Annotated in this window: 50 protein-coding genes and 1 pseudogene; 24 read left to right on the forward strand and 27 right to left on the reverse strand. The window is 68.5% G+C overall.

Annotation, left to right across the window (positions count from 1 at the left end):
- Positions 1–129: pseudogene (locus WKR98_RS26770) on the forward strand (S-(hydroxymethyl)glutathione dehydrogenase); the annotation flags it as partial.
- A 1-nt stretch (position 130) separates the two neighbouring features.
- Here the strand turns inward: WKR98_RS26770 and WKR98_RS26775 are convergent.
- From WKR98_RS26775 to WKR98_RS26790, 4 genes are all read right to left on the reverse strand, one after another.
- On the reverse strand, positions 131–523 hold the full coding sequence (locus WKR98_RS26775; protein WP_341435144.1) for a cupin domain-containing protein: 393 nt from the start codon (positions 521–523) through the stop codon (positions 131–133).
- Complete coding sequence (locus tag WKR98_RS26780; protein ID WP_341435145.1) at positions 520–1,503, reverse strand: tripartite tricarboxylate transporter substrate binding protein; 984 nt, start codon at positions 1,501–1,503, stop codon at positions 520–522. The genes WKR98_RS26775 and WKR98_RS26780 overlap by 4 nt, the downstream gene beginning before the upstream one ends.
- Positions 1,504–1,585: 82 nt before the next feature.
- A complete protein-coding gene (locus WKR98_RS26785; RefSeq protein ID WP_341435146.1) occupies positions 1,586–2,284 on the reverse strand; it encodes a maleate cis-trans isomerase family protein in 699 nt (232 codons plus the stop codon).
- 57 nt (positions 2,285–2,341) lie between these two features.
- Complete coding sequence (locus tag WKR98_RS26790) at positions 2,342–3,454, reverse strand: NADH:flavin oxidoreductase/NADH oxidase (protein ID WP_341435147.1); 1,113 nt, start codon at positions 3,452–3,454, stop codon at positions 2,342–2,344.
- A gap of 79 nt (positions 3,455–3,533) precedes the next feature.
- Here WKR98_RS26790 and WKR98_RS26795 point away from each other — a divergent pair, with 79 nt between their 5' ends.
- A complete protein-coding gene (locus WKR98_RS26795; RefSeq protein ID WP_341435148.1) occupies positions 3,534–4,163 on the forward strand; it encodes an NIPSNAP family protein in 630 nt (209 codons plus the stop codon).
- Positions 4,164–4,191: 28 nt separating this feature from the next.
- On the opposite strand, the gene WKR98_RS26800 is transcribed toward WKR98_RS26795, so the two are convergent.
- A complete protein-coding gene (locus tag WKR98_RS26800) occupies positions 4,192–5,739 on the reverse strand; it encodes an acetolactate synthase large subunit (protein ID WP_341435300.1) in 1,548 nt (515 codons plus the stop codon).
- Between the two features lie 90 nt (positions 5,740–5,829).
- Positions 5,830–6,786 carry a Bug family tripartite tricarboxylate transporter substrate binding protein gene (locus WKR98_RS26805; protein WP_341435149.1) on the reverse strand — a complete coding sequence of 319 codons (957 nt, stop codon included), beginning with the start codon at positions 6,784–6,786 and terminating at the stop codon, positions 5,830–5,832.
- Positions 6,787–6,880: 94 nt separating this feature from the next.
- On the opposite strand from WKR98_RS26805, the gene WKR98_RS26810 reads away from it, so the two are divergent.
- Positions 6,881–7,903: a WD40/YVTN/BNR-like repeat-containing protein gene (locus WKR98_RS26810; protein WP_341435150.1), complete on the forward strand. Its 1,023-nt coding sequence runs from the start codon at positions 6,881–6,883 to the stop codon at positions 7,901–7,903.
- 3 nt (positions 7,904–7,906) lie between these two features.
- Entirely contained in the window at positions 7,907–8,479 is a 573-nt protein-coding gene (locus tag WKR98_RS26815; RefSeq protein WP_341435151.1) for a carboxymuconolactone decarboxylase family protein, read from the forward strand.
- 7 nt (positions 8,480–8,486) lie between these two features.
- Here WKR98_RS26815 and WKR98_RS26820 read toward each other — a convergent pair whose 3' ends face one another.
- Positions 8,487–9,266 (reverse strand): IclR family transcriptional regulator, encoded by a 780-nt coding sequence (locus WKR98_RS26820; protein WP_130362241.1) that lies wholly within the window; start codon positions 9,264–9,266, stop codon positions 8,487–8,489.
- A 296-nt stretch (positions 9,267–9,562) separates the two neighbouring features.
- Between WKR98_RS26820 and WKR98_RS26825 the strand changes: the two genes are divergently transcribed.
- The 4 genes from WKR98_RS26825 (at position 9,563) to fghA (ending at position 13,134) form a co-directional block, all read left to right on the forward strand.
- Positions 9,563–10,441: a tripartite tricarboxylate transporter substrate-binding protein gene (locus tag WKR98_RS26825; RefSeq protein WP_341435152.1), complete on the forward strand. Its 879-nt coding sequence runs from the start codon at positions 9,563–9,565 to the stop codon at positions 10,439–10,441.
- The gene (locus WKR98_RS26830; RefSeq protein WP_341435153.1) at positions 10,438–11,259 is read left to right on the forward strand and encodes an HpcH/HpaI aldolase family protein; all 822 of its coding nucleotides are present in this window, start codon (positions 10,438–10,440) and stop codon (positions 11,257–11,259) included. The genes WKR98_RS26825 and WKR98_RS26830 overlap by 4 nt, the downstream gene beginning before the upstream one ends.
- Before the next feature lie 3 nt (positions 11,260–11,262).
- Complete coding sequence (locus WKR98_RS26835) at positions 11,263–12,099, forward strand: amidohydrolase family protein (protein WP_341435154.1); 837 nt, start codon at positions 11,263–11,265, stop codon at positions 12,097–12,099.
- A 189-nt stretch (positions 12,100–12,288) separates the two neighbouring features.
- Entirely contained in the window at positions 12,289–13,134 is an 846-nt protein-coding gene (fghA, locus tag WKR98_RS26840) for an S-formylglutathione hydrolase (protein ID WP_341435155.1), read from the forward strand.
- Between the two features lie 3 nt (positions 13,135–13,137).
- Here the strand turns inward: fghA and WKR98_RS26845 are convergent, their stop codons facing one another.
- Positions 13,138–14,451 carry a sensor histidine kinase gene (locus tag WKR98_RS26845; RefSeq protein WP_124690985.1) on the reverse strand — a complete coding sequence of 438 codons (1,314 nt, stop codon included), beginning with the start codon at positions 14,449–14,451 and terminating at the stop codon, positions 13,138–13,140.
- Positions 14,451–15,149, reverse strand: a complete 699-nt coding sequence (locus tag WKR98_RS26850) for a response regulator transcription factor (protein ID WP_124692472.1) — start codon at positions 15,147–15,149, stop codon at positions 14,451–14,453. The genes WKR98_RS26845 and WKR98_RS26850 overlap by 1 nt, the downstream gene beginning before the upstream one ends.
- 104 nt (positions 15,150–15,253) lie before the next feature.
- On the opposite strand from WKR98_RS26850, the gene ggt reads away from it, so the two are divergent.
- From ggt to WKR98_RS26870, 4 genes are all read left to right on the forward strand, one after another.
- A complete protein-coding gene (ggt, locus tag WKR98_RS26855) occupies positions 15,254–17,026 on the forward strand; it encodes a gamma-glutamyltransferase (RefSeq protein ID WP_341435156.1) in 1,773 nt (590 codons plus the stop codon).
- 232 nt (positions 17,027–17,258) lie between these two features.
- Positions 17,259–18,803, forward strand: a complete 1,545-nt coding sequence (locus tag WKR98_RS26860) for a glucan biosynthesis protein G (protein WP_124692473.1) — start codon at positions 17,259–17,261, stop codon at positions 18,801–18,803.
- Positions 18,804–18,807: 4 nt separating this feature from the next.
- Positions 18,808–21,111 carry a glucans biosynthesis glucosyltransferase MdoH gene (gene mdoH / locus WKR98_RS26865; RefSeq protein ID WP_305037039.1) on the forward strand — a complete coding sequence of 768 codons (2,304 nt, stop codon included), beginning with the start codon at positions 18,808–18,810 and terminating at the stop codon, positions 21,109–21,111.
- 30 nt (positions 21,112–21,141) lie between these two features.
- Positions 21,142–21,597: a hypothetical protein gene (locus WKR98_RS26870; RefSeq protein WP_341435158.1), complete on the forward strand. Its 456-nt coding sequence runs from the start codon at positions 21,142–21,144 to the stop codon at positions 21,595–21,597.
- A gap of 13 nt (positions 21,598–21,610) precedes the next feature.
- On the opposite strand, the gene WKR98_RS26875 is transcribed toward WKR98_RS26870, so the two are convergent.
- Genes WKR98_RS26875 through WKR98_RS26885 form a run of 3 tightly spaced genes read right to left on the reverse strand, consistent with a single transcriptional unit; the run spans position 21,611 to position 24,258 of the window.
- Positions 21,611–21,922 (reverse strand): AtuA-related protein, encoded by a 312-nt coding sequence (locus tag WKR98_RS26875; RefSeq protein WP_124690989.1) that lies wholly within the window; start codon positions 21,920–21,922, stop codon positions 21,611–21,613.
- Between the two features lie 25 nt (positions 21,923–21,947).
- Entirely contained in the window at positions 21,948–23,294 is a 1,347-nt protein-coding gene (locus tag WKR98_RS26880; RefSeq protein WP_341435159.1) for an acyclic terpene utilization AtuA family protein, read from the reverse strand.
- A 4-nt stretch (positions 23,295–23,298) separates the two neighbouring features.
- Positions 23,299–24,258 (reverse strand): Bug family tripartite tricarboxylate transporter substrate binding protein, encoded by a 960-nt coding sequence (locus WKR98_RS26885; RefSeq protein WP_124690991.1) that lies wholly within the window; start codon positions 24,256–24,258, stop codon positions 23,299–23,301.
- Between the two features lie 101 nt (positions 24,259–24,359).
- Here WKR98_RS26885 and WKR98_RS26890 point away from each other — a divergent pair, with 101 nt between their 5' ends.
- A complete protein-coding gene (locus WKR98_RS26890) occupies positions 24,360–25,250 on the forward strand; it encodes a LysR family transcriptional regulator (RefSeq protein WP_341435160.1) in 891 nt (296 codons plus the stop codon).
- Between the two features lie 7 nt (positions 25,251–25,257).
- Here the strand turns inward: WKR98_RS26890 and WKR98_RS26895 are convergent, their stop codons facing one another.
- Entirely contained in the window at positions 25,258–26,457 is a 1,200-nt protein-coding gene (locus WKR98_RS26895; protein ID WP_124690993.1) for a multidrug effflux MFS transporter, read from the reverse strand.
- Positions 26,458–26,703: 246 nt separating this feature from the next.
- Here WKR98_RS26895 and WKR98_RS26900 point away from each other — a divergent pair, with 246 nt between their 5' ends.
- The 5 genes from WKR98_RS26900 to WKR98_RS26920 all read left to right on the forward strand — a co-directional run bounded on the left by WKR98_RS26900 (position 26,704) and on the right by WKR98_RS26920 (position 32,498).
- Positions 26,704–29,076, forward strand: a complete 2,373-nt coding sequence (locus tag WKR98_RS26900; protein WP_341435161.1) for a membrane-bound PQQ-dependent dehydrogenase, glucose/quinate/shikimate family — start codon at positions 26,704–26,706, stop codon at positions 29,074–29,076.
- A gap of 68 nt (positions 29,077–29,144) precedes the next feature.
- Positions 29,145–30,092, forward strand: coding sequence for a LysR substrate-binding domain-containing protein (locus tag WKR98_RS26905; protein WP_124690995.1), 948 nt, complete (start codon positions 29,145–29,147; stop codon positions 30,090–30,092).
- A gap of 123 nt (positions 30,093–30,215) precedes the next feature.
- Positions 30,216–30,947, forward strand: coding sequence for a protocatechuate 3,4-dioxygenase subunit beta (pcaH, locus tag WKR98_RS26910; RefSeq protein ID WP_124690996.1), 732 nt, complete (start codon positions 30,216–30,218; stop codon positions 30,945–30,947).
- A gap of 14 nt (positions 30,948–30,961) precedes the next feature.
- The gene (gene pcaG / locus WKR98_RS26915; RefSeq protein WP_124690997.1) at positions 30,962–31,603 is read left to right on the forward strand and encodes a protocatechuate 3,4-dioxygenase subunit alpha; all 642 of its coding nucleotides are present in this window, start codon (positions 30,962–30,964) and stop codon (positions 31,601–31,603) included.
- 139 nt (positions 31,604–31,742) lie between these two features.
- Positions 31,743–32,498 carry an SDR family oxidoreductase gene (locus WKR98_RS26920; protein ID WP_124690998.1) on the forward strand — a complete coding sequence of 252 codons (756 nt, stop codon included), beginning with the start codon at positions 31,743–31,745 and terminating at the stop codon, positions 32,496–32,498.
- Positions 32,499–32,519: 21 nt separating this feature from the next.
- Here WKR98_RS26920 and WKR98_RS26925 read toward each other — a convergent pair whose 3' ends face one another.
- Together WKR98_RS26925 and WKR98_RS26930 are read right to left on the reverse strand one after the other, a co-directional pair.
- Entirely contained in the window at positions 32,520–33,491 is a 972-nt protein-coding gene (locus WKR98_RS26925) for a hypothetical protein (RefSeq protein WP_341435162.1), read from the reverse strand.
- Positions 33,488–34,480 (reverse strand): Bug family tripartite tricarboxylate transporter substrate binding protein, encoded by a 993-nt coding sequence (locus WKR98_RS26930; protein ID WP_341435163.1) that lies wholly within the window; start codon positions 34,478–34,480, stop codon positions 33,488–33,490. The genes WKR98_RS26925 and WKR98_RS26930 overlap by 4 nt, the downstream gene beginning before the upstream one ends.
- Positions 34,481–34,604: 124 nt before the next feature.
- Here WKR98_RS26930 and WKR98_RS26935 point away from each other — a divergent pair, with 124 nt between their 5' ends.
- Complete coding sequence (locus WKR98_RS26935; RefSeq protein ID WP_341435164.1) at positions 34,605–35,594, forward strand: LysR family transcriptional regulator; 990 nt, start codon at positions 34,605–34,607, stop codon at positions 35,592–35,594.
- On the opposite strand, the gene WKR98_RS26940 is transcribed toward WKR98_RS26935, so the two are convergent.
- Both WKR98_RS26940 and WKR98_RS26945 read right to left on the reverse strand, forming a co-directional pair.
- Positions 35,560–36,741: an aromatic ring-hydroxylating dioxygenase subunit alpha gene (locus WKR98_RS26940; protein WP_341435165.1), complete on the reverse strand. Its 1,182-nt coding sequence runs from the start codon at positions 36,739–36,741 to the stop codon at positions 35,560–35,562. The two genes, WKR98_RS26935 and WKR98_RS26940, sit on opposite strands and share 35 nt — an antisense overlap.
- Before the next feature lie 25 nt (positions 36,742–36,766).
- Positions 36,767–37,789, reverse strand: coding sequence for a Bug family tripartite tricarboxylate transporter substrate binding protein (locus tag WKR98_RS26945; RefSeq protein WP_124691002.1), 1,023 nt, complete (start codon positions 37,787–37,789; stop codon positions 36,767–36,769).
- 169 nt (positions 37,790–37,958) lie between these two features.
- Here WKR98_RS26945 and WKR98_RS26950 point away from each other — a divergent pair, with 169 nt between their 5' ends.
- The 4 genes from WKR98_RS26950 (at position 37,959) to WKR98_RS26965 (ending at position 42,023) form a co-directional block, all read left to right on the forward strand.
- Positions 37,959–38,558 (forward strand): MarR family winged helix-turn-helix transcriptional regulator, encoded by a 600-nt coding sequence (locus tag WKR98_RS26950; protein WP_341435166.1) that lies wholly within the window; start codon positions 37,959–37,961, stop codon positions 38,556–38,558.
- A 161-nt stretch (positions 38,559–38,719) separates the two neighbouring features.
- Entirely contained in the window at positions 38,720–39,889 is a 1,170-nt protein-coding gene (locus WKR98_RS26955) for an ABC transporter substrate-binding protein (RefSeq protein WP_341435167.1), read from the forward strand.
- Positions 39,890–39,922: 33 nt separating this feature from the next.
- The gene (locus WKR98_RS26960) at positions 39,923–40,855 is read left to right on the forward strand and encodes a LysR family transcriptional regulator (RefSeq protein WP_341435168.1); all 933 of its coding nucleotides are present in this window, start codon (positions 39,923–39,925) and stop codon (positions 40,853–40,855) included.
- 106 nt (positions 40,856–40,961) lie between these two features.
- The gene (locus WKR98_RS26965) at positions 40,962–42,023 is read left to right on the forward strand and encodes an aromatic ring-hydroxylating dioxygenase subunit alpha (protein WP_341435169.1); all 1,062 of its coding nucleotides are present in this window, start codon (positions 40,962–40,964) and stop codon (positions 42,021–42,023) included.
- A 13-nt stretch (positions 42,024–42,036) separates the two neighbouring features.
- Here WKR98_RS26965 and WKR98_RS26970 read toward each other — a convergent pair whose 3' ends face one another.
- The 8 genes from WKR98_RS26970 to WKR98_RS27005 all read right to left on the reverse strand — a co-directional run bounded on the left by WKR98_RS26970 (position 42,037) and on the right by WKR98_RS27005 (position 53,148).
- Positions 42,037–43,293: an MFS transporter gene (locus WKR98_RS26970; RefSeq protein WP_370282552.1), complete on the reverse strand. Its 1,257-nt coding sequence runs from the start codon at positions 43,291–43,293 to the stop codon at positions 42,037–42,039.
- Between the two features lie 50 nt (positions 43,294–43,343).
- Positions 43,344–44,087 (reverse strand): peptidylprolyl isomerase, encoded by a 744-nt coding sequence (locus tag WKR98_RS26975; RefSeq protein WP_124691008.1) that lies wholly within the window; start codon positions 44,085–44,087, stop codon positions 43,344–43,346.
- An 11-nt stretch (positions 44,088–44,098) separates the two neighbouring features.
- On the reverse strand, positions 44,099–44,788 hold the full coding sequence (gene narI / locus WKR98_RS26980; protein ID WP_124691009.1) for a respiratory nitrate reductase subunit gamma: 690 nt from the start codon (positions 44,786–44,788) through the stop codon (positions 44,099–44,101).
- A complete protein-coding gene (gene narJ, locus WKR98_RS26985) occupies positions 44,781–45,449 on the reverse strand; it encodes a nitrate reductase molybdenum cofactor assembly chaperone (RefSeq protein WP_341435170.1) in 669 nt (222 codons plus the stop codon). Before narJ ends, narI begins: the two co-directional genes overlap by 8 nt.
- The gene (gene narH, locus WKR98_RS26990; protein ID WP_124691011.1) at positions 45,446–46,990 is read right to left on the reverse strand and encodes a nitrate reductase subunit beta; all 1,545 of its coding nucleotides are present in this window, start codon (positions 46,988–46,990) and stop codon (positions 45,446–45,448) included. The genes narJ and narH overlap by 4 nt, the downstream gene beginning before the upstream one ends.
- Positions 46,991–47,006: 16 nt before the next feature.
- Complete coding sequence (locus WKR98_RS26995; RefSeq protein WP_341435171.1) at positions 47,007–50,756, reverse strand: nitrate reductase subunit alpha; 3,750 nt, start codon at positions 50,754–50,756, stop codon at positions 47,007–47,009.
- 167 nt (positions 50,757–50,923) lie between these two features.
- On the reverse strand, positions 50,924–52,090 hold the full coding sequence (locus WKR98_RS27000; RefSeq protein WP_341435172.1) for an ABC transporter substrate-binding protein: 1,167 nt from the start codon (positions 52,088–52,090) through the stop codon (positions 50,924–50,926).
- Positions 52,087–53,148 carry an aromatic ring-hydroxylating dioxygenase subunit alpha gene (locus tag WKR98_RS27005; RefSeq protein ID WP_124691014.1) on the reverse strand — a complete coding sequence of 354 codons (1,062 nt, stop codon included), beginning with the start codon at positions 53,146–53,148 and terminating at the stop codon, positions 52,087–52,089. The genes WKR98_RS27000 and WKR98_RS27005 overlap by 4 nt, the downstream gene beginning before the upstream one ends.
- Positions 53,149–53,355: 207 nt before the next feature.
- On the opposite strand from WKR98_RS27005, the gene WKR98_RS27010 reads away from it, so the two are divergent.
- Complete coding sequence (locus tag WKR98_RS27010; protein ID WP_161567914.1) at positions 53,356–54,102, forward strand: GntR family transcriptional regulator; 747 nt, start codon at positions 53,356–53,358, stop codon at positions 54,100–54,102.
- Positions 54,103–54,123: 21 nt separating this feature from the next.
- Here the strand turns inward: WKR98_RS27010 and WKR98_RS27015 are convergent, their stop codons facing one another.
- Both WKR98_RS27015 and WKR98_RS27020 read right to left on the reverse strand, forming a co-directional pair.
- Positions 54,124–54,648: a GlcG/HbpS family heme-binding protein gene (locus tag WKR98_RS27015; protein WP_124691016.1), complete on the reverse strand. Its 525-nt coding sequence runs from the start codon at positions 54,646–54,648 to the stop codon at positions 54,124–54,126.
- Between the two features lie 41 nt (positions 54,649–54,689).
- Positions 54,690–55,664, reverse strand: a complete 975-nt coding sequence (locus WKR98_RS27020; protein WP_124691017.1) for a tripartite tricarboxylate transporter substrate binding protein — start codon at positions 55,662–55,664, stop codon at positions 54,690–54,692.
- Between the last annotated feature and the right edge of the window lie 55 nt (positions 55,665–55,719).

Below are 55,719 nucleotides of genomic sequence, written 5' to 3' on the forward strand. Positions count from 1 at the left end.
GACTGGTACATGGACGGCAAGATCAAGATCGACGAACTCATCACCCACACCCTGCCGCTCGAACGCATCAACGAGGGATTCGACCTCATGAAGAGCGGGCAGTCCATCCGCTCGGTCGTGCTGTACTGACTCAGCGCGGCCCGGTCGGGGTCGTGACGACCAGGAAGACCAGATTTCCCAGCCCGGTGTTGTGCAGCGCGTGCGGCACGCCGGGCGGAATGAGGACGAAGCTGCCCCCGCGCACGACCTGCCGCTCCCGCCCCAGCTCGAGCAGCCCCTCGCCATCCACGAAGTAATAGATCTGCTCTTTCTCGTCATGCACATGGCTTTGCACATAGGCCATGGGCTCGTAGCTCGACAGCCGCAGGTCCAGGTAGCGAGCCCCCGGCGTCTGCGCACTGACCAGGATCTTGGACAGCGCGCCCCCGAAATGGCCGGGCGACTGCTCCCACAGGAACTCCGCCAGTTCGCGGACGCGGGCTTCGGCGGCGGGCGCCTGCGCCGGAGAGGAAGCGGCGCTCATTCGACCTTGTCCAGCTTTACCTTCTTGGCCAGCGCCACCCATCGGTCGCTCTCTTCGATGAAGTAGTCCCTGAGCGCTTCAGGTGGGCCACCCCGCGCTTCCAGCCCCAGGCCGTTCAGCTTGCCGATCAGCTCCGGATTCCGCAACGCCTTGACGGTCGCGGCATTGACCCGATCGACGATCGCGCGCGGCGTGCCAGCAGGCGCGAAAATGCCTATCCATTCCTGGATGCTGAAGCCAGGTAACGCAGCCGCCTCCGCCACCGTGGGCACGTCCGGCAGCGCGGGATTGCGCGTGGCGCCGCTGACGGCCAGTGCGCGCAGCTTGCCGCTGGTGATGAAGGGATACGCGGTGGGCAGCACCGCGAACACGAACGACACCTGGCCGCCCACCAGGTCCGCCATGACCGCGCCGCCCCCCTTGTAGGGAATGTGCTGCGCGTCGATGCCGGCCGCGTTCTTGAACACTTCGGTCGTCAGATGGTTGCCGCTGCCGTAGCCGGCCGATCCGTAGTCCAGGCCTCCTGGGCGGGACTTCGCCAGCGCGATGAACTCCTTCAGGTTCCTGGCCGGCAGCGCGGTCGGCACAACCAGAACCGTAGGCACGGTGGCCAGCAGGCTGATCGGCGCGAGATCCTTGCGCGCGTCGAACGGCAGCTTCTTGAACAGCACGGGATTGGCCGCCAGCGCGGTCGAGGTCAGCAACAGCGTGTAGCCGTCCGGCTCCGCCCGCGCGACCGCCTCGGACCCCGGAATCGATGCGCCGCCGCTGCGGTTCTCGATCACCAGTTGTTGGCCCAGCGCCTCGGAAACATACGGCGCGACCAGCCGCGCGGTGATATCGGTGACGCCTCCGGTGCTGTAGGGAACGACGAGCCGGATCGGCTGGGTGGGATAACCCTGCGCGCCGGCCCCTCCCGCCGCGAATGCCAGCATGCCCGCGAAGACGGTCGCGGCCGACTGCCTGAAGCCTCTCTTCATGATGCCCTCCTGGTGGTCCGCGTCGGCACCGGGCGCGATCGCGGTTGTCTCAATGAATCTTCTGTTCTGTACCGCCGGTTTTCTACCGGCGTGCCGCCTGCGCCACGGCCTGCAAGGCCCGCCATGCGGTGGCCTTGATCGACGACCAGGCGGGCCGGCCAAGCTCCGCCTGCAGGGAATCCAGAATCTCGTAGGTGGGCAGTTGCGAGCAGGCGATGAAGAGCGCATCGCAACTGTCATCCACGGTGCTTCGTGCCAGTGCCGCCACCTCCGACGCGGTGATGCGCCCCAACGCTTCCACGTCGGCCGCGGCCAGACTGCTGACGCGGCGCGCCTCGATGCCGCCCTCGGCCAGGAAAAGGCCCAGATTGCGGTTGACCTCGTCGCTATAGGGTGTGACCAGCGCGATGTGACGAGCGCCGGCCGCTTGCAGCGCCGCCACCATCGACCGCGCGGTGGTGACCACCGGCTTGCCTGTGATCGCGGCCAATTCTCCGGCCAACTGCGCTTCGCCCTGGGGGCCGGCGATAAAGCCTGCCGCCGTGCAGCCATACGCCACCACGTCGATGTCCCCGGGAAAAGTTGCCGCCAGCTCCAGCGCACTGGCCTTGTAGGGCGGCAGGGTTTCCCGGGTCAGCAGACCCGCGCCGCGCGGGATGCGCAAGGTCACGCAGCGCGACCCGTCCGGCAGCCAGGCGGTCAGCTCCTTTTCCATCGTGGTGTTGTTCGCCGGCACCATCAACCCGACTTTCAACGGCGCGGACGAGGCATGCGCATCCATAGGCGGAATCTCCATGTTCGCGGCCCGCGCCCGATGTGCGCCGCCGCATTGCGGCTTTCAAGCGGCGCCCGGCCTGACCAGCCTGGCGCCGGGCCAGGCGGCACTGGCGGCGCGCGTATAAGGTTTGGGGTAGACGACCGCGGCGCCCAGGACTTCGGCCGCGTGCCACCCCCACCGAGGGTCGTCGAGCATCGCCCGTCCCAGGGCGACGAAGTCGGCACGGCCGGACCGCACGATGGCGTCGGCCTGCTGCGCCTGCGCGATCATGCCTACCGCACGGGTCGCCATGCCCGTCCGCTGGCGGACCTCGCTGGCGAACGGCACCTGGTACTCCGGCACGACCCGGATCTGCTGGTGCCCGACCAGGCCGCCGCTGGACACGCAAACGTAGTCGCATCCGATGGACTTCAGGGCGCCGGCGAAGGCCACCGCCTCGTCCAGCCCGAAGCCGCCTTCGGCCCAGTCGCTGGCGCTGATCCGCACGCCCATCGCCCGGTCGGACGGGATGGCGGCCCTGACGGCTTGCGCGACTTCGAGCGGAAAGCGCATGCGGCGCCCGGCGTCGCCGCCGTAGCCGTCGTCACGCCGGTTCGACAGGGGCGACAGGAACTGATGCAACAGGTAGCCATGCGCGGCATGCAGCTCGACCACGTCGAAGCCGACACGCACCGCGCGCCGGGCGGCCGACACGAATGCCTGCCCGATACGCCGCAGTCCGGCTTCGTCGAGTTCGGCGGGAACCGGCCCGCCGTCATCGGCGGCCAACGCGGACGGCGCCTCTACATGCCAACCGCCCTCCTCGACCGGCAACGGCCCGCGCCCCGCCCAGGGCAGGCGCACGGAGCCCTTGCGCCCGGTGTGCGACAACTGGACGCCCAGGCGGGCCCCGCCCCACTGCCGGCAGAAGTCGACCACGCGGCCGAGCGCCTGTTCCTGCGCGTCGCCATACAGGCCCAGGCATTGCAGGGACCCTCGACCGTCGGGCTCGACCGCGGTGGCTTCGGTCATGACCAGTCCCGCGCCCGAGTACGACAGTTGTCCCAGATGAACCAGATGCCAGTCGCTGGCACAGCCGTCCGGCGCGCTGCTGTACTGGGCCATGGGCGACACGGCGATCCGGTTGGGAAGCTCCATGCCACCCAGCGCGAGCGGAGAAAAGAGTGCGGTCATGAGTCAGCCTGCCTCAGTTTTTAAAAATTATCTTATAATTTGGGAAATTTTGTCAATAAATGACGGGAGCGACGCTGCCATGCCCATCGACGAACTGCGCATCTACACCGTCGCCCCCGGCGGCCTGGCCGAGTACCTGCGGCTGGCCGAGGAAGTCGCCGTCCCCGTACGCGGCGACGCCTACGGCAGACTGCTCGGTTTCTGGTTCGGCGAAATCGGCTCGGCTCATCGTGTCTTCAATCTCTGGCAACACGACGATCTGCAGGCACGGCAAGCCGTGCGCGCGCGGCTCGCCGCCCTGCCGGCATGGCGCGACGACTACGTGGCCAAGGTGCATCCGCTGATGCAGGAGCAGGAGATCCGGCTGATGGAGGCCGTGACGCCGATGGCGCGGCCGGCGGACACGGACCACAACGTCTACGAGACGCGGCTCATCCGTACCAAGGTGGGCAAGGCCGCCGAATTTGCGACCCTGCTGCGCGACACGCACCCCGATGCCGAGGCGGTCGTTTCCGTGGGCATCTGGACCACGCTTGCCGGGCGGCTGAACGAAGTCGTGCAGATCCTGGCCTACCACGACGTGGGCGCGCGCCTGGCCGCGTCGCTGGCGCAGGACCGATGGCGCGCCTTCCTTGCGCGGCATGGCGATCTGGTCGATCGCATCGAATCGAGCCTGATGCTGGCCGCCCCCCACTCCCCGCTGCGCTGACGGCGCGGCGGGAACGACGGCCCGGGCATCAGGGTATGCGCGCCTCGATCAGGAACGGACCGCGCCGGGCGCATGCGCCGCGAAAGGCATCCGCCAGGCCCGATACGGTGTCCACCGCCACCGCGTCGACGCCCTGCCCGCGCGCCAGCGCCACCCAGTCCAGTTCCGGACCGACTAGGTCCAGCATCCTGTGCGCCTGTTCGCCGGGCTGGTCGATGCCCACGCCCTTCAATTCGCCCTGCAGGATCCGGTAGCTGCGATTGGCCAGGATGATGGTCACCACGTCCAGCCGCTCGCGTGCCTGGGTCCACAGCGCCTGGAGCGTGTACATGCCGCTGCCGTCGCCCTCGAAGCAGACCACCTTGCAGTCCGGGCAGGCAACACTCGCTCCCGTGGCCATCGGCAGGCCAGAGCCGATGGCGCCGCCGGTGATCTGCAGGTAATCGTGCGGCGCCGCGCCGTCGGTGAACCGGAACAGCGAACGGCCCGACGACACGGACTCGTCGCACAGGATGGCGTGCTCGGGCAGCAGCGCCGCCATCGTCTGCATCACGGTGTCGGCATCGAGCCGGCCATCGGCGGGCAGCGTGGGCGCCTCGGTCGCCGGAACGGGCCGGGCCTTGCCCGGCAGGCCCAGTTCGTCGGCCAGCCAGGCCAACGCATGCAGGGCATCGCCTCCCGGCTCGACCAGGGTCTGGATCTCGCAACCGGCGGGCGTCAGCAAGCGCGGTTTGCCCGGATAGCCAAAGAAAGCCGCGGGCGGATGGCTGCCCACCAGGACCAGCGCCTCTATCCCCGCCAGCGCCGCCACGCCCTGATCCACGGCGAACGGCACCCGCGGAACCGCCAGCCGGCCGCGCCCCCGCGCGACCCGGCGGTTCGACTGCGAGGCCAAGACGCGGATGCCGGCGCCGGCCAACCGGGCTACCACGGGCAGGCCGGCCTCTTCCAGCGCTCGGCCGGTCACCAGCAGGGCGCAGCGCCGACCGGAACGCAGGGCCTCGACGGCCCGGCGCATCCCTTCGGCCGATGCCCGCGCCAGGGCAGGCGGCTCGGCGGCCGCCACCGGTTCGCCGCCGGGACTCCAGGCGGTATCGGCGGGCAGGATGAGCGTCGCGATCTGCCCATCCTGGCTGCGCGCGGCGGTCACGGCATCGGCGGCGTCCCGGGCGATGCCGTGACCCGCGCCGCCCACCCGCCACCAGTCGGAAGCCAGGGCCGCCGCGCCGGGAACGTCGCTGCGCAGCGGGCTTTCGTATTGCAGGTGATCGCTCGCGTGTTCACCCACGATATTGACGATGGGCGACCGGGCCTTGCGCGCATTGTGCAGATTGGCCATGCCATTGGTCAGGCCAGGCCCCAGGTGCAGCAGGGTCGAGGCGGGCCGGCCGGCCATGCGCGCGTAGCCGTCGGCCGCGCCCGTCACCACGCCCTCGAACAGGCCCAGCACGCATCGCATGCCGGGCACCCGGTCGAGCGCGGCGACAAAATGCATCTCCGACGTCCCGGGATTGGCGAAACAGACGTCCACGTTGGACGCGAGAAGGGTTCTGACAAGCGACTCGGCGCCATTCATCATGCGGCACTACCCCATGGAAACGAAACGTTCATGATCGCGCCGCGCCCGCCCTTTCGACGGCGGCTGCGGCGTTCCTGCGGATTCCGGTCAATTCGCCGTGATGTTCGCATCCCGGATCACTTTCGCCCAGCGCGCGCGCTCTTCCTGCATGAAGCGCCCGGCCGCCGCCGGAGGACTGGCCACCACGGCAACCCCCAACGCATCCAGGCGCTCCTTGATTTCCGGGCGAGCCAGCACGACGGCGATTTCCTTTTGCAGGCGGTCGATCCTGTCCTGCGGCGTCCGGGCCGGCACCACCATGCCGAACCAGTTGGTGACGCTGAAGCCCGGCAGGGTCTCGGCCACGGTCGGCGCGTCGGGAAAGACGGCCAGCCGCTGGTCGCCGGTGGTGGCCAGCACGCGTAGGCGTCCGGCCTGGACGAACGGCAGGCCGATGGCCGTCGCCTCGAAGGTCATCTGCACCTGCCCGGCGATCACATCGTTGACGCTGGGCGTGCTGCCCTTGTAGGGAACGTGTGTCAGCTTCAGCCCGGTGGCGGAATTGAACAGCTCCCCCGCCATGTGCGGCAGCCCGCCGTTGCCGCTGGACGAGAAATTGACCTTGCCGGGGTTCGCCTTGGCATAGGCGATCAGTTCGCCCACGGTCCGGGCCGGGAACGCGGGGTTCACATACAGCACGAAACCCGAGGAGGCGACCACGGTGACCGGGGCGAAGTCTTTCTCCATGTCGTAGCTGAGGTCTTTCGTCAGCACCGGCGTAATGCTCAGGTTGCCCATCGTTCCCATCAGCACGGTATAGCCGTCGGCGTCGGCCCTGGCCACCCCCTGCGCGGCCACCACGCCGCCGGCCCCGGGCTTGTTCTCGATCACCACAGGCTGGCCCAGCCTCTCGGCCAGCGGCGGCCCCATCAGCCGGGCGATGGTATCGATCGCCCCACCGGGAGGAAAGCCGATGATGATGCGCACCGGACGCTCGGGGTAGGCCGCCAGCGCGGGCGCGCCGGCTACCACGATGAGCGCCATGACTGCCAGAATCCGTTTCATCGCCGTCTCCGAATAATAAAAATTTCTTACATAGTAGTATATTTTTACGGAAAAGATATACTGCGAATCTGGTTCATCGAGGAGGCAAACGGGGATGTCGAGGCGTATCGAAATCTATGCGGGCACGGCCGGCCACTCCGCCTGGTTCAGCGAAGACCGAGGCGAAACCTGGCTTCACCCCAACAGCCATTCGGGCATGTATCTCGAAGCCCGCGTCTGGACGTTCAGCAGCCACCCCGCCAGGCCGGACATCCTGCATGCGGGGACCGACATGGGCATCTATCGCTGGGACGAATCGACGACCCGCTGGACCGCCGTGCCGTCACCGCTGGAGGACGTCTGGGCGCTGGCGCAGTCGCCCGTCGATCCTGCCGTCATCTACGCCGGCGGACGGCCCGCGGCGGTCTACTGCTCGGAAGACGGCGGCGCATCATGGCGGGCGTTCGAGCTGCCGGGCGCGGCCGCCTTCTCGCCCATCAACCAGGGCCCGACACGCGTCACCCAGATCCTGGTCGACCCCGTCGAGCCCGACGTGCTTTGGGCCACGATCGAGATCGGCGGCATCTATCGCAGCGGCGACCGCGGCCGCACCTGGGTAGCCAGGAACGAGGGACTGGTATCGCTGGACGTCCACGGCATCGCGGTGCTGAGAAAGCCCGGCGGAACGCGCACGATCCTGGCCACCACTAATCGCGGGCTGCACCGCAGCGATGACGACGGCGGACACTGGACGTACCAGCAGCTCGATTCCCCGTGGCAATACACCCGCGCCGTGGTGCCCCGCGCGGACACCGATCGCATCGTGTTCCTGACCAACGGCAACGGCCCCCCGGGCAGCGATGCCTGCCTGATGCGCAGCACGGACCATGGCGACACCTGGCACGCGGTACCGCTGCCGGGCCGGTTCAACAGCACCCTGTGGTGCGTCGCGACACATCCGTCCGATCCGATGCTGCTGTTCGCCTGCACCAACCTCGGCCAGTTGTTCCGCAGCGTCGACGGCGGCGAACGGTGGGAGCGCCTGCCGCACGAATTCGGCGAGATCCGCGCCCTGCACTGGCGCGTGGCGGACATTCCCCCCGACCGCCCGGCCCACTCCATCACCGTCAGGAATTGAGCCATGCAAGAACCGCGTTTTCCCCGCATTCCCCTCGAACAGATGGATCCGCGCCAGCAGGAGGTGGCGGCCAGCATCGCCGCCGGCCCCCGCGGCGAGGTCAAGGGGCCGTTCCTGGCGCTGCTGCACCATCCGGACTTGGCCGACCACCTTCAGCAACTGGGCGAGCACCTGCGATTCGGCACGGGCCTGCCGCCCGAGTTGATCGAGCTGGCGGTGCTCATCACCGCCCGGCATTGGGACTGCCAGTACGAGTGGTTCGCCCACCAGCGCATCGCGTTGAACACGACGGCGCTGGACCCCGCCGTCATCGACGCCATCGCCCATGGGAAGCCGCTGCCCGGCATGCCGGACGAACAACGAGCCGCCTGCGACTTCTGCACCGAGTTGCTGCGCGCCGGCGAACCTGGCCAGCGCGCCTACGACGCCATCCTGCACCGCTACGGCAGACGGGGCGTCCTGGACCTGCTGGCCCTTTGCGGCTACTACGGCCTCCTGGCCATGGTCCTGAACACCGCGCGCATTCCGCTGCCCGACGGCACGCCCGCACCGCTTCCGCCGAAGCGCCGGCCCTAGGTTCCGTTCACCCCACGGCCCTGGCCGGCAGCGCGACGACGTTGGGCGCGCTGGCGATCCGCCGCGACACCTCCCGTCCGGCCTCGATCACCCGGTCGGCGATGGCGCCGAACGCCACCGGGTCCACATGCGACGTGGACGCGGCGACCGCCAGGCTGCCCAGCACGTCGCCCGCGCCATTGAACAGAGGCGCGGCGATGGACACGATGCCCGCGTTGTACTCGCCCGTGGTCATCGCGTATTCGGCCTGGCGTATCTGCTTGAGCGCCTGTTTGAAGCGCTCCCAGTCCGCGCCCAGTCCCACGGCGGCGATGCTCTTGCGATGCTTGGTGAAGATCACCCGCAACTGGTGCAGCGGCAGATAGGCCAGGATGATCTTGGCTGACGCTCCCGCCACCAGCGGACGGCGCTGCCCCCGGCTGAACAGCTCGGGCGGCGCATGCTTGCCCAGCGCCTGCTGCACGCACATGATGGACTCGCTGAACAGGATGCACAGCAGCGAGCTGTGCCCCGTCTCCTCAGTCAGTTGCTGGATCACGGGCGAGCCCGCGATGTAGACCGGATCGCACAGCCTCATCGTCCGGTCCATTTCCGGAATGCGCGGGCCCAGCACATAGGAACCGTTGGCCACCCGAGCCAGCAAGCCCACCGAATGCAGCGTCTTCAGATACCGGTAGCAGGTCGAGGCCGGCGCCCCGGAATAGCGGATCAGGTCCTCCGTCGTCCATACCGGCGCCGCGGGCGTGAACACATCCAGCAGGCTCAACATCTTGTCCAGACTGCTCATGACCCGTCTGCCTTCCGCGGGACCGCAAAAAAACGAAAGTTTCTCATATTGATGTACAAATTAACGATTCCATGCAAGAATCCGGCGAAGAATACGACAGGCCGCCCTCCCTCTTCACCGGCCGTACCGAAAGGGCGCACACCCTGGCCTGCCAGCCGGCACGGCGCGCATCGCACGCCCCCAAGAACGACTCACGGAGACCCACGCCCATGAACAAAGCGGCCGTCGCATTCCTTCTATTCATTCTACAGTTCGGTAATCTTTCATGGGCCCAGGCGCCTTGGCCCGCCAGGCCGGTGAAGATCATCGTTCCCTTCGCCCCCGGATCGTTTACCGACACCGCGGCCCGGGCCGTCGCCGTGGAACTGGGCAACCAGTTGGGACAGCCGTTCGTCATCGAGAATCGCGGTGGCGCAGGCAGCACCATCGGCACCGACGCGGTCGCGAAAGCCGCGCCCGACGGCTATACCTTCCTTCTCACCGATAACTCGTTCGCGGTCTCGGCGGCCCTGTACAAGTCGCTGCCCTACCATCCTTCCTCCGACATTACCCAGGTGGCCCTGGTCGCCGACGCGCCTGCCGTCCTGGCTGCGCGCAACGGCTTGAAGACGCGCACGCTGCGCGACATGGTCGAATTCGCGCGCAAGAACCCCGGTACCTTGAACTTCGGCTCGGGCGGCCAGGGGTCGTCGGCGCATCTGGCCATGGAAGCCTTTCTTCTGCAGAATGGACTGAAGATGGTTCACGTACCCTTCAAGGGAGTCGCCGAAGCCATGACCGAAATCGCCGCCGACCGCATCGACGTCGGCATCGGCAGCGTGGGCTCCACGGTCCAGCACATCAACGGCAAGCGCCTGTTCGCGCTGGCCGTCAGCGGCAAGCAGCGCAACCCCATGCTGCCGGACGTCCCCACCTTCGCCGAAGCCGGCTATCCGGAGTACGGCATGATGTATTGGTTCGGCGTGATGGCACCCGCCGCCGTGCCCGCCGCCATCGTCGAGCGCATGAACCAGGAAGTCGGCAAGGCAGTCAAGACCGACCGGGTGGCCAAGACCTTCGCGGCCGCCGGCGTGACGACTGTCGTGGCACCGGCCGCGGCATTCAAGCAACGCGTGGCGGAGGAAATCACCACTTGGAAGGATGTCATCGCCCGCGCGCACATCGAGGCCCAATGATGACGAATACCCAGACCTCCCCGCTGAAGGACAGGATGCAGCGCCAGGAACTCGCGCTGTGCATGGCACTTCGGCAGGCCAGGACGGCCGACATCTCCATGATGGCGGCCGCCTGCGGCTTCGACGCCGTCTACGTCGACATGCAACACAGCACGATAGGGCTCGATGCCGTCTCGGCCCTGTGCACCGGAGCGCTGGCGGCCGGAATCGCGCCGCTGGTTCGCCTGCCGGGCCTGGACATGGACCTCCTGCAGCGCGTGCTGGACGGCGGCGCCCAGGGCGTGCTGCTGCCCGGTATCGAATCTGCGGACCAGGCCCGGACGGCCGCACGGGCGGGCCGCTACCCTCCGGCCGGCACCCGCTCGGTCATGGGCCCCACGCTCGGAACGTTCTACCGGCCGCAGGACGCTGCCAGCCTGACCGCGCGCGTCAACGGCGAAACGCTGATGATCATGATGCTGGAATCGCCCGGGGCGATTTCCCGCGCCGACGAGATCGCCGCCGTGGACGGCGTGGACATGCTGCTGATCGGCTCCAACGATCTATGCACCGCCATGGGCATTCCCGGGCAACTGCACCATCCCGACCTGTTCAAGGCATACGAGACTGTCGCCGCGGCTTGCCACCGGCACGGCAAGACCCTGGGCATAGGCGGCATACGAAGCGACCTCGCGCTGCAGAAGCGATTGGTGGCGCTGGGCGCCCGCTTCCTGATCGCAGGCAGCGACGTGACTTATCTCATGGCGGCCGCGCGCAAGGACGCGGCGGACATCCGCCAGGCCCTGGCGCATCCGCCCTCCTCTTCGGACCCATCCTGACTCATGACCATTCCTCACGCCTGCGATACCCATTTCCATGTCTTCGGCCCCGCGGACCGCTATCCGTACGCCGGCAAGCTGCGCTACGACCCGCCGCAGGCGGACCTGGAGGACTATCTTGCCGAAGCCCGGGCACTGGGCTTCTCCCGCTACGTCTTCGTACAGCCCAGCGCCTACGGCCAGGACAACCGCTGCATGCTGGAAGCCATGCGCCGCATGGGCCCCGACTGCCGCGGCATCGTGGACCTGCCGGACGACGTCCCCGACGAACAACTGGCCGACCTCCACCAGTTGGGCGTGCGAGGCATACGAATCAACGTGAACCCCATCGCGCAGCCGGCCGCCGGCCTGGCCGACACCCTCATCCCGCGCATCCGGCGCTGGGAGGCCCGCTGCGCGGCCACCGGCTGGCAGCTCGACTTCCTCGGCCCCGGCTGGCTGACGCGGGAACTGCTGCCCACCATGGCCTCGCTCCGGCTGCCCTTCACCGTCGCGCACCTGGGCATGAACCTGGCCGCCGACGGGGTCCGGGCGCCGGGCTTCCAGGCCCTGCTTGATTTCCTGCGCCATGGCGACGGCCTTTGCTTCGTCAAGCTCACGGGCAGCTATCGCATCTCCAAGACACCCGGCTTCGGCGACATCGCCCCCATGGTCCATGCGCTGCTGGAGGCCGCGCCGGACCACCTGATCTGGGGCAGCGACTATCCCCACCTGTCGTTCCAGGAAAACAGCTCGGCCGACCTGTTCAGGCTGTTCACGTCCTGGATCCCCGATGCCGCGCTGCAGCGGCAGATCCTGGCCACCACGCCGGCCAGGCTCTACGGCTGGGAAACGGACTGACGGGCCGCCTGAACGGAAGAAACGAGGCCACGCCGATGGCTGGCTTGTCGATGGGCGAAGATTCCTGTTAGCCTCGCGGGCCGGGGTGCAGGCCGGCGGCAGGCTTCCGCAGGCCTCGGCCCCGAGCAATCCCGAAAGTTTCATCGCCCCGCCGCCGGCCGCCGCGCCGGACGGCCGCAAGGATTCCACATGCCCGAACTGATCAGCCTGCACCAGTGCTTCGGCGGCCAGCAGCGCTTCTACCGCCACGACTCCTCCGCCATCGGCCTGCCGATGCGTTTCTCGGTCTTCCTGCCCACGCACGCCGAGGCGGGGCCCGTGCCGGTGCTGTTCTACCTGGCCGGACTGACCTGCACCGAGGAAACCTTCATGATCAAGGCCGGCGCGCAGCGGTTCGCGCAGCAGCACGGCATCATGCTGGTGACGCCGGATACCAGCCCGCGCGGCGCGGGCCTGCCGGGCGAAACCGACAGCTGGGATTTCGGCGCCGGCGCCGGTTTCTACCTGGACGCGACCCAGGCGCCCTGGGATCGCCACTACCGGATGTACAGCTACATCGTGGACGAGCTGTTCGGGCTGGTGACCTCCGAACTGCCGGGCGATCCGGCACGCGCCGGCATCTTCGGCCACTCCATGGGCGGCCATGGCGCGCTGGTGCTGGCCCTGCGCAATCCGGACAAGTTCCGCTCGGTGTCGGCCTTCGCTCCCATCGCCCATCCGGTCGATTGCCCCTGGGGCCACAAGGCCTTCGGCAACTATCTCGGCCCCGACCGCGAAACCTGGAAGCGGTACGACGCGACCGAGTTGATGCGGACCGCGCGCCAGCCCTTCCCCGGCGGCATCCTGGTCGATCAGGGGCTGGCCGACCAGTTCCTGGAGCCGCAGCTGCGGCCCGAGGCCTTCGAGGCCGCCTGCCGCGACGCCGGCCAGCCGCTGGAGCTGCGCCGCCACGCGGGCTACGACCACGGCTACTACTTCATCTCGACGTTCGTGGAGGACCACATGGCCTTCCATGCCAAGGCGCTGGGCGCCTGAGCCTCAGGACACCACCAGCGCCGCCCCTTCCCCGAAGCACAGCAGGAAGCGGGTGCCCCGGTGCTGTTCGTCGGTGCTGGACGCCACGGTAAGCCGCCAGCCCTGGATGTCGCACACCCGCTTGGCGATCGCCAATCCGAGCCCCCGCTGGACGCCCGCGTCCCCGGCCACGGGCACCTGGCTGTCGCGCAGGCGGCCGCTGTAGTAGCGCTCGAACACGAACGGCTGGTCGGCGGCGGGAATGCCGGGGCCGTTGTCGGCCAGGGCCAGGCACTCCCCGGTCCAGGTCGCGGTCAGCACGGCGGGGGCCGCGTGGTCGATGGCATTGCGCACCAGGTTGCGCAGCACGATCAGAAGGCCGTAGCGGTCCAGCGTGGCCATGGCCGCCTCGGGCACCTCGTTGACCAGGACCAGGCCGGCGCGGTGCGCGCGCTCGGCCAGGCCGCTCCAGGCGTCGTCCAGGCAGGCCCGGAGCGCGACTTCCGTGCGCGGCCCCGCCTGCGCGCTGCTGATGGCGCGCGCCGTCTCGAGCGTGGAGGCGATCTCGTCCACCGCGCTGACGATGCGCGTCAGGCGCAGCCCGGCCTGCGCGGACGGCTCGGACTCCAGGGCGATCAGTTCGGCGTCGGTCCGGATGCTGGTCAGCGGCGTGCGGATCTCGTGGCTGAGGTTGGCCGAGAACTCGCGCTCCTGGGCGATGGATTGGTCCACCTTGTCCTGCATGCGGTTGAAGGCCTCGATCAGTCGGCCCGCCTCGTCGCTGCGCATGACTTTCATGCCCGGGCTGCCAGGCGCCCACGACTCGATGCGATCGGTCACCTCCACCATCGAGCCGACCACGCGGCCGGCCAGCGCGCGGGCGGTCCAGTATCCCAGCAGCGTGCATGCCAGCCAGAGCCCCAGCAGGATGGCGCCGAACTCGTAGACCCGGTGCTCGTTGTCGGTCGCATCGTAGCGCAGGTACACCCGCCCTTTCGCCGAATCGGCCACCGCCACGTGCCAGACCTCGCCCTCGGTGTTGAGCTGGTACTGCCCGGGGCCCAGCCGGGACAGCACGCGCGGCACGTCGCCGTTCGTTCCCACCCATGCATGCAGGCTGGGGCCGAGCAGGATGTCGCCGCCGGTCCAGACCATTTCGCCGGCCTCGAGGCGATGCACCAGGCGCTCGGCCTCGGTCAGCACGATCTGGTCGACGATGCGGTCTTCCTGCCTGTCCAGCACCAGATAGGCGACGATGGCCTGCACCGCCACGAACAAGGCGATGGCCAGTGTCAGCGCCCAGATGACCCGCTGCTTGAGCATGGCGGGACCGGCCATCAGTCGCGCCCCGGGCCGCCGGACAGGCGATACCCCACGCCGTGCACGGTCTCCAGCCCATCGAAGCCTGCTTCGGACAAGGCCTTGCGCAGCAGATGGATCTGGCTGCGCAAGGCATCCTTTTCCGGTACGTCGGTGCCCCACAGGGCGCTCTCCAGGTCGGCGCGCGACACTACCCGGCCGGGATCGCGGATCAGCACCTCGACGATGCGGCTGGCCTTGGGCGTGAGCCGCACCGGCCGCTCCGCCACGTGCACTTCGCGGGTGCGGGCATCGTAGGACAGCGCGCCGAAACGCCGCACCGGATTGGCGACCTGGCCCGAGGCGCGGTTGAGCAAGGCGCGCACGCGCGCCTCGACCTCGGCCAGCGCGTAGGGCTTGGTGACGTAGTCGTCGGCGCCATGGGCGAAGGCGTCGAGCTTCTGCTGCAGTTCGTCGCGCGCCGTCAGCAGCAGCACGGGCGTGGCCTGATGCAGCTCCGCGCGCAGGCGATGCAGCACCGTGACCCCGTCCAGCCCGGGCAGGCCTATATCGAGCAGGACGGCATCGAAGCCGTCGGACCCGAGCCGATACAGCGCGGACGGGCCGTCGTAGGCGACGTCGACGACGTAGCCCTTGGCCTCGAAATAGGCGCACAGATTGGCCGAGATCGTCATGTCGTCTTCGACGACGAGCACGCGGGGATGGGGCGTCTTCATGAAACCGGAGGAAGGACGGGTGTCCAAGTGTAAGCCGCTTTGCCGCGGCCGATGGTAAGGTCGCGGTCTGGCCGGCCCCAGGCCATCGCAAGGAAGCTTCATCCATGACATCGTTCGTCCGCGCATCGCGCCTGCTCTGGCTGGCCTGCGTCGCGCTCGCCTCGGCGGTCCGGGCCGCCGTGCCCGACCCGGGCATCGACGCCAACCCCGAGGCGCAGACCGCCTACCAGCCCAAGCAGGCCGTCATGAGCCGCCACTTCATGGCGGCCACCGCCCACCCGCTCGCCACGCAGGCTGCCTATCGCGTGCTCGAGCGCGGCGGCAGCGCCGTCGACGCGGCCATCGCCGCGCAGATGATGCTGGGCCTGGTCGAGCCGCAATCCTCCGGGCTCGGGGGCGGAGCCTTCCTGGTCCACTACGACGCCCGCCAGGACCGGGTCACGGTATTCGATGGCCGCGAGACGGCCCCGGCCGCCGCGAACGATGAGCGCTTCATGCGGGGCGACCGGCCCATGCGCTTCGCCTTTGCCGTCGACAGCGGCAAGTCGGTCGGCGTCCCGGGCCTGCTGCGGGCGCTGGAACTGGCGCACCGCCAGCATGGCAAGCTGCCCTGGCCGTCGCTGTTCGACGACGCCATCGACCGCGCGCGGCACGGTTTCCCGGTCTCGCAGCGCCTGGCCGCGCTGCTGCGCGACAACCAGCGTCTGGCTGCCCAGCCCGCCGCCCGCGCCTACTTCTTCCACCCCGACGGCTCGGCCCTGCGCGAGGGCGAACGGCTGCGCAATCCCGAACTCGCCCGCACGATGATGCGCATCGCCCGCGAGGGCGCCGACGCCTTCTACCGCGGGCCGCTGGCCCGCGCCATGGTCGAGGCGGTACGCGCCCATGCGCGGCCCGGCGACCTGTCGACCGAGGACCTGGCGCGCTACCAGGCGCGCGAACGCGCCGCGCTGTGCGGCTCCTACCGGACCTATGTGGTGTGCGGCGCGCCGCCGCCCGGGTCCGGGGGACTGGCCGTGCTGCAGATGCTGGCGCTGCTGGACGCCACGCCCATCGCCCGGGCCCGGCCCGAATCGCTTGCCGCGGTGCATTACTTTTCCGAGGCGGGACGGCTAGCCTATGCCGATCGCGACCGCTACGTGGCCGATCCCGATTTCGTGGACGTGCCGGTGGCCGCCCTGCTGGATCCGGCCTACCTGGCCCGGCGCGCGGCGCTGATCTCGGCCGACCGTTCGATGGGCCGGGCCTTGCCGGGGGAACCCGTGCGCGGCGCGCTGGCCCGCCATGGCGTCGACGACACGCCCGCGCTGCCCTCGACCACCCACCTGTCCATCGTCGATGCCCAGGGGAACGCGGTGGCCATGACGTCCACGATCGAGCAGGCCTTCGGCAGCAAGATCCTCGTGGGCGGCTTCCTGCTCAACAATGAATTGACCGACTTCGCGCTGTCGCCGCGCGACGACCATGGCGTGCCGGTGGCCAACCGGGTCGAGCCCGGCAAGCGCCCGCGCAGCACCATGGCGCCCACCATCGTGCTGCGCGCAGGCGGCGAGGTCCCGCGGCTGCGGCTGGTGGCGGGTTCGCCGGGCGGCAGCGCCATCGCCAACTACGTGGCCCAGACGCTGCTGGCCAATCTGACGTGGGGCCTGGACATCCAGACCGCCATCGACCTGCCGCACTACGGCAGCCGCAACCATGCCACGGAACTGGAAAGCGATACCCGCCTGGAAAGCCTGGTCCCCGCGCTGCGCGCCATGGGGCACCCCGTGGCCGTCTCGGCCATGCCCAGCGGCCTGCACGGCATCGAGGTCCTGAGCAACGGACTGCTGCGGGCCGGCGCCGATCCGCGGCGCGAAGGCACCGCATCGGGGCGCTAGGCGCGCGCCCCAACCGGGCGCCGGGGAACCAATTTGGTGAAAATGGCGTCCATTCTGGTCCGGTTGGCGCCGCATGGCTACATCCAGTAGTACATGTATGCCGCCGGAGCCCCCTAGGGGCGGCCATACCCTCTAGAATCTCCGTTTCAGCATTCCAGGCCACGCCGGACGTCCAAGATCCGTGACTGACAACTCCCTTTCTTCCGCAGGGGTGCGCTCGCTCGCCGCCCGCATGCTTCTCTCGGCCCTGGCCTTGTCGGCCGGCCTCCTGGCCGCCGCCCCCGCCAGCGCCTTCGATTTCTTCGATGTCGCCCGCCGCGCCAAGGAACTCTCCGGCGAGAAATACAAGGCGCCCACGAGCCAGCTTCCCAAGGAACTGCGCGACCTCAAGTACGCCGAATACCAGCAGATCCAGCCCAAGCGCGACAAGTATCTGTGGGCCGACGGCCGTACCGCGTTCCAGATCGCCTTCCATCACCCGGGCATGGCCTTCGACCTTCCGGTCAAGATCAACGAGATCGATGCCGAAGGCGTTCGCGAGATCAAGTACGATCCCGCCGACTTCGACTTCGGCCCGCGCCAGGTCGATCCCAAGCTGCTGCGCGGCCTGGGCTTCGCCGGCTTCCGCATCCTCTATCCGCTGAACGATCCGGCCAAGCGCGACGACGAACTCGCGTCCTTCCTGGGCGCCAGCTACTTCCGCGTGGTCGGCAAGGGCCAGGTCTACGGCGTCTCGGCGCGGGGACTGGCCATCGATACCGCCGTGCCCTCGGGCGAGGAATTCCCCCGCTTCCGCGAGTTCTGGATCGCCCGCCCGGCCAACAGCGACAAACACGTCGTGATCTACGCCCTGCTGGATTCGCCCCGCGCCACCGGCGCCTATCGGTTCACCATCACCCCGGGCGAGGACACCCTGGTCGAGGTCCGCTCGCGCGTCTACCTGCGCGCCCCGGTCGCCAAGCTCGGCATCGCCAGCATGGCCAGCATGTATCTCTATGGCGCGACGCAGCCTTCGAGCAGCCCCAACTACCGGCCCGAGCTGCACGATTCCGACGGCCTGGCCTTCCACGCCGGCAACGGCGAATGGCTCTGGCGGCCGCTGAACAACCCGCGCCGCCTGGCCAACAGCTCGTTCATGGTCGAGAATCCGCGCGGCTTCGGCTTGCAGCAGCGGGCCCGGGACTTCCGCCAGTACGAGGACCTGGACGACCGCTACGACCTGCGCCCGACGCTCTGGGTGGAACCCACGGGCAACTGGGGCAAGGGCCGGGTGGAGCTGGTCGAGATCCCGACCGCGGATGAAACCAACGACAACATCGTCGCGTTCTGGGTGCCCGAACACCAGCCCAAGCCCGGCACCGCGCTGGAAATGAACTACACGCTGCGCTGGACGCGCAACGAAGCCGCGCTGCAGGATCCCAAGCTGGCCCGCGTCCTGCAGACGCGGCGCTCGGTGGGCGAGACGCGCGGCACCGACCTGATCCGCCGCCCCGACGGCAGCACCGCATTCCTGATCGACTTCTCCGCTCCGGCGCCGGCCAAACCCAAGGACCCGCCGCTGCCGGTCTCTCTGAACTTCTCCACCGGCGGCAATGCCGACGTGCTCGAGAACAGCCTGCGCCGCAACCCGGTCACCGGCGGATGGCGCGTCACGCTGCGGATCAAGGTCAAGGATCCGGCCAAGCCGGTCGAGATGCGGGCCGGCCTGGTCAACGGGCAGAACCCCGTTTCCGAGACCTGGAGCTACCAGCTGCCAGGCTATGAAACGGGTGAGTGATCCCATGTCCGCAGCGATCGAAGAAGACGCCCTGCGCGCGAGCGAGGCCGAGACCCAGGAACGGACCCTGCTGGAGGCCTACGGCCCCGAACTGGACGAATACGGCGTCGTCCACCGCGACGAAGCCGGACGCGTCTGCATACAGACCGCGCCGGCCATCAAGCGCTCGTCCATGGTGCCCGAACCCTGGGTCACCAATCCCTTCGTGCGCGGCTGGCGCCGCGTGCAGGGCCGGATGCACAAGACGCGGGCCGAACGGCTCGCGCGCCCGCCCGAGCCGCGCTGGAAGATCGCCGGCAGGCTGCGCAGGCTGACCCTACTGGTGGCCGTGGTGGCGCAGACCGCCGTCGCCACCTGGTACATGAAGGCCGTCCTGCCCTACCAGGGCGGACAGATCCTGGAAGTGGCGATCCTGCTGCTGTTCGCGCTGCTGTTCTGCTGGGTCTCGGCCGGCTTCTGGACCGCGCTGATGGGCTTCCTGCAATTGCTGATGGGGCGCGACCGCTACAGCATCTCGGCCACCGTGGCCGAGGGCGTTCCCATCTCGGCCGGCACCCGCACCGCCCTCGTCATGCCCATCTGCAACGAGGACGTGGGCCGGGTGTTCGCCGGGCTGCGCGCGACCTACGAGTCGGTCGCGCGGGCCGGCGTGCTCGACAAGTTCGACTTCTTCATCCTGAGCGACAGCTACAAGCCGGACAACTGCGTGCAGGAACAGCGCGCCTGGGTCGAGCTGTGCAAGACGGTCGAGGGCTTCGGCCGCATCCACTACCGGCGGCGCCGGCGGCGCGTCAAGCGCAAGAGCGGCAACATCGATGACTTCTGCCGGCGCTGGGGCGGCGAGTACGACTACATGGTCGTGCTGGACGCCGACAGCGTGATGAGCGGCGAATGCCTCAAGCGCCTGGTGGTGCTGATGGACGCCAACCCCGAGGCCGGCATCATCCAGAGCGCGCCGCGCGCCTCGGGCATGGACAGCCTGTACGCGCGCGTGCAGCAGTTCGCCACCCGGGTCTACGGCCCGCTCTTCACTGCCGGCCTGCACTTCTGGCAACTGGGCGAATCCCACTACTGGGGGCACAACGCCATCATCCGCCTGGAACCCTTCATCCAGCATTGCGCGCTGGCCCCGCTGCCCGGCAAGGGCAGCTTCGCCGGCGCCATCCTGTCGCACGACTTCGTCGAGGCCGCGCTGATGCGGCGCGCGGGCTGGGGCGTCTGGATCGCCTACGACCTGCCGGGCAGTTACGAGGAACTGCCGCCCAACCTGCTGGACGAATTGCAGCGCGACCAGCGCTGGTGCCAGGGCAACCTGATGAACTTCCGGCTGTTCCTGATCAAGGGCCTGCACCCGGTGCACCGCGCCGTGTTCCTGACCGGCGTCATGTCCTACCTGTCGGCGCCGCTGTGGTTCCTGTTCCTGGCGTTGTCCACCGCGCTGCTGGCGGTCCACACGCTGACCGAGCCGCAGTATTTCGTGACGCCGCACCAGTTGTTCCCGATCTGGCCGCAATGGCATCCCGAGGAAGCCATCGCGCTGTTCTCGACCACGGCGGTGCTGCTGTTCCTGCCCAAGATACTGAGCGTGCTGCTGGCGTGGGTGAAAGGCGCGGGTGGCTACGCGGGGTCCGGCAAGCTCCTGTGGTCCATGCTGCTGGAGGTGCTGTTCTCCATGCTGCTGGCGCCGATCCGCATGCTGTTCCATACCCGCTTCGTCGTGGCGGCGTTCCTGGGCTGGAAAGTGCAATGGAAATCGCCGGCCCGCGCCAACAACGAGACGCCCTGGCGCGAAGCCTTCCGCCGCCACGGCCTGCAGACGCTGCTGGGCGTGTGCTGGGGCCTGCTGGTCGCCTGGCTGAATCCGAACTTCCTGTGGTGGATGATCCCCATCCTGGCGTCGCTGCTGCTGGCCATCCCGCTGTCGGTGATGTCCAGCCGGGTCAGCCTGGGGCGCGGCGCCTTCGACGACGGACTGTTCTGCATCCCCGAGGAAACGTCCCCGCCGCGCGAACTGCACGACACCGCGCGCTACAACGAGGAAAACCAGGCCCGCCCCGCTCCCGGCTTCATGGACGCGCTGACGGATCCCGCCACCAATGCGCTGGCCCGGGCCTTCGCCACCGGCCGCCACCTGCCCGGCCATCCGCTGATCGAGGCGGCCCGCACGCAGCTGGTCGACGAGGTCCTGGAGACGCATCCCGAGCGTCTGCCGGATCTCAAGCGCATGCGGCTGCTGGACGACCCCGAAGTCCTGGCCCGTGTACACCGGGCCCTGGCCCAACCCGCGGCCCAGGCCCGCGCGGCCTGAGCCCCCCTTCCTCCTGTCCTGGACGCTGCCATGCAAGACGGAAAACGAAAGACGGTGACGCGGCAACTGCTGGGCGCATGCCTGGCGGCCTTCATCGCCCTGGGCGCCGGCGCGGCGCAGGCGCAGACCGCGGCCGACATGGATGCGCGGCTCGATACGCTGTTCGGCGAACACGCGTCCTACCGCGGCTTCTTCGACAAGCTGAAGCAGGCCGTCGCGGCCGGGGACAAGGCGGCGGTTGCCGCGATGGCCGACTATCCTTTCCGGACCCGCGTGGAAGGCAAGGCGGTGACCATACGCGATGCCGGCCACTTCATCGCGGACTACGACAGGATCATCACGCCCAAGGTCAAGGATGCCGTGTCCCGGCAGACCTATTCCGAACTCTTCGCCAACTGGCAGGGTATCTCCGTCGGCTCGGGCGAGATCTGGTTCGGCGGCGTGGGCAAGCGCAACGACGTGAAGATCACGGCCATCAATCACTGAAGGCCGTTCCCCCTTACACCGGCAGGTCGATGTCCAGCATCAGGTAGGACAGCGTCTTGCCGTGCGCGTCGCGCGCCAGCGAGATCGTCACGCCGCCGCCCAGGGCTCCTTCGATGACGAAGTTCAGCGCGCGCAGGCGCGGCAGCTCATAGCGCGTGACCGGCCCGCTGGCCAGGTGCGCGTAGGCGCGCATGACGCGCTCCTCGGTCAGTTCGCGGCGCAGGATGTCCCAGGCCGGCTGGTCGTAGGCGATGACCGAGACGTTCGAGGTATTGCCCTTGTCGCCCGCGCGCGAGTGGGCCAGTTCGTGGACCTTGGTGCTCACGGCACGCTCCTCCAGTTCTGTTCGTTCACGGCCGCTCCTCGATGACGACCTCGGGGTGGACCAGATGGCGCGGCAGCAGCAGCGAACGCACGCCGATGACTTCGCGCAGCGCCTCCAGCGTTCCGCCTCCGCCCGCCGGGCCGTTGACGTTGAGCGTGCGCATCTCGAATCCCACCGCCTGCGCGGCTTTCTTGTCCGGGCTGCGCGCCGCCACGCGCAATCGCACCTCGTAGGGCTCGGGGCGTCCCGCCCCCATGCCGTGCAGGCTGCTCATGCCTATGTAGTCCACCCGGATTTCCGGATACGAGAAACCGCGCAGCTTCAGCCGTTCGCGCACGATCTGCTCGGACAGGCGCGCCCGGGCCAGCGCGTTGGGGCCGGCATAGCCGACCTCGCCCTCGCCTATCCAGCCGTCGTGGTAGCCCACCACGACCTTGTAGGTGTCGGTGCGCGGCGCCGCGCGCGTGCCCCGGAAGCCGACGCGGTCCGGGCCCAGTTGCTCGAACTCGGCCTCGGTGATGTCCAGCACGCAATCGGGCGTGATGTAGCGCGCCGGATCATGGATCTCGTACAGCGCCTGCTCGGTGCAGGTCGCCACGTCCAGGCGGCCGCCCGAGCCCGCGACCTTGCCGAGCCGGACCGACCCGTCGGCGTCGACGTCGGCATAGGGAAAGCCGATGCGGGCCATGTCCGGCACGTCCTTCTTCCCGGGGTCGGCGAAACAGCCCCCGGTCACCTGCGCCGCGCACTCCAGCAGGTGGCCGGTGAAGGTGCCGGCGGCCAGGCGGGAATAATCGTCATAGGACCACCCCAGTCCGTGCAGCATGCAGCCCACGAACATCGACGGATCCGCCACGCGCCCCGTCACCACGATCTGCGCATCGCGGGCCAGGGCCTCGCGCACGATGTCCGCGCCCAGGTAGGCATTGGCGGCGGCCATGCGCGGCAACAGCGATTCCACGGGCTCGCCGGTATCCAGCAGCCGAAGCTCGGGATGCGCGCGCACGATCTCGGTCACGTCGTCGCCCACCACCGCCGCCACCACCGGCGGCGGCAACCCCAGCGACAGCGCGTCGCGCCGGATGACGCGCGCCGCGCCCAGCGGATTGGCCGCGCCCATGTTGGTCACGATGCGTATGCCCGCCTGCATGCACGCGGGCAGCACCATGCGCAGGCGGTCCCGCATGTAGGGCGTGTAGCCCGTCTCGGGATCCTTGATGCGGGACAGCGTCTCGCGCGCGATGGTCCGTTCGGCCAGGCACTCGAAGACCAGGTAGTCCAGCTCGCCGCGCTCGGCCAGCTCGAGCGCCGGCTCGAACCGGTCGTCGGAAAATCCCGCACCGGCGCCTATGCGCACGCGCGTCTTGGTCATGGGTTCACTCCGGCTGGATGTTGGCCGCGCGGATGATGCGGGCCCATTTGTCCGACTCCGCCGCCTGGAAGGTGGCCAGCTCCGCCGGCGAACTGGTGGAGACCTCGGTTCCGGTCTTGGCCATCAACTGCGCCATCTCGGGCGAATGCACGGCGTCGATCAACAACTTGTTGAGCGTGGCCGTGACCTCCTTGGATGCGCCGCGCGGCAGATAGGCGGCGGTCCAGTACGACATCTCGTAGCCCTTGAGTCCGGCCTCGTCCAGCGTCGGCACCTCGGGCAGCATGGACAGGCGGCTTGGACGGGTCGCCGCCAGCGCGCGCAGCTTGCCGCTCTTGACCAGCGTGATCGCCGAAGTGGTGTCGACGAACACCACGTCGATCTGGCCGCCCATGAGATCGTTCAGCGCCTGCGGGTTGCTCTTGTAGGGCACGTGGGTCAGCTCGACGTTGGCCATCTGCTTGAACAGCTCGCCCGCCACCTGGCTGGACGAACTGCCGCTGCCGAAGTTGAGCTTGCCCGGCTGCTTGCGCGCGAGCGCGATGAAATCGGCCACGTCGCGCGTCGGGAAATCGGCGCGCACCACCATGATCTGGTAGCCCTTGCGCAGCAGCGCGACCGGGGTGTAGTCCTTGACCGGATCGTAGGGCAGATGCTTGAACAGATGCTGGTTGGCCGCGTGCGTGGTGTTGGTCGTCAGCAGCATCGTATAGCCGTCGGGCGCGGCCGACGCGACCGCCTGGGCCGCGATGAAGCCATTGGCGCCGGGCTTGTTCTCGATCACCACCGTGACGTTGGCCGCCGCCGTCATGGCCTGGCCCAGCACGCGGGCCACCTGGTCGGTGCCGCTGCCGGCGGCGAACGGCACCACCATGCGTATCGGTTGCGAGGGATAGGTCTGGGCCGAGGCGGGACCGGCCAGCGAGCAGGCGAGCACGACAAACGGGATCAGGCGGGTTTTCATGGCGTCTCCGGGTTTTTCGGACCAGTGTAGGGAGACGGTCTTGATATGAGAAGTGCATTTATCATATTGATTTAATGCATTTTCATCATTGATGGCGCCGCATGCGATCGACCTTGACCGTGCATGAACTGGAAGCCTTCCTGGCCGTGGCCGAGCTGCGCAATTTTCGCCTGGCCGCCGAACGCGTCCACGTCTCGCAACCGGCTCTGAGCCGGTCGGTTCAGTCCGCCGAGCACAAGCTCGACGCCCGCCTGTTCGACCGCAATACGCGGCGCGTGGAGCTGACCCGCGAAGGCGAGGAACTGCTGCCCATCGCCCGCCGCATCGTGGGCGAATTCCACGACTCGCTCAGCGACCTGTCCGAATTCGTGGCTGGCCGCCGCGGCCGCATCGCCATCGCCTGCCTGCCGTCCGCCGCCGCGGCGCTGCTGCCCCGGGCCATGTCGGTATTCCAGGGCACCCATCCACGCGTCACGATCGCGCTCGAGCCGGTGTCGGCGGAATTCGTGCGGACGCGGGTCCTGGACGGCAGCGCGGACTTCGCCATTTCGGTGGCGCCGCCGCGGCAGGACGGACTCGCGTTCGAGCCGCTGATCAGCGACGAATTCGTCTGCGTGTGCAGCCGCGACGATCCCCTGGCCTCGCGCCGGCGGGTGTCCTGGTCGGTGCTGGCCGAACGGCCGCTGGTCGCCAGCGGGCCGGCCAGCAGCATCCGCCAGATCGCCGACCAGGTCATGGCGCAATGCGGCCTGGCCATCGAGGCGCGCTATGAATGCGCCAACATCTCGGTCGTGGGCGCCATGGTGTCCGCGGGGCTGGGCATCGCCGCCATTCCGCGGCTGGCGCTCCGGCTGATCGACATGTCGGCGCTGGCCACCATCCCGCTGGCCGGACCCGGCGTCTCGCGCGAGATGGGCATCCTGACGCGCGGCGGCCGGTCGCTGCCGGCCGCCGCGCGCAGCTTCCTGGACGTGCTGCGCCGCCAGGTCTGAAGCCGGATCAGGCTCGCGGTCCGGCGGCCGGCGCCGTGCGCGCCCGGCTGCCCGCCTCCCAGAATCCCAGTCCCGCCGCCAGCAGCAAGGCATGGGTCCAGGCCAGGCCCGCCGCGCTGCCGAACACCATGGGCGCGACCAGGCCGGAAACCAGCGCGAACAGCGCCATCTGGATGAAGCCCTGCATCGAGGCCGCGAGCCCCCGCATCTCGGGGAAGATGCTGAGCGCGATCACCGTCATGCTGGGCGAGGCCAGCGACAGGCCGAAGGTATAGAACACGAAGGGCAGCACCGCATACGGCACGGCCGCCGTGAACAGGCTCGTATAGATCACGGACAGCACGACGCCGAACCCCATGACCAGGAAACCCAGCCGGACCATGCGTTCGGCCGGGATGCGATGCGCATAGCGGCTCGCCATGGCCGAGCCCAGCATCAGGCCGCCGACCATGGGCACGAACAGCCAGCCGAACGCGGTCTCGGGCAGGTGCAGGATGTCCATGATGTAGGCCGCGGCCGAGCCCACGTACAAGGGCAGCCCGCAGAACGCCAGGCCGATCCCGGCGGACATCAGCACGAACCGGGGGCTGCTGACCGAGCGCCGGTAATTGGCGGCGATGCTGCGCAGGTCGAACGGCGTGCGCCCGGCCGGCGGCAGCGTCTCGCGCAGGACCCGCCGGCTGACCGCCCACAGGCCGGCGCCGAATAAGGCCAGCGCCCAGAACACCGACCGCCAGCCGAGCGTGGCCTGCAGCCAGCCGCCCAGGACCGGCGCCAGCGCGGGCGCCACGCCAAACACCATGGTGATCATGGCCATCATCCGCTGCGCCTCGCCGCCCTGGAACTTGTCCTGCACCATGGCGCGCGCGATGACCATGCCGGCGCCGGCGCACAGCCCCTGCAGCACCCGCACCGCGACCAGCATGCCTATGCTGGTGGACAGCGCGGCCAGGATCGAGGTCAGCGTGAACAGCACCAGCGATACCAGCATGACCGGCCGCCGGCCGAACGAGTCCGACAAGGTGCCGTAGAACAGGGTCATGACGCTCATGCCCGCGATGTACAGGCTCAGCGTCTGCTGCACCGCCAGCGGCGACGCGTCGAAGGTGGCGCCGATCGCGTGGAACGACGGCAAATAGGCATCGATGCCCAGCGGCCCGACCATGGTCAGCAGCGCCAGCACGATGGTCAGGGCATGTTTGGGCATGGGGGACCTATCGGAATGGCCGCCTATTCTACGCGTTCCATACGGATTGATTACGGGTTAACCCTTAAATTTTGCTCATCACGGCAACTTTACGTCACACACCGTTACGCATCTAAGGGTTATGTTCTTACTACAGAACAACGACGCAGCCTGCTCCGTGCTGCTGCGCAAGGCCCCCCTCGCCGGGCGGCGCCCGTGCCATGTCCTCGCTTTGCGCTCGCGGAAGGCCCACTTTTGGAGAAATCCATGACCGATCCTTCCACCTATCCTTCCCACCGCCGGGGCCGCGTTCCGCTCCTGATCTTCGGCATCGTGCTCATCCTGATCGGCCTCGTGCTCGGCGCCGGCGGCGTGCGCCTCGTCTCGCTGGACGGCTCGTGGTACTACCTGATCGCCGGCGTGGGGCTGGTCCTGTCCGGCCTGGGCTACACCCGCGGTTCGCGCGCCGGGGCCTGGCTGTTCGCGCTGGTCTTCCTGGGCACGCTGGCCTGGTCCTTCTGGGAAGTCGGACTGGACTTCTGGCAGCTGGTGCCGCGCCTAGTCGGCGTGATCGTGCTGGCGCTGGTGGCCGCGCTGCTGCATCCGCTGCTGCGTCCGGTGGGCGCGCCGGGCGGCAACCGGGGCGCCTATTCGCTGGCCGTGCTGTGCGTGCTGGCGCTGGCCGGCTTCGGCTTCCTGATGTTCCAGCCCCATTTCCCGGTAAGCGCCACCGGTGACGCTCCCACCGCCGTGCCGGCGGCCGCCTCGGGCGGCGACTGGGACCACTACGGGCGGGACGCGGCGGGCACCCGCTACGCGCCCTTCACCCAGATCGACAAGAGCAACGTCGGCAACCTGCAGGTCGCGTGGACCTTCCGCACCGGCGAGCCGGCCATCAACGGCGCCGAGGACCAGAACACGCCGCTGCAGGTGGGCGACACCGTGTACCTGTGCACGCCGCACAACCAGGTCTTCGCGTTGAACGCGGAAACCGGCGAGCAGCGCTGGAAATTCGATCCCAAGGCCAGCTCGCCGGTCTGGCAGCGCTGCCGCGGCGTGAGCTACTACGACGCCGGCGCCTCGATGACGGATGCCGCCGCCGACGCCGCCTGCCGCCAACGCATCGTGCTCAGCACCATCGACGCCCGCCTGATCCAGCTCGACGCCCGGACCGGCAAGCCGTGCACGGCCTTCGGCAACCAGGGCACGGTGGACCTCAAGGCCGGCATGGGCGAGGTCAAGCCCGGCTACTACTTCCAGACCTCCGCGCCCACGGTCGCGCGCGACCTCATCATCATCGGCGGCTGGGTGTACGACAACCGCGCGGTGGACGAACCCTCGGGCGCGGTGCGCGCCTTCAGCGCGAAAAACGGCGAACTCGTCTGGGCCTGGGACCTGGGCAATCCCGCCATCACCAAGCTGCCGCCCGAAGGCGGCTCGTATACGCGCGGCACGCCCAACGTCTGGTCCACGCCGGCCTATGACGACAAGCTCGGCCTGCTGTACCTGCCCACCGGCAATTCGCCGCCCGACTTCTGGGGCGCCCACCGCAGCAAGGCCGCCGAGGAATATGCCTCGTCCATCGTCGCGCTGGACATCGAGACCGGCCGCGAACGCTGGAAATTCCAGACCACCCACCACGACCTCTGGGACTACGACGTGGGCACGCCGCCCACCCTGCACGACCTGCCCGACGGCAAGGGCGGCACGGTCCCCGCGCTGATCCAGGCCACCAAGCGCGGCCAGATCTTCCTGCTGGACCGGCGCGACGGCACGCCGCTGGCCGAGGTCAAGGAAGTCCCCGTGCCGCAGGGCGCGCAGGAAGGCGACTGGACCTCGCCCACGCAACCCTATTCGGTCGGCATGCCCGGCATCGGCACCACGCCCTTCACCGAAGCCAGCATGTGGGGCGCCACCTTCTTCGACCAGTTGTGGTGCCGCATCGAGTTCCGCAAGATGCGCTACGAAGGCGACTTCACCCCGCTGCGCAGCGACCGCCGCACGCTGATCTACCCCGGCTACTACGGCGGCATGAACTGGGGCGGCGTCTCGGTCGTGCCCGCGCTCGACTACCTGGTGATCAACGACATCCGGATGCCGCAGTGGGCCCGCCTGATCCCGCGCGACGAGACGCCGGATCCGACCAAGGCCGCCTCGGTCCATGAAGGCTACGCGCCGCAGGAAGGTACGCCGTACGGTATCTCGAAGAACGGCTTCATGTCGCCGCTGGGCGTGCCCTGCCACGCGCCGCCCTACGGCACCATGACCGCCGTCGACCTGAAGACCCGCAAGATCGTCTGGCAGGCGCCGCTGAGCACCCTGCAGGACACCGGGCCGCTCGGCATGAAGACCGGCCTGCAGATCCCCATCGGCATGCCGACGCTGGGCGGGCCGCTGACGACCGCATCGGGCCTGGTGTTCTATGCCGGCACGCAGGACTACTACCTGCGCGCCATCGACGTCCTGACCGGTAAGGAGCTGTGGAAGGGCCGGCTGCCGGTGGGCGCGCAGGCCACGCCCATGACCTACATGTCGCCCGAAAGCGGCCGGCAGTTCGTCGTGATCTCGGCCGGCGGCGCGCGGCAGTCGCCCGACCGCGGGGATTACGTGATCGCGTACGCGCTGCCGAAAGGGCCATAAGCCCGCCGCGACGGCTGGCCCGCGGCACCGGAAGCCCGTACCATCACGGCTTTACGGTGCCCGCCCGCATGACCTCGCCGCAACTCAACCGCATCCGACTGCAACACATCCGCTGCCTGCTCGCCACCGCGCAGCACGGCAACATGCGGGCCGCGGCCGAGTTCCTGTCCATCACCCAGCCCGCCGTCAGCAAGATCATCAAGGAGCTGGAAGAGATCGTCGGCAAGCCGCTGGTGGTCCGCCAGCGCCACGGCGTCGCCCTTACGCCGGCGGGCATGGCCTTCGTGCAGCATGCCCGCCAGGGCGTGATGGCATTGGAAATGGCGTTGGGCGAAGCGCGCGATCCGGAAGGCGATGCCGTCAAGCTGGGCGTGCTGCCCTCGCTGGCGGTGGACCTGCCGCACGAGATCCTGCGCAGTTGGCGCGCGCGCGGACGCCACGGCCCGGTGCGTTTGGAGACCGGCATGAATCCGGAGCTGCTGGCGCGGCTGCGGCAAGGCGAGCTGGACGTGGTCGTGGGCCGGCTGGCCGAGCCCGACCACATGCTGGAACTGCGCTTCGAGCCGCTATGGAGCGAACCCCTGGTCGTGGCCATGCGGCCGCAGCACCCGCTGGCGCGCACCGAGTGGCAGGCCTGGCAGGCGCCGGCCCACCCGGTCATTCTGCCCTTGCCCGGCACCAGCATCTACCAGGCGGCCGACAGTTTCCTGGGCCAGTTGCGGTCCGGCGCCAGCCATGACCGCCTGGAAACCCTGGCCATCCCCCTGGCGCGCAATCTGGCCCTGAACAGCGATGCCTTGTGGTTCGCCTCGCTCAGCACCGTCAAGGCCGACCTCGAACAGGGCGTGCTGGTGGCGCGCCGCGTGCCCGGGGCCGCGACCGAGGCGGTCGGACTCTTCACCCAGGCGCAGCCGGGCACCAGCCGGCCGCTGGCCGGGGACATGGCCGATACGGTGCGCGGCGTGGCGGTGCGCTGGCGGGCCGCGTGCGAAGACCTGGGCTGGGATCCCGCCTAAAGGCCGGCCGGGCCCCAAGATATTCCTCACCGTTATATCATAGCGGCATATTCTTCACTTGCCCCTGGACCGGTGCGTGACTACAGTGGCCCCTGCGAACATTCCCACAAACGGTACAGAGACATGAGCAATCCCCTTCTGCCTCCCTCGACGACCGGCGTCTTCGTGCAGCGCGACAGCGACGCGCATCCGCCCGCCTTCACTCCCGGCTACAAGACCAGCGTGCTGCGCTCGCCGCGCAAGGCCCTGATCTCCAACGTCGGCACGCTGTCCGAGATCACCTCGCCCGTCTTCCAGCCCCAGGAGCTGGGCCCCAAGGACAACGACCTGATCACCAACTTCGCCAAGGATGGCCTGCCCATCGGCGAACGCGTCATCGTCCACGGCTTCCTGCGCGACCAGTTCGGCCGCCCCGTCAAGAACGCCCTGATCGAAGTGTGGCAGGCCAATGCCAGCGGCCGCTACCGCCACAAGAACGACACCTACATCGGCAGCCTGGACCCCAACTTCGGCGGCTGTGGACGCATGCTGACGGACGAGAACGGCTACTACATGTTCCGTACCATCAAGCCCGGTCCGTACCCCTGGCGCAACCGCATCAACGACTGGCGCCCCTCGCACATCCACTTCTCCATCCTGGCCGACGGCTGGGCCCAGCGCCTGATCACGCAGCAGTACTTCGAGGGCGACACGCTCATCCCGCACTGCCCCATCCTCAAGACCATCAACAACGAAGAGCAGGTCCGCGGCCTGATCGCCATGCAGGACATCGGCAACTTCATCGCGCTGGACAGCCGCTGCTACCGCTTCGACATCACGGTGCGCGGCCGCACCGCCACCTGGTTTGAAAATTGATCGAGGGCAGGACCATGAGCACCCAAATCACCTTCCTTCCTGAAACCGCCTCGCAAACGGGCGGCCCGTACGTGCATATCGGCCTCGCCCCCAAGCAGGCCGGCTTCGACATCTTCGAGAACAACTTCGACGACAAGCTGGTCAAGCCCGAGACCAAGGGCGAACGCATCCGCCTCGAAGGCCAGGTGTACGACGGCAGCGGCACCGTGCTGCGCGACGTGCTGGTCGAAATCTGGCAGGCCAACGCCGCCGGCAAGTATGCCCACCCGGCCGACACGCAGGACAAGCCCATCGACCCCGCCTTCCGTGGCTGGGGCCGCACCGGCGCCGACTTCGACACCGGCTTCTACAGCTTCGAGACCATCAAGCCCGGCGCCGTCCCCGGCGCCAAGCCCGGCACGATGCAGGCCCCGCACATCTGCCTGATCCTGTTCGCCCGCGGCATCAACCTCGGCCTGCATACCCGCGTCTACTTCGAGGACGAGAAGGCAGCCAACGCCAAGGATCCCATCATCAACGGCATCGAATGGGAAGTCCGCCGCGACACGCTGATCGCCAAGCGCGAGGAACGCGACGGCAAGGTGGTGTATCGCTTCGACATCCGTATCCAGGACACGCCGGACGGCGGCAAGGAAACGGTGTTCTTCGACGTCTGACCACAGCCGTCGCGAACGGCCCGCCGACAGGCGGGCCCCGGACGCCCCCGCTTCAAGACGCCCAGGCGTCAAGAACGGGGGCGTCGTCGCGACAACGCTTCATGCATGCACGCATCGAGCCCACACTGAAGGAGCCCACATGGATCTGCAGCTGCGCGATCGCACCGCAATAGTCACCGGCGCCAGCCAGGGCATAGGCAAGGCCACCGCCATCGGTCTTGCCGCACAGGGAGTGCGGGTTGCCCTGGTGGCACGCCGCCGGCCGCTGCTGGAAGACATCGCCGCCGGAATCCTGGCCGCCGGCGGCCCTGCGCCGCACATCATCGAGGCCGATCTCTATCAGGAAACCGCGGTGGAACGCATCGTGCAATCGGCGCGGACGGCCTTCGGGCACGTCGACATCGTGGTCAATGCAGGAGGGGGCAGCCGGCCGCTGGACTTCGACGCCGGTCCGGACCTGTGGCTGGAAGGGATGACGCTCAACTTCTTCCGCCTGCGCGAACTGACCCAGGCGCTGATCCCGGGCATGCGCGAGCGGCGGTGGGGCCGCGTGGTCAACATCACCGGCACGTCCGAACCCAAGATACTGAACGCCGCGTTCAGCGCCAAGGCCGCCGTGCACATCTGGGCCAAGGGCCTGTCGCGCCTGGTCGCAGCGGACAACGTCACGGTCAACTGCTTGCAGCCGGGGCGCATCCACAGCGAACAGATGACGCTGCGCTACCCCACCATCGAAAGCGAGCTGGAGTTCGCCCGGCACGAGATACCCGCCGGTCGCTTCGGCGAAGCCGAGGAGCTGGCCAACGTCGCGATATTCCTCTGCTCGCCGCGTGCCGCCTATGTCACCGGCACAGTCATTCCGGTCGACGGCGGCATGTCGCGCCACGCGTTCTGACAACTGCACGGACTGAAGTAGCTATCCGGCCAGCCACTCGTGCACGATGTCCGCGATCTCCAGGCTGTTGCGGTCCATCATCAACATGTGCGAATTGCCCGCAATGCCGCTTTCGGGCAGCGACAGCAGCCGCACCGAGTCATGAGCGGCCACAAAGCCGCGGATGCGGGCGCGCATGCGCGGCCAGCGCGGATCGGTATCCATGTTGTCGCCCATTACGACCAGCGTGGGAACGCGGTAGGGGCGATGGGGTTCCAGCGCGGGAATGCTGGCCGGTTCTAGCGCCACCACGGCCCGCACCAGGTCCGGGCGGGCGTGGGCCGCGCGCAGGCCGAACACGCCCGCTTGCGAATGGCAGACCACGATGGCCGGACCGGTCTTCTCCAGCAGGGCCAGGTAGCCGGCCAGCACGGCCGCGTCGGTGCTGGTCCAGCGGGGCACCATCTGACGCACCAGGTTGTCGAAAGCCTCGACCGGAAAGCGGGTGTTTGCATAGGGCTGCGACGACCGTTGCCCGGCCTTGCCGGGCTGGCCGATGCGGAAGCGCTCGTAGATGTCCTCGGCGGTCTGGATGACGGGCGCCTCGGGCCAGACCTCGGGCACGCGGGCGAAACCCGAGCGTCCCCGCTCGACCGCATCGCACAGATAGCAGTCCCAGCCGCGCCGCACGAAATAGTGCAGCCAGCCCGGCCGGCCGTCCGGCGTGGTCTCCCAGGCCGCGCCCGTCATGCCGCCGCCGTGCCAGAACTGGATGGGCGCGCGATCGGGCGCGGGGTCGGCCAGGAAATACTGCGCGTACATCTGCTCGACCCGGTAGTGGCCGTTCGGGTCCACCCGCACGGGCTGCCCGCCTTCGGCCATCAGCAGCTCGCGCGGCGGCAGGCCCCGCAATTCGACCTCGCGCCCGCCGACGTGGAAGGCGCCCATGTCGCGCAGCCGCAAGGGGCCGGCGCGCCCGGGCCGGGCATCGCCGGCGGCTGGTTTCCTGCTCATTCGACGCGGATCTTGTTGGCCTGGATGATGGCTTTCCACTTCTCGTTCTCGCCCGCGATGAACCGGGCCAGGGCCTGCCGCGAGCCCGGCGCGACGTCCACGCCCAGTTGTTGCATCCGCGTCTGCACCTCCGGCGCCTTCAGGGCCGCCACGAAGGCCTGGTTCAAGCGCTCCAGCACGGCCTCGGGCGTGCGTGCCGGCGCCATGATGCCGAACCATGGAATGATCAGGAAATCGGGCACCCCCGCCTCGGCGAAGGTCGGCACGTCGGGAATCGACGGCGAACGCTTCTGGCTGGCCACCGCCAGCGCGCGCAGCTTGCCCGAGCGGATGCTGGGCAGCGACGCGGGCAGGTTGTCGAAGTACATGTCGACCTGGCCGCCCAGCAGATCCGCCGCGACCTGGCCCGCCCCTTTGTACGGGATGTGCGTGAGCTGGATGCCGGCCTTGGTGTTGAGCAGTTCCGTCGCCAGGTGGGCCGAGGTGCCGATGCCGGACGAAGCGGAGTTGAGCTTGCCGGGATTGGCCTTGGCGTAGGCGATCAGTTCGGCCACCGATTTGGCGGGCACGCCGGGATTGACGACCAGCACGCTGGGCACGGTGCCTATCATGGCCACCGGCGCGAAGTCCTTGACCACGTCATAGGGAGCCGGCTTGTACAGCGACGGTGCGACGGCGCAGCCGAACGCGCACATCAGCAGCGTATAGCCGTTGGGCTCGGCCCGCGCCACGGCCTGGCCGCCGATGTTGCCGCTGGCGCCGACACGGTTCTCGACGATCAGGGGCTGGCCCAGTGTCTTGGACAGGGTCTCGCCCAGCACCCGCGCCAGGATGTCGGGCGTGCCGCCCGGCGGATAGGGCACGACCACGGTGATGGGCTTGGCGGGGAAGTCGGCGGCGATGGCGCCGCCGCATGCGGCCATGGCGGCAAGGCCGACGGCCAGCGCCGCGGTCCAGCGGCGGGCACGCTCGTGCGGGATGGAATGCATCGATGTCTCCTGTATGGGCCTGTGGACGGCCGGATGCCGGGCACTATATCCAGCCCGCCGTCTGCCGGGCCAATGCCGGGATCGCAAGACATCCATACCATTGTTGCTATAGTCTTTCTCCATCATGACCACCAGACATACCCTGACCGACCGCGCGAAGCTGCCCAACCTGCGCCGGATGGACATGAACGCGCTGCTGACCTTCGACGCGCTCATGAAGACGCGCAGCGCCACCGCGGCGGCCGCGCTGCTGCACAAGACCCAGCCGGCCATCAGCCGCGAGCTGGCCCGGCTGCGGCGCACCCTGGACGATCCTCTGCTGGTGGTGACCAAGGGCCGCTTCACGCCCACCGAGCGCGCGCTGGAGCTTCATGCCGTGGTGCGCGACGCGCTGGACCGGATCGAACACGCGCTCAGCCCGCCCGAGGCCTTCGATCCCGCCGGCGCCACCGGCACCATCAACATCGGCACCGGCGCCCATATCGAACTGCTGCTGGGCGCGCCGCTGCTGCAGCGCCTGCGCGCGGCGGCGCCGCGCCTGGTCGTGCGCTTCCAGTCCGTGCACGGGGACTTCATCCCGGACGACCTGGATGCCGAACGCATGGACATCGCCATCGGCCTGTTCAGCGAGGTCCCCCGGCGCTTCCACGCCATGCGGCTGTTCGCCGACCGCCGGGTCTGCCTGCTGTCGGCCGCGCACCCCATGGCCCGGCGCAAGCGCCTGTCGCTGGACGACCTGGAACGCATCAAGTGGTTCGCGTTCGCGCAGATGTACGGACGCCCCACCAACTTCGACCGGCTGCTCAAGCCACGCCATCGCGATCTGGCGTTCTCGGCCTACCTGTCGGGCTTCGGCATCACGCCCTACGTGCTGCTGGAGACCGACTACGCCACCACCCTTCCCGCCTGCGTGGCCGAGGTGCACCAGCGGCACTTCCCGCTGGCCGCGATCGAGCTGCCCGAGCCGCTGCGCGACATCGAGTTCTTCATGGTGTGGTCCAAGCGGCAGCACACGTCGCCCCTGCACACCTGGGTGCGGAGCGAGATCCTGCGCGTGCTGGAGGAAAAAACAGCGGCGGCTATTCCAGGAAATTCCCCGCCGCGAAGACGATAGGCGGCGCGTCCTGGTCGAAGCTCACGCCGACGGGATCGCCCCCGGCCGCCACGACGTCCAGCTGCTGCTTGAACATGCGCCGCAACAAGACCAGGCCGCGGTCCGAGGTCGCCAGGTTTTCCTCCGAATGCCAGGCGATCACGCCCTGGCTGACCTGAGCCTCGTAGTCGCCCGGCATGCGCTGGTGCTCCGCCTCGGTCAGTTCCTCCCAGAGCTTGCCGTTCATGCGCGAGCGCGAACGCGCGATGTCGCCTTCGCGGCGCACCCGGCCCGCCGTGTAGATCCGGAAGCTGGTGTCGTCGATGGGCAGCACCCAGCCCAGCGACTCCACGGTGCCGTAGTAGGCCAGCCGGGGGCTGGGTATCACCCGCAGGGTGGGCAGCGCGGCCTCGCCCACGCGGCGCAGCGTCTTGCCGTCATCCAGCCGCCGCACCGCCGTGGCGCTGACGCCCGCGTCCGTGTAGTCGAACGTGACTTCGGGCATCACGCCCATCTGCGGCACGAACTGCGTGCCGCTGAAGCTCGAGTGCAGGATCGCGACGTGGAAGGGATCGACCACGTTCTCGAAGTGCTGGAGCCAGTTGCACGGGATGATTGGCGGCCCGCCCCCGCCTATGCTCTGGTCGTTGGCCTCGATGAACTCGCCTTCGGCCAGGTCTTCCAGCGCGGCGTAGCGCGGCAGGACCGGCTTCCTGCCCGGCGGGCCCATGTAGGCGAAGATCAGGCCGTAGCGCTCCTCCACGGGGTACCAGGGCTGGCGGATGCGGTCGCGCGACAGGCCGCCTTGCGGCTCGCAGGGCTGGTCGGCGCAATGGCCTTGCACGTCGAACAGCCAGCCGTGGTAGCAGCAGCGTATGCCGCCGTCCTCGACACGGCCGTAGTACAGCGAGGTGCCGCGGTGGGCGCAGTGCTGATACAGCAGGCCGGGCCGTCCCTGGCCGTCGCGGAACAGGATCAGGTCCTCGCCCAGCGCGCGCACCTGGCGCGGCACTTCGCTCGCGTCGGCCGACACGCCGATGGGATGCCAGTAGCGGCGCAGCAGTTCACCCATGGGCGTGCCGCGTCCGACCTGCGTCAGCGTGGCGTTGTAGGTGGCGGGCTTGCGCTCGTACGCGGTGCCGGCATCCGGCGATGTCGTGGTCGTCATGTTTCCTCGTCCTCGTGTCCTGGGTTCAGTTCTTCAGCGTCACCCCGGCGGCGTCCACCAGTCGCTTGAAGCGGGCGTAGTCCGCGCGGGCATTGGCCGTGAATTCGTCGGGCCGGTTGGCCACCGGCTGGAATCCGATATCGACGATGCGGGTGCGCACCTCGTCCGTGCGGGTGGCCGCCTGCAGGCTGGCCACGAGCTTGTCGCGCACCGCGGACGGAATGCCGGCGGGCGCGTAGGCGCCTATCCATCCTTCGAGTTCGAAGCCCTTGAAGCCCTGTTCCAGGAACGTGGGCACGGCCGCGAGTATGGGCGCGCGCTGGCGCCCCGGTACGCCCAGGACCTTCATCTTTCCCGCCTGCGACATGTTGCGGGCGGTGCCCGGATTGGCCCATGCCAGGTCCAGCCGCCCCGCCTCCATGTCCTGGTGGGCGATGGATTCGGTCTTGTAGGGCACGTGTATCAGGCCGGGTATGGCTTCGCGCCTGAGCAGTTCGCCGAACAGATGGGCGATCGTGCCCGCGCCCCAGGTGCCGTAGGTCAGGCTGGGATGCTTCCTGGCGTAGTCCGCCAGCTCGGCCAGGTTCGAGTACGGCGCCGAGGCGGCGGCCACCAGCACCGGGCCGGAGCCGATGGCGAGCTGGGACAGCGGCTGGAAATCCCGGGCCGCGTCGTAGGGCAGCTTGTCGTGGAGAATGGGATTGTTGATGTGCGTGGTCTGCAGGGTGACGAGCAGCGTGTAGCCATCCGGCGGCGCCTTGGCGACCGCGTCCGCGGCCAAGATGCCGCTGGCCCCCGGCTTGGGGTCGACCACCACGGGCTGCCCCCAGGCCAGCCGCAGTTGTTCGGCATAGGCCCGGGCCAGCAGGTCGATCGGGCTGCCGCCCGGTCCGTAGGGAATGATGCGCACCGGGCGCGAGGGAAAGCCGCCGGCGCCCGCTGGCTGGGCATGGACGGCGCCGGCCGCGAACCAGGCCAGCGATGCGGCGGCGAACCCCCGCGCGGCAATGCGGACGTGGGCGTGCCACGCACGGCGGATACAGGACATGGTCGTCTCCTCGGGGCCTGGAGCGCGATGGATACGCGGCGGCCCTTTATATGCTTTAGCAACGATATTAAAATTAACGGCATATCATTGCATTGTCAACGACATGCAAAATCGCTCCGCCGCGTGCGGCCACCCCCTATCATTGGCGTTTCGCCTTTCTGTCCCCTCCATGCCCGCCGCCAAGAAGAAGCTCGCATCCTTCAAGACCCTGCCGGCATTCCAGCTCGAGATGCTGGCCGCGCTCGTGGCCAGCCGCAACGAATTGCGGCACCAGCGCCGCTTCGGGCTGCGCAGCGTCGAGTGCCATGTCCTGGGCATCGTCGGGGCGCAGGCGCCCATTTCGCTGCGCCGTCTGTGCGCCGAACTCGGGCTGGACAAGAGCCACGGCAGCCGCCTGGTCGCCCGGCTGCAAGAGCGGGGATTGCTCGAACGCTGCGACGACCCCGCCGACAAGCGTTCGTTCTATCTGCTCCTGACGCCGCAGGGCGCGGACATGCACGCGCGCATCCACGCCGACGCGGTCGAGCGCAACGCCGAATGGCTGGACGGGCTGCCCGCCGCCCGGCGCGGCGTGTTCCTCGAATGCGTCGCGCAACTGACCACCCATTCCCAGGCCATGCTGGCGCGGGAAGAAGCCGCCTCGGGGCAGCCGGCGGCCCCGCGCCAGGAGACCGGGGATGGCATCGAGACCCGCGGGCTCCTGCTGGTCGAACGGGCGAAGCTGCAGCAGTTGCACGAGCAGCTGGCGGCGCTGCTGGCCCGCGGATAGGCGGGCCAGCAGCGCCGCGCGCATTTCGCCGGTAAATGCCGGGTATTTACGCTATTCGTTAGATTCCGCCCGGACCCCGGTGATACCGTCTCCTGGCCAGTGTCCCGCCACGCGGGCCCTGGAAGAACGGCCGCGAGCCGCCCAGAACGATGGAGACGATGATGCCCCTGAAAGCCCTTCCGGCCGCCGCGCTGCTGGCCGCCGCCTGTACCCTGCCCGCCTTCGCCCAGACGCCCGTCAGAATCGGGTTCCTGGGCGAATTCTCCGGCCCCCAGGCCGGCCTCGGCCAGGACATGTACGACGGCTTCATGCTGGGCATCCGGCAGGCCGGCGGCAAGCTGGGCGGCGTCCCCGTGGAAGTGCTGCGGGAAGACACGCAGCTCAAGCCCGACGTGGCGGTCCAGGTCGCGCGCAAGCTGATCGAGAAGGAGAAGGTGCCCATCATCGCCGGCATCACGTTCTCGAACATCATGATGTCGGTACAGCCGCTGGCCACGCGGCGCGAAGTCTTCGTCATCGGCACCAACGCCGGGCCTTCGCCGATCGCCGGCGACAAGTGCTCGCCCTACCAGTTCATCGTGTCGCGCCAGGGCGACCAGCAGGCCGAGGTGCTGGGCAAGTACGCGACCCAGCGGGGCTACAAGCGCGTCGTGATGATGGCGCCCAACTACCAGGCGGGCAAGGACGTGCTGGCCGGCTTCCGGCGCTACTTCAAGAACGAGGTCGTGGAAGAGATCCATACGCCGCTCGACCAGTTCGACTTCTCGGCCGAGCTGTCGCGCGTCGCCGCCCACAAGCCCGACGCGGTCTTCGCGTTCTACCCCGGCAGCCCCGGCGTGAACTTCGTCCGCCAGTACCGCCAGCTGAGGCTGGCCGAGCGCACCCCGCTGATGTCCGTCGCGGTGGTCGACGGCGTGTCGCTGCCCGCGCTGCGCGAGGCGGCGCTGGGCGTGCTGCTGGGCAGCACCTGGGGCCCCGACCTGCCGGCCGAGGCGAACCGCCGCTTCGTATCCGCCTTCGAGGCAGCCTATGGCCGCACCCCGTCGGAATACGCCGCCACCAGCTACGACGCGGCCCGGCTGCTGGACGCGGCGATCGGCGCGGTCAAGGGCAACGTCGCGGACAAGCCCGCCTTCATGGCGGCGCTGAAGGCCGCCCGCTTCGACTCGGTGCGCGGCAACTTCAAGTTCGGCAACAACCACTTCCCCATCCAGGACCTGCACGTGTTCCAGGTCGTGCGCGACGGCGAGAACCAGGTCGCCCTCAAGACGGTGGAAACCCCGATGAAGGGCGTCCAGGACGCCTACCACGATGGATGTACCATGCGTTGACGGCGGGCATGCCCTGAAGGCATCCGCCGGGCCATGAACCTGAACACCCTGGACCTGAACCTGCTGCTGGTCTTCGACGCGGTGCTGCGCACCGGCAGCACCACCCTGGCCGGCGAAGAGCTGGGCCTGACGCAGTCGGCGGTCAGCAACGGACTGCGCCGGCTGCGGGCCGCCTTCGACGACCCCTTGTTCATCAAGACGCCGCAGGGCATGAGCCCGACGCCGATGGCCGAACGCCTGGCGCCGTCCCTGCGGGAGGGCCTGGACAGGATCCGGCAGGCCATCGACGACCGCGAGGACTTCCTGCCGGCCGCGTCGCAGCGCCAGTACGTCCTGTACGCCAGCGACACCGGCCAGCGCGTCTTCCTGCCCCGCCTGCTGGGGCGGCTGCGGCGCGAGTCCCCGGGCGTACAGCTCGTCACCCTGCAGGCCTCGCCCCGTGACGCGCCGCGGCTGATGGCGGCGGGCGAGATCGATCTCGCGCTGGGATTCTTCCTGCATTTCCAGGCGGGCTTCTACCGCCAGAAGCTGTTCAGCGATCACTACGTCTGCATGGCGGCGGCCGACCACCCCGCCATACGGGGCCCGATGACGCTGGCGCAATACATGCATGCGCCGCACGTGGTGTACCGCCCGGCCGTGGGCAGCCACGCGTTCTTCGAGGACGTCATCGACAAGCTGTTCTCCGAACACAACCTGCGCCGCCAGGTGGTGCTGCAGGTCACCCATGGCCTGGGCCTGCCGGAGATCATCGCCGGCACCGACATGCTGGTGGCCGTTCCCGCCAGCCTGGCGCAGGCCTGCGCGGGTAGCCCCGGCGTGCGCTTCCTGCCGCTGCCGTTCGACGCGCCGCTGGTGGACATCACGCAGCAGTGGCACGAACGCTTCCACCGCGACCTGGGCCACGCCTGGCTGCGCCGCACCATCGCCGACCTGTTCCAGGACGGCGGCGCCGCGCCTGCGTGAGCGCCGGCATTTGCAGCGGGAATGCCGGGTATTTCCACTATTCGTTGGCCGCGGCGGCGGCGCGCCGGTAGCGTGATGGCTTTCCCCCGTTCACGGAAACACCGCCATGTCCGCGCCGTCCACTTCGCCCCTGATCCATAACGCCTGGTATGCCGCCGCCACCTCGGCCGAGGTCGGCCGCACCCTGCTGGGACGCCATCTGCTGGGCACGCCCGTCGTGCTGTACCGGACCGAGGCCGGCGAGCCTGTCGCCCTGCTCGATGCCTGCGCGCACCGGCAGTTTCCGCTGTCGCGCAGCGCCCTGGTCGGCGACGACATCCGCTGCGGCTACCATGGCTTCACGTTCGCCAGCAGCGGCGAGTGCGTCCACATCCCCTCGTCCCCGCGCATCCCGCGCGACGCGCGCGTCCAGCGCTTTCCCCTGGCCGAACGCCACGACATGCTGTGGATATGGCCGGGCGATCCCGCGCTTGCCGACCCCGCGCTCATACCCGACTGTCCATGGCTGGACGGCTCGGCCAAGGTCTCGTACTACGCCCACCTGCGCGCGCACTACCAATTGCTGATCGAGAACCTGCTGGATTTCTCGCACGTGCCCTACGTCCATCACGATCAGCAGGGACACCCGGAACTGGCCCGCGTCATCCCCCGCGCGCGCGAGCACGGCGACACGGTGGTCAGCACGCGCATCATGCGCGAATCCAGCACGCCGCCGCTGTGGTCGGACGTGATGGGACTGCCGCTGGGCGCGCCCATGGACCATGACCAGCGCTTCGAATTCCGGGCGCCTTCCGCCGTCTGCATCCGCCAGGCCGTCTGGGCCTCGCGGGCCCCGGAGCAACGCTATCCCTTCTCGACCACCCATTTCATGACGCCCGACGGCTGCGGCGCCACACATTACTGGTCGTGGGTGTCCCTGGAATGGGAAGGCGTGGATCCGGCCACGCTCGAACGCATGGACCGCGGCGCGCGGGAAGTGGCGGACCAGGACGTGATCGCGCTGGAAGCGCAGCAGGCCTTGCACGACCACCTGCGGGACGGCGCGGTGGCCCACGGGGCCGTCAGCGTGCCCTTCGATGCCGGATCGCTGCTGACGCGCCAGGTGCTGGCGCGCATGGCGGAGCGGGAACGCGAGGCGGCGCGCGAACCGCGCACGGCCGCCTCCTGACCCGACGCGGCGCCTACCGGGACGGCGCCGCGCCCATGACTTCGCCCGAGATCTGCACCCGCCGGACCTCGGACAGGTACATGATGATCAGCGACACCCAGACCACGCCGTAGAGCAGCATGAAGCAGCTCGAACGCACCTCCAGGAGATCGGCTAGGAAGCCGAACATGAGCGGCAGCAGAAAGCCGCCCAGGCCGCCGGCCAGCCCGACGACGCCCGACACCAGCCCCATGTTCTCGGGGAAATCGTCCGCCACGTACTTGAAGGTGGATGCCATGCCGAATGCGAACACCATGCCCAGCACGAACAGCAGCGCGGTGAACAGCCACATCGGCAGGTAGATGTGCAGGTTCGCGGTGCCGTCCATGGTCTTGATCACCAGCGTGGTATCCGGATAGGACAGCAGGAACAGGCAGACCCAGGCCACCCACAGGCACCACCAGGTCGTGTTGTGGGCGCCGAAACGGTCGGCCAGCACGCCGCCCACCGCGCGCAGCACCGAGCCGGGCAGCGAGAACCCGGCCGCCAGCCCCGCCGCCATGGCCAGCGACAGCCCGTACTCGGCCTTGAAGTACTGCGGGATCCACAGCGACAACGCCGTGAAGCCGCCGAAGGTGATCGAGTAGTACTGGCAGTACTTCCAGACCTTGGGGTTCCTGAGCACGGCCATCGACTCGCGCAAGCCCGCGCCCTTCTTGCCCGCGCCCGGATCGGGCGCGGCGGCCAGCCAGAAGATCGCGGCGGTCGCCAGCAGGGCGACGGCATAGATCCGCGGCACCGTACGCCAGCCGTAGAGCTCCAGCAGCACCGGCGTCAGGAACAGGTTCACCGCGGCCCCGACCGTGCCGGCGCCGAAGAAGCCCATCGCGAAGCCACGCCGCTCGGGCGGGAAGAAGCGCGCGACATAGGGCGTGCCCACCGCGAACGAAGCGCCCACCAGGCCCAGGAACAGCCCGATGGCCAGGAACTGCCAGAGCTGCTGCGCATAGCTGACGAGATAGACCGGAACCGCGCAGACCAGCAGCAGCACGGTCATGACGATGCGCCCGCCGAACCGGTCGGTCCATATTCCCAGCGGCAGGCGGAACACCGCGCCGGTCAGCACGGGCGTGGAGGTGAGCAGGCCGAAACGGAAGGCATCCAGGCTCAGTTCCTCGCGTATCTGTATGCCCAGCACGCCGAACATCATCCACACCACGAAACACACCATGAAGGCCAGGGTGCTGGCATACAGCACCGAGTACGCCTTGAATGGAGTCGTCATGAGCATTCTCCCGATCGACGGCCCGCCCCGTCCGGCGCCTGCGTTCGCACCACGCGCTATTGCAGCAGCGGCGAATCCGCCCCCTGCATGTCCAACCCCTTGATGTCGGCCTGGCCCACGAGCCATTGCAGGTACTGGTGGGTGGCGCGGCGCAGGCTGGCGGCCTGCAGCCACTCGGCGATGCGCGCGTGGGCGTCCTCGAAAGCCAGCGTGCGGCCCGGGTCCCGGGCGCCGGTACGGACGATGTGGAAACCGTACCGGGTCTCGACCAGCCGCTCGCGCAGCGTATGCGCCGGCATGGCGAATACCTCGGCCTCGAACTCCGGCACCGTTTCGCCGCGCCGTATCGTGCCCAGCCCGCCGCCGGCCACGGCCGAGGGACAGTTGGAATATTGCCGCGCCATGTCGGCGAAGGCCGCCGGGCCTGCCTGCGCCAGGGCCTGCAGGATCTCGCCGGCCCGATGGCGCAGCACGGGCGCGCGGATGCGCGGCGTCAGCTGGAACAGGATGTGTTCGACCTCGACCCACGCATCGACCACGAAGCGCTCGCCGTGCATGTCGTAGTAACGGCGGCAGGCGGCCTCGTCGGCGCTGGGCGTGCGCACGTCCGCCGCCAGCACGGCCCGTACCGCCTCGTCGCCTTGCGTGCCGACGCCCAGCGCGCGGGCCCGCTGGACCAACAGTTCCCGCAGCACCAGTTCCTGCGCGGCGCTTTCCATGGGATCGACGGCCTCCTGGTGACGCCGGGCCTCCGACGCCAGCCGCGCCTCGTCGATGATGACGCCGTTGACCGATATCATGCCGTCCCCCCTCATCCGCGCGGCCGCACCAGCTGCCAGGCGCGCCCCAGGTAGGCGACCGAGCCGAATCCGCTCCACACGTGCACCAGCCGCGTGAACGGAAAGATCGCGAACAGCGTCATGCCCAGCACCATATGCACGTGGTAGATGACGGGCGTGCCCGCCATGGCCTCGGCGGCGCCGCCGCGGAAGGTCACGATGCGCTGCGCCCACTCGCCCAGCGCGATCATGACCGCGCCGTCCTTGTGCTGCATCGAGGTCAGGATGGACAGGAGCCCCAGCGCCAGGACGATCAGTATCCAGACCAGGGTCAGCCAGTCGGAGAAACGCGAGGTCGCCGCGATGCGCGGCTCGGACCAGCGCCGCCAGATCAACAGCAGCAGCCCCGCCAGGCAGACCAGCCCCAGGATGGCCCCGACGACGATCGCCATCGTCTGCTTGAGCCCGGTGGAAATGCCCATCGCATGATAGACGGCGGGCGGCGTCAAAAGGCCGACCAGATGCGTGAAGAACAGCGAGATGATGCCGATGTGGAAAAGATTGCTGCCCCAGCGCAGCGTGCCGCGCTTGAGCAACTGGCTGGAGTCGCTCTTCCACGTGTACTGCCCGCGCTCGAACCGGGCCAGGCTGCCCAGCAGGAAGATCGCCAGCGCGATGTACGGATAGATCGCGAAGAAGAAGTGGTACAGGTAGTCACCCATGGTTTCCTCCCTTGCCCGTCCCGGCCGCCGCGCGCCGCGGGTCGGTTGCGTGGAAGCGCACCGGCTGCGGCTGGCCGTGCGCGCGCAGGGCCGGCTCGGTCATGCCGGCCCCGGGGCCGAACGTGACCATGCCTTCCTCCATGTCCCCCTCGGGCGGCTCGGGCAGGGCCTGGGGCTGGACGTCGGTCAGGCGCCGCAGCACGTCGAAGGCCCGGGCGTACGGGCTGCCCGCCGCGTCGAGCTTGTCGCCGATGCGGGCCAGCACGTGGATCGCATCGCCCAGCAGGACCGCCGCCTGCGGCGCCGGCAACTGGCCCAGGAACTCCAGGAACATCGGCACATAGTCCGGCAGTTCCCCGGGCCGGGGCTCCAGGCCATGCCGCAGGTATTCCTCGTGCAGGTTCACCATGGCCTGTCCACGGTCGCGCGATTCGCCGTGGACATGCTCGAACAGGTGCAGCGAATGGGCCGGGCGCCGGTCGAAGGTCGCCACGTACTCCTCCTGCAGCGCGATCAGGTCGGGCTTGCCCTCCATCATCGCGAACAGCGGCGCCAGCGTGGCGGCGTCGGCCGGCGCCAGGGCCGACCGCAGCTCGGGCAGCGCCGCCACCATCTCGGCGTCGGGATAGGCCAGCAGGGTGGAAAGCACGGTATAGGTCATCGGCTGCGCTGCACTTCCATGAACGTCACCGGCTGCTCCGCGCGGTCGCGGGGCGGCGCGCCGAACAGCGAGGTCTGCGAGACGCCGTTCGAACAGCCGTCGCCGAAGGTGAAGCCGCAGGAGCCCTTCAGGTCGAAGGCGTTCTCGGCGTACTCGCGATGGGCGGTGGGGATGACGAAGCGATCCTCGTAGTTGGCGATGGCGAGATAGCGGTACATGTCCTCGACCTGGGCCAGGGTCAGGCCGACCTGGTCCAGGATGTCGCGCCGCTCCTGCCGGTCCACCGTACGGGCCCGCATGAAGGCGCGCATCGCCAGCAGGCGCTCCAGCGCCAGGGCCACCGGCGCCTCGTCGCCGGCCGTCAGCATGTTGGCCAGATAGCGCAGCGGGATGCGCAGCGACTTCACGTCGGGCAGCTCGCCGAAGGAGCCGATCTGTCCGCTGTGGGCGGCGGACTGGATGGGCGATAGCGGCGGCACGTACCAGACCATGGGCAGCGTGCGGTACTCCGGGTGCAGCGGAAACGCGATCTTCCACTCCACCGCCATCTTGTAGGTCGGGGACACGCGCGCCGCGTCCAGCCACGACTGCGGGACCCCGTCGGCCAGCGCCTGGGCGGCGACGGCCGGGTCGTGCGGATCCAGGAATACGTCCAGTTGCGCCTGGTACAGGTCCTTCTCGTGCTCGACCGCCGCCGCCTGTTCGATGCGGTCGGCGTCGTACAGCAGCACCCCCAGGTAGCGGATCCGCCCCACGCAGGTTTCCGAACAGACGGTAGGCTGGCCAGCCTCGATGCGCGGATAGCAGAAGATGCACTTCTCCGCCTTGCCGCTGTGCCAGTTGTAGTAGATCTTCTTGTAGGGGCAGCCCGACACGCACATGCGCCAGCCGCGGCACTTGTCCTGGTCGACCAGCACCACGCCGTCCTCCTCGCGCTTGTAGATCGAACCCGACGGGCAGCTCGCCACGCAGCTGGGATTCAGGCAGTGCTCGCACAGGCGCGGCAGGTACATCATGAAGGTGTTCTCGAACTGCCCGTAGATCTCTTTCTGGACGTCCTCGAAGTTGTAGTCCTGGGATCGCTTGGAGAACTCCCCGCCCAGGATCTCTTCCCAGTTGGGCCCCCACTCGATCTTCTCCATGCGCTGCCCGGTGATGAGCGAGCGCGGCCGGGCGGTAGGGGCGGCCTGCTGTTCCGGCGCCGACTGCAAATGGTCGTAGTCGAAGGTGAAGGGTTCGTAGTAGTCGTCGATCTCGGGCAGGTTGGGATTGGCGAAGATGTTCGCCAGCAGCTTGAGCTTGCCGCCCTGGCGCGGCTCTATCCTGCCGTCCGGGCGGCGCCGCCAGCCGCTGTTCCAGCGCTTCTGGTTCTCCCAATCCTTGGGAAAGCCGACGCCGGGCTTGGTCTCGACATTATTGAACCAGGCGTATTCCACCCCCTGGCGCGAGGTCCAGACGTTCTTGCAGGTAACCGAACAGGTATGGCAGCCGATGCACTTGTCCAGGTTCAGCACCATCGCGATCTGCGCGCGGATCTTCATCGTCGTCTCCCGATCTCTAGCGGGTTGCCTGGGCTGCGGCCGGCGTGTCGAGCCAGTCGACCTTGGCCATCCTGCGGACGATCACGAACTCGTCGCGGTTCGAACCCACCGTGCCGTAGTAGTTCAGGCCGTACGAAAGATGGGCGTACCCGCCTATCATGTGCGTGGGCTTGAGCACGATCCGCGTCACCGAGTTGTGGATGCCGCCGCGGGTGCCTGTGATTTCCGACCCCGGCGTGTTCACGATCTTCTCCTGGGCGTGATACATCATCGTCATCCCCTGCGGCACGCGCTGGCTGACCACCGCGCGCGCCACCAGCGCGCCGTTGACGTTGTACGCCTCGATCCAGTCGTTGTCGGCGATGCCGGCCTTCGCCGCGTCGATCTCGGACATCCAGAGGATGGGGCCGCCCCGCGACAGCGTCAGCATGAGCAGGTTGTCGGTATAGGTCGAATGGATGCCCCATTTCTGGTGCGGAGTCAGGAAGTTCAGCACCAGTTGCGGATTGCCGTTGTCGCGCGGGGCCTCCAGCATGGGCCGGATGGAGCCGGTATCCACGGGCGGCCGGTAGGTACACATGGCTTCGCCGAAGGCGCGCATCCACGCATGATCCTGGTAGAGCTGCTGCCGGCCCGTCAGGGTGCGCCAGGGTATGAGTTCGTGCACGTTGGTGTAGCCGGCGTTGTAGCTCACGTGCTCGGACTCCACGCCCGACCACGTCGGCGACGAGATGATCTTGCGCGGCTGCGCCTGGATGTCGCGATAGCGGATCTTCTCGTGCTCGCGCGGGGCCGCCAGGTGGGTGTGGTCGCGCCCCGTGACGGCCGACAGCGCCTCCCAGGCCTTGACGGCCACGTGGCCATTGGTCTCCGGGGCCAGGGTCAGGATGGCCTCGGCCGCGTCGATGTCCGTGTCCAGGCGCGGCAGGCCGTGGCTGGGGCCGCTTTCGTCCACCGCGTAGTTCAGCTGCGCGAGCAGGTCGCACTCGCTGTCCGCGCTCCACGAGATGCCCTTGCCGCCCACGCCGAGCTTGCGCGTCAGCGGGCCGAGCGAGGTGAACTGGCGGTACAGCTCGGGATAGTTGCGCTCGACCACCGTCATCGACGGCATGGTCTTGCCCGGCACGGGTTCGGTCTCGCCGCGCTTCCAGTCGCGCACGCCATAGGGGTCGCCCAGCTCTCCCGGCGTGTCATGCTGCAGCGGCGTCAGCACCAGGTCCTGCGCGGCCGGCAGCTCGTCCCGCGCGATGCCCGAGAAGGCCGCGGCGATGCCCTTGTAGATCTCCCAGTCGCTGCGCGACTCCCAGACCGGATCCACCGCCGCCGACAGCGGGTGGATGAAGGGATGCATGTCCGAGGTGTTCAGATCGTTCTTCTCGTACCACGTGGCCGTGGGCAGCACCACGTCGGAATACATGCAGGTGGTGGACATGCGGAAGTCCAGCGTGACCAGCAGGTCGAGCTTGCCCTGAGGCGCCTCGTCGCGCCAGGCGACTTCGTCGGGCTTCTGCTGGCCGGTCTCGCCCAGGTCCTTGCCCTGCACCCCGTGGCGCGCGCCCAGCAGGTGCTTGAGGAAATACTCGTGGCCCTTGCCCGAGGACCCCAGCAGGTTGGAGCGCCAGACGAACATGTTGCGCGGGAAGTTGTCGGGATGGTCGGGGTCCTCGCAGGACATCTTCAGGCGCCCCTCGCGCAGCGCCTGCACCACGTAGGCCGCCGGCTCCTGCCCGGCCGCGCGCGCGGCCCGGACGACCTCGAGCGGATTGGTCTGCAACTGCGGCGCGGACGGCAGCCAGCCCATGCGTTCGGCGCGCACGTTGAAGTCGATCATGGTGCCCTGGAACTGCGCCGCGTCGGCCAGCGGCGACAGGAGATCCTGCACCTTCAGCTTCTCGTAGCGCCACTGGTCGGTGTGCGCGTAGAAGAACGAGGTGCCGTTCATGTGCCGCGGCGGGCGGGCCCAGTCCAGCCCGAAGGCAACGGTGGTCCAGCCCGTCTGCGGCCGCAGCTTCTCCTGCCCGACGTAGTGGCACCAGCCCCCGCCCGACTTGCCCACGCAGCCGCACATCACCACCAGGTTGATGATGCCGCGATAGGCCATGTCCATGTGGTACCAGTGATTCAGGCCCGCGCCCAGGATCACCATGGACCGGCCCTGCGTCTTGTCGGCGTTGTCGGCGAACTGGCGCGCGACCGTGACGACGTCGTCGCGCCGCACGCCGGTGATGCGCTCCTGCCAGGCCGGCGTGCCGGGCACGTCGTCATCGTAGGACGCCGCCACGTTGCCGCCGCCCAGGCCGCGGTCCAGCCCGTAGTTGGCCATCAGCAGGTCGTATACCGTCACCACCAGCGCCTCGCCCTCGCGGGTCGCCACCCGCCGCGCCGCCATGTTGCGCAGCAGGACCTCGTCGTGGTCGGTGCCCTGGAAATAGTCGTGCTGGGCCCCGCCGAAATAGGGAAAGGCCACCGGCACCACGTCGTCGTGGCTGCCGACCAGTGACAGTCGAAGGCTGACATCGCCGCCCGAGGCGTCGCGGGACTCCAGGTTCCACTTGCCCTGGTCGCCCCCTTCCTTCTGGCCCCAGCGGAAGCCAACCGAGCCCAGCGGCGCGACCAGCCGCCCCGAGTGCTCGTCGATGGCCACGGTCTTCCAGTCCGGATGATTGGTTTGGTCCAGCGCGTCGGGCAGGTCCGCCGCCCGCAGGAAGCGCCCGGCCACGTAGCGGTCGCCGTGGCGCTCCAGGCAGACCAGGAAGGGCATGTCGGAATACCGGCGGCAGTACTCGCGGAAATACTCGCTCTTGCCGCCCAGGTGGTATTCCTTGAGGATGACGTGCCCCATCGCCATCGCCAGCGCGGCGTCGGTTCCCTGCTTGGGATGCAGCCAGATGTCGCCGAACTTCGAGCCTTCCGCGTAGTCCGGGAAGATCGACACGATCTTGGCGCCGCGGTAGCGTGCCTCGACCATGAAGTGAGCATCGGGCGTGCGCGTCTGCGGCACGTTCGAGCCCCACATCATGATGAAGCTGGCGTTGAACCAGTCCGCGGATTCGGCCACGTCGGTCTGCTCGCCCCAGGTCTGTGGACTGGATGGCGGCAGGTCGCAGTACCAGTCGTAGAAGCTCAGGATGGTGCCGCCCAGCAGCGAGAGATAACGGCTGCCGGCCGCGAAGGACACCATGGACATCGCGGGGATGGGCGAGAACCCGACCACCCGGTCGGGGCCGTAGCGCTTGACGGTATACGCGTTGGCGGCGGCCACCAGTTCGTTGGCCTCGTCCCAGGTCGTGCGCACGAACCCGCCCATGCCGCGCATGGACTTGTACTCCGCCGCCAGCGCCGGCGTAGTGCAGATGTGTTCCCAGGCCTGCATCGGCGCCATGGTCTTGCGCGCCTCGCGCCACATGCGGGCCAGGCGGCCGCGCAGCATGGGGTACTTCAGGCGGTTGGCGCTATACAGATACCAGGAGTACGACGCGCCGCGCGAACAGCCGCGCGGTTCATGATTGGGCATGTCCGGCCGCGTGCGCGGATAGTCGGTCTGCTGCGTTTCCCAGGTAACGATGCCGCCCTTGACGTAGATCTTCCACGAACAGGAGCCGGTGCAGTTCACTCCGTGGGTCGAGCGCACGATCTTGTCGTGCTGCCAGCGGTCCCGGTAGGCGTTCTCCCAGGACCGGTCCTCCTGGACGACGGTGCCGTGGCCGCCGGAGAACGATTGCTTGATCCGGCTGAAATACTTGAGGCGATCGATCAGGTAACTCACCGCGGTACCTCCAGACGTCGTCGACGGCCATGGGCCGGCTGGGCGGAACGGCAAGGCGGAAAGAGCGGGGGGTGCGATGAAGGCCGCACGAGCGGTCGTGCGGGCCTACGTTAACAAGTGTTTCGATCGATAGTCAACGACATGCGGATGTCAGCCGGCCAGGCGCTTCAATCCATCCGGCACTCCTGCGCGAAGGAGTCGCGGCTGCGTTCGAAGATGACGCCCTTGCTGGAAAGCGCCGCCTTCCCGTCCTGGTTCTTGACCACGTCCACGCGATAGAACGGCGAGATCGGGAACTGGTTGGTGTTGAACGCGAAGTACCCGCGCACCGACTGGAAGTCCGCCGCCTTCAACGCCGCGCGGAACGCCGCCTTGTCGTCGACATTGCCGCCCGTGCGCCGCAGCGCCGAGGCGATCAGGCGCGCGGCATCGTAGGACTGGGCCGCATACAGGGAAGGCTCGCGGCCGTACTTCTTGCGGAAGGCGCCGGCGAACTCGCGGTTCGCCGCATTGTCCAGGTCCGGCGCGTAGGGCGAACTCGTGACCGCGCCCAGGGCCAGGTCGCCCAGGGCCGGCAGCGTGGAGCCATCGATGGTCGAGACCGAGATCATCGGGATCTTCGTCATCAGGCCGGCCTGCTGGTACTGCTTGGTGAAGTTCACTCCCATGCCGCCCGGGTAGAACGTATAGATCGCATCCGGCCTGGCCGCGGCCAGGTTGGAGATCTCCACCGAATAGTCCGGCTGGTTCACGCGGCTGAAGGCCTCGCCCAGGATCTCGCCCTTGTAGGTGCGCTTGAACCCCTCCATGGCGTCCTTGCCCGCCTGGTAGTTGGGCGCCAGCAGATAGACCCGCTTGAAGCCCATGCGGTTGACCAGTTCGCCGGCCGCTTCGTGCAACTGGTCGTTGTTCCACGAGGTCGAGAAGAAAAAGGGCGAACAGCCCTTCCCCGTGATCGGCGTCGGGCCGGCGTTGGAGCCGACCAGGAAGACCTTGCCCGACGTGATGGGCCGATGCACGGCCATCATGACGTTCGAGAACACGATGCCGGTCACGATGGGGACCTGGTCCCGCACCATCAGCTGGCGCGCGATCTGCACGCCCTTCTCCGGCTTCATCTCGTCGTCCTCGCGCAGGACCTTGACCTCGACGCCGCCCAGCCGGCCGTTCTCCTGGTCCACGGCCAGCATGAAGCCGTCGTACTGGTCGACGCCCAGCGCCGCGCCAGGGCCCGAGAAGGTCGACAGGAAACCGATCTTCACCGGCGCCGCCGCGGCGGCGCCGCAGGCGAACAGCGCGGCCAGAACGAGGGATCGCGATACGTGCATGGTCATGCTCCTGCTCCTGGAGTGTGGCCGGCTTCGGCCTGGGTTTCCGCCGCGATCATCCGCTTGACCGCGCGCCGCATGTGGATCCGGGCGGCGTCCGAGACGATGTCGATCAGGCCCTGTTCGCCGCGGTCGGCCAGCATGGCCTGCTGGGCCTCGACGATGGCCTTGTCCTCGCGGAAGGCCGTGTCGATCTCGTGGAACAGCGCGTCGGTCGCGGCGGGGTCGTCCTGCCGGTAGCCGTTGGCCGCCGACCAGAAATAGAAGCAGGTGGTCTCGGTTTCCGGCGTCAGCCCGTGGAAGATGCGCAGCGAGAAGCCCGGCTGGTCGCGGTTTTCCACCGCGCCCTTGCCGCTGTCTATGCCGCCGGTCCATTGCAGTACCGCGCCCGGCGCGATGTACTGGAACTCCATCCACCGGTCGATGCGGTCGGCCAGGGACACCGCCTTGGTGTAGGTGGGAGGCGGTGCGGAGTCCATCAGCCAGCGGATGAAGTGCAGGCCGTCGTCGGCGGGCGTGACGGTCATCCTGGCCTCCACATGCGCCTTCGGATTGCCGCCTATGGTGTTCTTGTGGACGAAGGCCAGGTGGGTCAGGTCCATCAGGTTGTCCACCAGCAGCATGGAGCTGGCCTTGACGTGATAGACCTGGCACTTGTGCGGCCACGCGGCGTGATCGTTGTGGAAGGGGTAGGAGACGATGCGGGCGGGATCGGCCTGCTGCGGCTCGCCCAGCCATATCCACACCAGCTCGTCCTGCTCGACCACCGGGAACGACTGCACCCTGGCCTTGGGTGGAATCGAGGCCTGGCCGGGAATCCGGACACAGGCGCCCGCCGCGTCGAACACCATGCCGTGATAGCCGCACTCCAGGCCCTCCGGCACGACCTGGCCGAACCGCAGGGGCGTGCCGCGGTGGCAGCACCGGTCGAGCAAGGCAGCCACCTTGCCCGTGCCCGGATCCCGGAACAGCACGACGGGCACACCGCACAGGGTGCGGGAGAAGGGCGCGGCCTCCACCTCGCTCGCCCAGGCGGCAACGTACCAGGCATTCTTGACGAACATTTCGCCTCCTTTGGCGGACGATGGGGAAACTTTTTTACGGAATCATGTTCTTTATTTTCCAATCAGCGTATACGTAAAATTTGAATAAGACAATTTTTTGCTTATTTATTACGCATAAACCCCTATTTTTGTATACGCAACGTATTCGAAAAACGGAAAATGAAGGTTCTGGACCATAATGGCCGCTTCCCTGCCTCACGCTCTCACATGGACATCGATCCCAACCTGTCGCAAACCGAAAGAGCCGTCTACGGACTGCGCGGCCTGATCGTTCAAGGCAAGCTCAAACCCGGCGACCGGGTGCTGGAACAGGCGCTGGTCGACGCCTTCGGCGTGTCACGCACGCCGGCCCGCGCCGCCATGCAGCGCATCAGCGAGGAAGGACTGATCTCCCTCCAGCCCTCGGGCGGCTATGTGGTGTCCAGCTTCACGGAAGACGACGTGTTCGACGCCATCTCGATCCGCGGCACGCTGGAGGGCATGGCGGCGCGGATGGCCGCCGAAAAAGGCGCGCCGGCGCGCGTCCTCAAGGCCATGCACGAATGCCTGGAAGAACTGGATGCAGTGGTGGGATCGTCCGATGTCGCCGGGCGCCAGAACGACTACGTCGTCCTGAACGACCGGCTGCATGACCTGATCTGCGGCGCCGCGCAAAGCCCCATGGTGGCCCGGGCGCTCGAGCGGCTGGTGGCCATTCCCTTCTCGGTCAACAATTCGTTCACCAACGTTCCCGCGTCGGCCGAGGCCAGCGTGCGCGACATCCTGCGCGGCGCGCAGGAGCAGCACCGCAACATCGTCGACGCCATCGAGAACCGGGAAGGAACGCGCGCGCAGGCGCTGATGATCGAGCATTCGCGCTCGACGTGGAAATACCTCAACCTGATGCTGCACCTGCCGGAGCCGGTCGCGCTTCCCGGCGGGCTGGAAGCCGCGCTGCGCGCCCGCCGGACCTGAGGGCGGGCGCACAGCGCCTGCCTACAGGGCGCGGTCGCCCAGGCCGACCTTGGCGTAGATCTCGTTGACGTGCCGCTTCACGTCCTCCGGCGTGTCGTCGGTGGCGGGCTTGTGCGCCCAGCCGGCCTTCTCGCGCGCGTAGCGGCCGATGACTTCGTCCTGGTCCGAGGTCGCGCCGCTGATGCCGTAGGCACCGACCATCTCGTCGCCCTTGAACACCGGGGCGCATCCGCCCGAGGCCACGACCTGGCCGTTGGTGAACACCGAGGCGTTCATCAGCATCTGCGGATTGCGCTCCTTGAACCACTGCTGGATGATCAACCCGTCCTGGAAGCGCGGGCTCATGGAGCGGAACGCGGCCACGGTATAGGCCTTGCCGCGCGCCGTGTCGGGGGTGATGAAGCCCGCGTCGTCCATGCGCTCGAGCGCGATCAGGTGCCCTTCGGCGCTGACGACCGCGATCGACACCGGCACGCCCATCTCCAGCGCCTTTTCCTGCGCCGCGCGCATGAATTCCCGGCATTCGGCCAGTTGGATTCTTGCCATGCTTGTCTTGCTCCTGTGGTGATGATGAGGCCCGCTTGGGGTTATTCCAGCTTGACGCCCGCCGCCTGCATGACCTCGGCCCACTTGTCGACCTCGGCCCGGATGTAGCGGGCGGTTTCCTCGGGACCGGCCTTGAACGGTTCGATGCCTTGCGCGCGGAACTGTGCCCGCAGGTCAGGCGTATCGAGCGCGGACTGGATGGCCGCTGACAGCCGCCGCCTGACCGCATCGGGAGTCCCCGCCGGCGCCGCCAGGCCGAACCAGACCGAGGTGTCGAAGTCCTTCAGTCCCAGTTCCGACAAGGTCTTCAGGTCGGGCAGCGCGGCGATGCGGTCCTTGCTGGCCGCCGCCAGCGCCACCAGCTTGCCGGACTGGATGTGCGGCAGCGCGGTGGACGCGGGCGCGAACATGATGGCGACCTGGCCGCCCAGGAGGTCGGCCATGGCCGGCGAACTGCCCCGATAGGGCACGTGCAGCAACTGCACGCCCGCCTTGCTGGCGAACAGTTCTCCCGCCAGATGCGGCGAGGTGCCGTTGCCCGACGAGGCGAACGTGATGCCGCCGGGCCTGGCCTTGGCCGCGCGGATCAGGTCGTCCACCGACTTCAGGTTGCGGGACGGGTGGGCGACCAGCACGTTGGGCACGTTGCCCACCAGCCCCACCGGCGCGAAACTCTTGACCACGTCCACCAGATCGGGGTTGCGCGAACTGGAATTGATGGCGTTGGCGATGGTGACCACGAACAGCGTGTAGCCGTCGGCGGGCGCACTGGCGGCGGCGCGCGCCGCGATGTCGCTGCTCGCGCCCGGCCGGTTCTCGACCACGACGCTCTGGCCCAGTTCCGCCGCCAGCTTGCCGGCGATCAGGCGCGTGCCCACGTCGGTGGAGCTGCCCGGCGGAAAGCCCACCAGGATCCTGATGGGCTGGGAAGGATACTTGTCCTGCGCGCCGGCCGCCGCCGGCACGCACGCGGATGCGGCCACGCAGAACGCGGCCAGCCATGTGCGGTGATTCATCGTGTCTCCCTGGACTGGGGCCGGTCCGCCCGGCCGCTCTCATGACGGATGGCCG

It is taken from the genome of Pigmentiphaga sp. YJ18 (assembly GCF_038066655.1).
GTDB lineage: Bacteria > Pseudomonadota > Gammaproteobacteria > Burkholderiales > Burkholderiaceae_B > Pigmentiphaga.

Coding starts and splice junctions, on each gene's coding strand:
- WKR98_RS26775 (WP_341435144.1), bottom strand. CDS start 523: ATGAGCGCCGCTTCCTCTCCGGCGCAGGCGCCCGCCGCCGAAGCCCGC.
- WKR98_RS26780 (WP_341435145.1), bottom strand. CDS start 1,503: ATGAAGAGAGGCTTCAGGCAGTCGGCCGCGACCGTCTTCGCGGGCATG.
- WKR98_RS26785 (WP_341435146.1), bottom strand. CDS start 2,284: ATGGATGCGCATGCCTCGTCCGCGCCGTTGAAAGTCGGGTTGATGGTG.
- WKR98_RS26790 (WP_341435147.1), bottom strand. CDS start 3,454: ATGACCGCACTCTTTTCTCCGCTCGCGCTGGGTGGCATGGAGCTTCCC.
- WKR98_RS26795 (WP_341435148.1), top strand. CDS start 3,534: ATGCCCATCGACGAACTGCGCATCTACACCGTCGCCCCCGGCGGCCTG.
- WKR98_RS26800 (WP_341435300.1), bottom strand. CDS start 5,739: ATGAATGGCGCCGAGTCGCTTGTCAGAACCCTTCTCGCGTCCAACGTG.
- WKR98_RS26805 (WP_341435149.1), bottom strand. CDS start 6,786: ATGAAACGGATTCTGGCAGTCATGGCGCTCATCGTGGTAGCCGGCGCG.
- WKR98_RS26810 (WP_341435150.1), top strand. CDS start 6,881: ATGTCGAGGCGTATCGAAATCTATGCGGGCACGGCCGGCCACTCCGCC.
- WKR98_RS26815 (WP_341435151.1), top strand. CDS start 7,907: ATGCAAGAACCGCGTTTTCCCCGCATTCCCCTCGAACAGATGGATCCG.
- WKR98_RS26820 (WP_130362241.1), bottom strand. CDS start 9,266: ATGAGCAGTCTGGACAAGATGTTGAGCCTGCTGGATGTGTTCACGCCC.
- WKR98_RS26830 (WP_341435153.1), top strand. CDS start 10,438: ATGATGACGAATACCCAGACCTCCCCGCTGAAGGACAGGATGCAGCGC.
- WKR98_RS26835 (WP_341435154.1), top strand. CDS start 11,263: ATGACCATTCCTCACGCCTGCGATACCCATTTCCATGTCTTCGGCCCC.
- fghA (WP_341435155.1), top strand. CDS start 12,289: ATGCCCGAACTGATCAGCCTGCACCAGTGCTTCGGCGGCCAGCAGCGC.
- WKR98_RS26845 (WP_124690985.1), bottom strand. CDS start 14,451: ATGGCCGGTCCCGCCATGCTCAAGCAGCGGGTCATCTGGGCGCTGACA.
- WKR98_RS26850 (WP_124692472.1), bottom strand. CDS start 15,149: ATGAAGACGCCCCATCCCCGCGTGCTCGTCGTCGAAGACGACATGACG.
- ggt (WP_341435156.1), top strand. CDS start 15,254: ATGACATCGTTCGTCCGCGCATCGCGCCTGCTCTGGCTGGCCTGCGTC.
- WKR98_RS26860 (WP_124692473.1), top strand. CDS start 17,259: ATGCTTCTCTCGGCCCTGGCCTTGTCGGCCGGCCTCCTGGCCGCCGCC.
- mdoH (WP_305037039.1), top strand. CDS start 18,808: ATGTCCGCAGCGATCGAAGAAGACGCCCTGCGCGCGAGCGAGGCCGAG.
- WKR98_RS26870 (WP_341435158.1), top strand. CDS start 21,142: ATGCAAGACGGAAAACGAAAGACGGTGACGCGGCAACTGCTGGGCGCA.
- WKR98_RS26880 (WP_341435159.1), bottom strand. CDS start 23,294: ATGACCAAGACGCGCGTGCGCATAGGCGCCGGTGCGGGATTTTCCGAC.
- WKR98_RS26885 (WP_124690991.1), bottom strand. CDS start 24,258: ATGAAAACCCGCCTGATCCCGTTTGTCGTGCTCGCCTGCTCGCTGGCC.
- WKR98_RS26890 (WP_341435160.1), top strand. CDS start 24,360: ATGCGATCGACCTTGACCGTGCATGAACTGGAAGCCTTCCTGGCCGTG.
- WKR98_RS26895 (WP_124690993.1), bottom strand. CDS start 26,457: ATGCCCAAACATGCCCTGACCATCGTGCTGGCGCTGCTGACCATGGTC.
- WKR98_RS26900 (WP_341435161.1), top strand. CDS start 26,704: ATGACCGATCCTTCCACCTATCCTTCCCACCGCCGGGGCCGCGTTCCG.
- WKR98_RS26905 (WP_124690995.1), top strand. CDS start 29,145: ATGACCTCGCCGCAACTCAACCGCATCCGACTGCAACACATCCGCTGC.
- pcaH (WP_124690996.1), top strand. CDS start 30,216: ATGAGCAATCCCCTTCTGCCTCCCTCGACGACCGGCGTCTTCGTGCAG.
- pcaG (WP_124690997.1), top strand. CDS start 30,962: ATGAGCACCCAAATCACCTTCCTTCCTGAAACCGCCTCGCAAACGGGC.
- WKR98_RS26920 (WP_124690998.1), top strand. CDS start 31,743: ATGGATCTGCAGCTGCGCGATCGCACCGCAATAGTCACCGGCGCCAGC.
- WKR98_RS26925 (WP_341435162.1), bottom strand. CDS start 33,491: ATGAGCAGGAAACCAGCCGCCGGCGATGCCCGGCCCGGGCGCGCCGGC.
- WKR98_RS26930 (WP_341435163.1), bottom strand. CDS start 34,480: ATGCATTCCATCCCGCACGAGCGTGCCCGCCGCTGGACCGCGGCGCTG.
- WKR98_RS26935 (WP_341435164.1), top strand. CDS start 34,605: ATGACCACCAGACATACCCTGACCGACCGCGCGAAGCTGCCCAACCTG.
- WKR98_RS26940 (WP_341435165.1), bottom strand. CDS start 36,741: ATGACGACCACGACATCGCCGGATGCCGGCACCGCGTACGAGCGCAAG.
- WKR98_RS26945 (WP_124691002.1), bottom strand. CDS start 37,789: ATGTCCTGTATCCGCCGTGCGTGGCACGCCCACGTCCGCATTGCCGCG.
- WKR98_RS26950 (WP_341435166.1), top strand. CDS start 37,959: ATGCCCGCCGCCAAGAAGAAGCTCGCATCCTTCAAGACCCTGCCGGCA.
- WKR98_RS26955 (WP_341435167.1), top strand. CDS start 38,720: ATGCCCCTGAAAGCCCTTCCGGCCGCCGCGCTGCTGGCCGCCGCCTGT.
- WKR98_RS26960 (WP_341435168.1), top strand. CDS start 39,923: ATGAACCTGAACACCCTGGACCTGAACCTGCTGCTGGTCTTCGACGCG.
- WKR98_RS26965 (WP_341435169.1), top strand. CDS start 40,962: ATGTCCGCGCCGTCCACTTCGCCCCTGATCCATAACGCCTGGTATGCC.
- WKR98_RS26970 (WP_370282552.1), bottom strand. CDS start 43,293: ATGCTCATGACGACTCCATTCAAGGCGTACTCGGTGCTGTATGCCAGC.
- WKR98_RS26975 (WP_124691008.1), bottom strand. CDS start 44,087: ATGATATCGGTCAACGGCGTCATCATCGACGAGGCGCGGCTGGCGTCG.
- narI (WP_124691009.1), bottom strand. CDS start 44,788: ATGGGTGACTACCTGTACCACTTCTTCTTCGCGATCTATCCGTACATC.
- narJ (WP_341435170.1), bottom strand. CDS start 45,449: ATGACCTATACCGTGCTTTCCACCCTGCTGGCCTATCCCGACGCCGAG.
- narH (WP_124691011.1), bottom strand. CDS start 46,990: ATGAAGATCCGCGCGCAGATCGCGATGGTGCTGAACCTGGACAAGTGC.
- WKR98_RS27000 (WP_341435172.1), bottom strand. CDS start 52,090: ATGACCATGCACGTATCGCGATCCCTCGTTCTGGCCGCGCTGTTCGCC.
- WKR98_RS27005 (WP_124691014.1), bottom strand. CDS start 53,148: ATGTTCGTCAAGAATGCCTGGTACGTTGCCGCCTGGGCGAGCGAGGTG.
- WKR98_RS27010 (WP_161567914.1), top strand. CDS start 53,356: ATGGACATCGATCCCAACCTGTCGCAAACCGAAAGAGCCGTCTACGGA.
- WKR98_RS27015 (WP_124691016.1), bottom strand. CDS start 54,648: ATGGCAAGAATCCAACTGGCCGAATGCCGGGAATTCATGCGCGCGGCG.
- WKR98_RS27020 (WP_124691017.1), bottom strand. CDS start 55,664: ATGAATCACCGCACATGGCTGGCCGCGTTCTGCGTGGCCGCATCCGCG.